Source organism: Xenophilus sp. Marseille-Q4582 (genome assembly GCF_916700565.1).
GTDB lineage: Bacteria > Pseudomonadota > Gammaproteobacteria > Burkholderiales > Burkholderiaceae_C > Xenophilus.
Window position 1 is genome coordinate 113,490 of record NZ_CAKAKO010000003.1, and the last position, 57,131, is coordinate 170,620.

Here is a 57,131-nt window from a genome sequence, read left to right on the forward strand (position 1 = left end):
GCGAGCTCTTCAGCCACGCGGGCAGTTTCGAATGACTATTCCTCCTTCCAGCACCATGACCGCTCGCACCTCCGACACGCTCGCCCCTCCCGCCGCCTCGCAGGCGGACATCGCCGGCCGCCGCAAGTCGCTGCTGTCCCGCCGAGCGGGTTCGGTCCTGCTGCTGCTGGCACTGCTCGCACTTTGGGAGTTCGGCACGCGCGTCTTCAATGTCCCGAAATTCCTGCTGCCGCCCTTCAGCGACGTCGTAACGGCGCTCTACCGCGGCCTGGCAGCCAGCCCGATGGCCAAGGATGGCCTGTGGCTGCACACCTACGTCACACTGACGGAAATCCTGCTCGGATTCGCCATCGGCAGCGCGATCGGACTGGTCATGGGCGTCCTGATCTCCGAGTTCGAAGTGCTCGACGACCTGCTGCGGCCCTACATCGCCGCCTTCCAGAGCCTGCCGAAGGTGGCGATTGCGCCGATCGTGGTGACCTGGCTCGGCTTCGGCCTGACGTCCAAGGTCGCCATCGTGTGCCTCATCACCTTCTTTCCGGTGCTGGTCACCAGCATCGCGGGTTTCAAGGCCGTCGACATCGACCGCATTGACCTGATGCGCTCGCTGTCCGCCACGCGCTGGCAGATCTTTATCAAGGTCAAGTTCCCTGGCGCCCTGCCGTACATCTTCGCGGGCCTGGACATGGCGGCGGCCTTCTCGGTCGTTGGTGCCATCGTGGGTGAATTCGTCGGTGCCCAGGCTGGGCTGGGCGTGCAGATCCTGCAGATGGAAGCCCAGTTGGATACGGCCGGCAGCTTCGCTGTCTTCATCGTGCTGTCCCTGCTGGGCATCGCTCTCACGGCGCTGTTGCGCGCCATCCGCCAACGGATGCTGAGCTGGATGCCGGCCACCGATTCCCAAGGAGCGGTGAGCACCTGAGATCGTTCCCCGCACCCGTGTTCCTCCTACTTAAGAAAGGCGATTCATCATGAACAGAAGAGATTTCGGCCTGGGGGCCGCCTCCTTGGGCCTCCTGTCTCTGGCACCTGGCGTCAACGCGCAAGGCAAGCGGGTCTTCCGCGGCGCCAACCCGAACGCGGTGCTAGACGCCCAGCAGGCGTTTCTCACCTGCGGGCGCCATCCGAGGCTCGGCTACTTCGAGGCCGAGGGCGTGGACCTGGAATTCGTCAATATGAGCAGCATCACGCAGGCGATGATGTCCATCGCGACCAAGCAGGTAGACCTGGGCTCACTGGCACCCGCGCTGTTCCTGCCGGCGATGGCCAAGGAGCCGGGACTCGGTCTGATCGCTGCCTACAACTGGCTGCCGCGCAACGCCAACACGGTGATCGTGCTTGCCGACAGCCCCATCAAGACCATCAAGGACACCGTGGGCAAGCGCATTGGCATCCGCAACCAGGGCGATGGCGGGATCGTCCAGTTGCAACTCATGTACACCGAACTAGGACTGCCGACGACCGACATCAACTTCGTTGCCGTAGGCGACGTGGGCGTCGCCGGCGCGGCGCTGAAGGAAAACAAGGTGGATGCGTACGTCAGCTTCGACACCGTCGGAGGGCGCATGGAGGCCCTTGGCTTTCCGATCCGGTACCTCCCGTTGCCGCCGCAATATGCGCGCCTGGGCTCCGGCTGGTTCGGCTTTCGCAAGAGCGATCTGAAGGAGAACCGTAAGCAGGTGGTGGGCTTCTGCCGAGCGGCGGCCAAGTCCACCCTCTTCGCGCATACGAACCTCGCCCAGGCCATCAACATCCACTGGGAACTCTACCCCGACTCGCGCTCCAAGTCGAAGTCGGACGACGAGAGCCGCAAAGAGATCGAAACCATCTTGCACCAGCGAAAGGACAACTGGATCCGCTGGCCCGACGATGCAGACCAACGATTCGGTGCATCGACGCTGGCCGAATGGAAGTCGATGATCGAGATTGCTGCGCGCAGCACCAACAATCCCCAGTTGCCCCAGCAAATCGGTGACCCGTCCAACGTGTTCACCAATGAACTCATCGACGAGGCGAATCGCTTCGACCGAAATGCAGTTATCAGGCAGGCAAGAGAGTTCAGAATCTGAGCCCTCCTGCCTAGGAGACGGTGGCATGAGCCTCGGCAATGGCCCAGCACCACGGCAGACAGAAGGCATCGCCTCCATGGCTTTCCAGCGGGTCGGCCTGCTGCCCGATTGCTAAACTGCTGCGCCGGCACCGACGGCTGGCCAGTATGAACCGCCCCGGTTTTCGCGGAGGCTCCCTCGTTTGAGAAGATGGAGCCATCATGAGGAAGTCAGTGAAGTTTTCGCCGGAGGTTCGCGAGCGTGCGGTGCGCATGGTGTTCGAGCACCGAGAGGAGCACGAATCGCAATGGGCGGCGGTTGTATCGATCGCCGGCAAGATCGGTAGCACGCCGCAGACGCTGCTGAACTGGGTGCGTCAGCACGAGCGTGACACGGGTCAACGCGAAGGCGTGACCACGGCCGAGGCCAAGCGCGTCAAGGAACTGGAGCGCGAAGTGCGCGAGCTTCGCCGCGCCAACGAGATCCTCAAGCTGGCCAGCGCGTTTTTCGCCCAGGCGGAGCTCGACCGCCGGCTGAAGTGATGTACGCCTTCGTGGACCGGCACCGCCAGCGGCATGGGGTCGAGCCGATCTGCAGGCTGCTGCAGATCGCCCCATCGGCCTACCGGCGGCACGCTGCCCGGCAGCGCGATGCGGCCTTGCTCAGCGGCCGAGCCCAGCGAGACCAGGAACTGATGGCCCACATCGAACGGGTGTGGCAGGCCAACCTGCGGGTCTACGGCGCTGACAAGGTCTGGCGGCAACTGCAACGCGAAGGCCACACGGTGGCGCGCTGCACCGTCGAGCGCCTGATGCGCCGCATGGGGCTGCGTGGGGTCGTGCGCGGCAAAGTGGTGCGCACAACGATCGGCGATGCGCGAGCGCCATGCCCGCAGGACCTGGTCAACCGGCAGTTCAGCGCGCAGCGCCCGAACCAGCTGTGGGTGAGCGACTTCACGTACGTGTCCACCTGGCAGGGCTGGCTGTACGTGGCCTTCGTGATCGACGTGTTCTCGCGGCGCATCGTGGGCTGGAGGGTGAGCACGAGCATGCGCACGGACTTCGTGCTCGATGCCCTGGAGCAGGCCCTGTACGCCCGCCAGCCCGGCCAGGAAGGCTCGCTCGTGTGTCACAGCGACCGCGGGTCGCAATACGTCAGCATTCGCTACACCGAGCGGTTGACCGAGGCCGGCATCGAGCCATCGGTGGGCAGCAAGGGCGACTCCTACGACAACGCTCTGGCAGAGACGATCAACGGGCTGTACAAGGCCGAGTTGATCCATCGCCGGGCGCCCTGGAAGACCAGAGAGGCGGTGGAGTTAGCGACCTTGGAGTGGGTGTCCTGGTTCAACAACCATCGGCTGATGGCCCCGCTGGGCTACGTGCCGCCCGCCGAGTTCGAGACCACCTACTATCGCAATCTTGAGCGGCAGGCCAGCTCGGCCTGACTCAAGCCAACCAGCCTCCGCGAAAGCCGGGGCGGTTCAGGCTTCAGCGCCCAGCAGATCGATCAGCGCTGCGGCCAGACGTTCGGGAAGACGCGTCAGATACACACTCTGCAAACCCGCGCCATTGGGCCGCAACGGTGCATAACGCTCAGGCAGAAGCGGCGCCAGTACCGCCATGTGCGCTGCTGGCCGGACGGGCAGTCGAAGGGGATGGAAGCGCACATCCAAGCGCCAGCCGATCAAATCCCAATAGGCGCCTGTCTGCCCGAACTCCAACGGCTTCGGGGCTTCATATGCATGCGACGCTGCGATGCCGATGGCCCGGATCACAGTGTCCGCAAAGGAGAAGACTACATCGCCTGGCGCGACCTCACGCATGAAGTCATAGAACGGATTTCTTGCCTGATTGGCCTTGCGCTTGGGCGACCAAAGGTATCCGCCCTGAACCTCATGGCGGTAGGTTTGGTTCTGATTGACCCACCAGTAGCGCATGGTTGCCGGCTACCGTCTTGGCGGCGCCGAATCGCTCAATGACGCCAGCACGTCAATCTTGCCCGCAACCGCCTGGCACGCGGCCACGAGATCGGTGACGATGCGCTCGTCGACGTTCAGGTCGCCCTCGTACTCCCCCAGGTTTCGGATATCGTGGCATTTCGACAGCACCCGCCAGACTTCCGGCCCCAGTCCCAACGTGTGCGGCAGCAGTTGAAAGACCAGATAGCGATTTGTCGAACGGTATCCATTCCATCGCAGTGCGGCCAGGCAGAACGCATGCGCTGCGTTGTAGGCGAGATCGAAACGGCTCTCGATGGAAAGAGCAAGGTTGAGGGCATCCTTCATCCTCGCATGCCCGGAGCGCTTCAAGCCATCGAACTCTCTCGCATCCGGCGGCTCGGCCTTCAGCGCTTTGCCTGGGCCGCTGAGGTTCTCAAGTGGGGAGGTCATGTTCGCCTCCCACGATCCAGAGCTTGGATGATTCCAGCACCCGACTCAGGAACGACTCCTGCGCCGACACACGCTTCAGGAATTCCGCACGCGTCAGAATGGTCGGATTGACCGGACGCCCCAATGTGCGGCCTGCATCCTCCACGGCCCCGAAGACATCGCCGTAGCTGAGATCGTCGCTCAGCAGCATCAGGTCGATGTCGCTGTGCGCAGTGTCCGTCTTCTTCGCCACCGATCCATAGACGAAGGCCGCGATGATCTGCGGCACAAGAGGCTGGAGCGCTTGGCGCAGGGGCTCTGCCAGCCCCACCGTCTTCTGCACGATGGCACTCAGCTCCGCAAAAATCGGCGAGTCGGGATTGGCCTGATAGTGCTTCTGGTTACCGACCGGCTTTACGGAGATCAGACCGCTCTTCACCAGCGCGGCCAACTCGCGCTGGACCGCGCCGGTGCCGCTGGCCACCAACCCGATCACTTCGCTGGCGTAGAAGCTACGCCAGGGTTGGCCGAACAGCAACCCGAGCACACGCTGCTTGGTGCCAGGGAAAAGCGCGTCAGCAAGTGCTGAACGCGGTGCGGCGGCGTCCACAGGTATTCCCATATTGGGCTTGATCATACCCAATTTGGGATGATCGTCGAGTTCCAGATGGGCTCTACCGCATCGCAATGCAGCTCTGCGCAGACGACGTCGACCTCGTGATGTCACTCATGACTCAATAGCTGCTGGTCGCCACACCTTCCTTGACCGGCTGCAACCAGTCGGAAGCGACCACGTTACTCTCGGCTTCGCCCCAGCAGGTTGTTCCGATCACCTGCGATAGCCACCATGAACGGCAACGAATTCATTCGCGTTGCCACCATGCACACACCCATACAACCGTCGTCCGAGAGCAGCCCTGCCCTGCCATACCCTGGTGCGGCAGGCTACGACGACCTCCCTCAGTTCCCGTCAAGGGCACCACTGCCCTTTCGCCGCACCATCCGTCGCCACGAACTGCACCAGATCGTCCCCCTGGCCGAGACCACGATCTACGAGATGGAGCAGCGCGGAGAATTCCCACGACGCTTCCGGCTTACTGCCCGCTGCGTCGTCTGGGATCTGGAGGAGGTCGAGGCCTGGATCGAGGCCCGCAAGCAGGCCTCGCGTACAGCAACGGCCGGCAGGCCCATCGGACCGGACGTGAAGCTGCGACAGTACCGGCCCGTCCGGTGAGACTCTTCGCACGCCACCGAGGCTAGGGCGTGTTAACACTAATTTCCAGACTGGCAGTTTTCCAAGAAACTGCGAGTATGGAAATCACCCCTGAACAGTTCTCGCGCATTGAGCATTGCCTGCCTCTGCAGCGCGGCAATGTCAGCCTGACCAATTTGCAAGTGGTCAACGCCATGTTGTATGTTGCCGAGCACGGCTGCAAGTGGCGTGGATTGCCCAAGCGGTTTGGAAACTGGCACACCATCTACACGCGCATGCGCCGCTGGACCAAGGCTGGCGTGCTGGACAAGATGTTTGAAGAGCTACAGCGCGAGCAGGTCATTCGCATCAAGATTGAGGCAGTCTCGCTCGACAGCACCAGCATCAAAGTGCATCCCGATGGCGCTGGCGCTTTAAAAAAAACGGGCCGCAATCCATCGGCAAGTCTCGAGGCGGATGGAACACCAAGATTCATATGGTTGCCGCGGATGCTCGAACGGCCGTGACATTCTGTTTGTCACCAGGTCAGGCGCACGATGCGCCTGCAGGTCGACGCCTGATCGAAAGTCTGGGAAAGACCAGCAGACCCGTGCACTTGCTCATGGATCGCGCCTACGAGGGCAACGAGACGCGCCAACTGGCGCTGGACTTGGGTTTCATTCCCGTCGTTCCACCCTCAAGGAAGAGGCTGGATCCATGGGAGTACGACCGGGCTATGTACAAACGCCGCAACGAAGTGGAGCGTCTGTTCAGGCGGCTCAAGGGTTATCGACGCATCTTCTCCCGATTCGAGAAGCTCGACGTGATGTTCCTCGGCTTCCTCAGCTTTGTGCTGGTGGCCGATGGACTTCGCAGTTTGTGTTAACACGCCCTAGCCGGATCTCGGCCGGCGACAGCGCCCGGTCCTTCGGCACGAAGGTCGCGATCGACGCCGCCCCCACGTCGTTAGCCGGGTTGTTCACCTTCTCACCGTGCAGGATGGCAAACGCATAGACCTGCTTCACGATGTCGCGAACGTGCACCGCGGTCGCAGGAGCCCCGCGCGCCTTCACCTTGCCGCACAGCGCGCGCAGGTCGTCCGCGCCGATCTCGGTGAGCAGCCGGTTCCTGAACGCCGGCAGGATGTCCCGATCGACGATGTGCTTGCGCATCGCCCGGGTGCTGTCGGCCATGCGCGCGTCTGCCATCCAGCGCAGCGTCATCTCGCCGAAGTTCTGGCCTGCAGACAGGCGGCGCTTCTCGCGCTGCTTCTCCATTGCCGGGGATCTGCCCTCGGCGATCGCCCGCTTGGCGTCCATCAGCTTCTCACGGGCCATGGCCAGCGTGATGCCGGCCGGCCCATAGCGGCCGATGGTCAGTGTCTCCCGGCGGCCGTTGAGACGGTAATCATAGCGAAACGCGATGGTGCCGGCCGGCGATACCGTCACGTACATGCCGTCACGGTCGGAAGCCTTGTAAGTCAAGGACTTAGGCTTGAGGTTGCGCAGTGCGGTGTCGGTGAGCATCGAGGTTTTCCTCCTGTTCAAGACGGGTTTTACCGCCAAGGGCTAGGAAGTCCGCCCTGAACAACTCGCAAGCCCTTGATCTGACTGGTTGTTCTTCGAGTTGATGGGCGCGGGATTTGCAAGGTATGGTCTTGCCAGTGCCTGTTTTCTTGCAAATTTCTCCGGGGAGTCCGATGGGTCCGAAGCCTTCGCAGCCGCAAACGGGCGAGTTGTTTCGTCCACGACTGGACGAGCAGATCAACATGAAGCATCCGCTGGTCAGGCTGGGCGCGCTGATCGACTGGGCCGAGATCGAGCGCACGTTCGCGGTGTCGTTCACTTCGGGGCGCGGGCGGCCCGCCTTGGCGCCGCGCCTGGTCGCCGGGCTGCTGTACCTGCAGCACACCTTCGATGCCTCCGACGAGGCGGTGGTCAACACCTGGGTGGAGAACCCATACTGGCAGTTCTTCTGCGGCGAGACCTACCTGCAGACCGAGCTGCCCATTGACCCGTCCAGCCTGACGCGCTGGAGAAAGCGCGTTGGGGAAGAAGGCGTGGAGATGCTGCTGGCGGCCATCATCGATGCCGCCCGGCGTGGTGGCGTCATCAAGAAAGCCGGCGTGCAGCAAGTGATCGTGGACACCACGGTGATGCCCAAGGCTTTCGCTCACCCCACCGACAGCCGCCTGCTGGAGCGAAGCCGCCAGCACCTGGTCAAGGTGGCCGAGGGCAATGGGCTGAAACTGCGCCAGAACTACAACCGCATCGCCCCACGGCTGGCCGCGCAGATCGGGCGCTACGCCCACGCCAAGCAGTTCAAGCGCATGAACAAGGCCGTTCGCACACTGCGCACCCGGGTTGGCCGCGTGCACCGCGAGGTGGCCCGCCAACTGCACATGCTGCCCGAAGCGGCCCAGGCCAAGGTCCAAGACCTGCTGCAGCGCACCGGCCGCATCCTCAGTCAACGCACGAAGGACAAGAACAAGCTGTACGCCCTGCACGCGCCCGAGGTCGAATGCATCAGCAAAGGCAAAGCCAGGACACCGTACGAGTTCGGCGTGAAGGTCAGCATCGCTACCACGTTGAAGGAAGGCCTGGTGGTGGGCATGCGCTCCATGCCGGGCAACCCCTACGACGGCCACACCCTGGCTGAGACACTGGAGCAGGTGGGCATCCTCACTGGCACGGACAGGCCGCCCGCCACGGCAATCGTGGACAAGGGCTACCGGGGTGTGAAAGTTGAAGGTGTGCGCATCCTGATGTCGGGCCAAAAGCGGGGCATCACCCGAACGCTCAGGGCCATGATCAAGCGGCGCAGCGCCATCGAACCGGCCATTGGGCACATGAAGATGGACGGGCGGCTGGGCCGCAACCCGCTCAAGGGTGCGCTGGGCGATGCGCTGCACGCGGTGATGTGCGGTGCCGGGCATAACCTGCGCCTGATCCTGGCCGCGCTGCGGCTTTATTGCGCCCGATTCGGGTTATCGATGCAGGCGGTCATCGCCGCACTGCTGGCCGCTCCTGGCGACGTCAGCCTATCTGTAGCTGACAACTGAATTGTTCAGGGCTGACTAGGAAACCTGCTGATGCCCGAAAACCCGCATGGATACTGGATTTCGGAGGTGCTTTTTACCGTCAGGACGGAAAAAACATCCATCATCAACGAGCGGGTCTGAAACCGGACCGGAAATTGACCGTCAGCTTTACCGCAAACTTATTCTGCTGGTCGCCGATAGTCACCGATCGGTATCGTGACGTATTCCCTTTAAAATCAACACGTTACGACGATTTTTCGATAGCTGGCGATAGCCATTGAAACATCTTGTTTCATTCCCACTCAATCGTCGCCGGCGGCTTGGAACTCACGTCATAGGTCACGCGGTTGATGCCGCGCACCTCGTTGATGATGCGGCCCGACACCTTCTTGAGCAGCGCGTAGGGCAGCTCGGCCCAGTCGGCGGTCATGAAGTCGCTGGTCTGCACCGCGCGCAGCGCGACCACGTAGTCGTAGGTGCGGCCATCGCCCATCACGCCCACGCTCTTGACCGGCAGGAACACGGTGAAGGCCTGGCTGGTGAGGTCATACCAGGTCTTGCCACTTGCGGGGTCGACGAAGTTGCGCAGCTCCTGGATGAAGATGTCGTCGGCCCGACGCAGCAGGTCGGCATACTCCTTTTTCACCTCGCCCAGGATGCGCACCCCCAGGCCGGGGCCGGGGAACGGATGGCGGTAGACCATCTCGGGCGGCAGGCCCAGGGCCACGCCCAGTTCGCGCACCTCGTCCTTGAACAGGTCGCGCAGCGGCTCCAGCAGCTTCAGGCCCAGTTGCTCGGGCAGGCCGCCCACGTTGTGGTGGCTCTTGATGGTGACGGCCTTCTTGCTCTTGGCGCCGCCGCTCTCGATCACGTCCGGATAGATCGTGCCTTGCGCGAGGAAGGTGGCGCCCTTGTGTCCACGGCCGCCCGCCTTGAGCTTGGCGGCCTCTTGCTTGAACACGGTGACGAACTCGCTGCCGATGATCTTGCGCTTGGCTTCCGGATCGCTGACGCCCGCCAGCTTGCCCAGGAAGAGCTCGCTTGCATCCACGCGGATGACGTTGGCGTGCAGCTTGCCCGCAAACATCTCCATCACCGCGTCGCCTTCGTTGAGGCGCAGCAGGCCGTGGTCCACGAACACGCAGGTCAGCTGGTCGCCGATGGCGCGGTGGATCAGGGCCGCCGCCACGGAAGAATCGACGCCGCCGGACAGGCCGAGGATCACCTCTTCGTCGCCCACCTGTTCGCGGATCTTCTGCACCGCTTCTTCGATGTGGTCGCGCATCACCCAGTCCGGCTGCGCGCCGCAGATGCCGAGCACGAAGCGCTCCAGCAGCGCCTTGCCCTGCACTGTGTGCGTGACCTCGGGATGGAACTGCACACCGTAGAAGTGGCGTGCCTCGTCGGCCATGCCGGCGATGGGGCAACTGGGCGTGCTGGCCATGAGCTTGAAGCCGGGCGGCAGCTCGGTGACCTTGTCGCCGTGGCTCATCCAGACCTTGAGCATGCCGTGCCCTTCGGCCGTCGAGAAGTCGGCGATGTCCCGCAGCAGCTGGGTGTGGCCGCGCGCGCGCACCTCGGCATAGCCGAATTCGCGCTGGTGCGAGCCTTCCACCTTGCCGCCCAGTTGCTGCGCCATGGTCTGCATGCCGTAGCAGATACCCAGCACGGGCACGCCCAGCTCGAACACGGCCTGCGGCGCACGGTCGTCCACTTCGTACACGCTGGCATGGCTGCCCGACAGGATCACGCCCTTGAGGCGGCCGTCCTTCGCATATTCGCGCACCCAGTCGCTGGTCACGTCGCAAGGATGCACTTCGCTGTACACATGGGCTTCGCGCACGCGGCGGGCGATGAGTTGCGTGACCTGCGAGCCGAAGTCGAGGATGAGGATCTTGTCGTGTTGCATGGCGGAGCTTCAGGAAAGGTCGGAAATGAAAGGATGGTCCAGCTGGCGGCAGGCGCGCACGAGGGCTTCGTCCATCGTGACGAGGGGCGCCTTGAGGTCCACGGCCAGCTTGAGGTAGGAGGCGTCGTAGCTGCTGAGCTGCAACGACTGCGCCCAGCTCCAGAACTCCAGCGGCGAGACACGCATCGGCGCCAGGGCCACGGGCAGGCGGCTCAACAGCCGCAGCACGTGCTGGTGCGCGCCGGGCGTGAAGCGGCCGCGCGCCAGCGCCCGGCCTGCCGCGTGCAGCGCCTCCAGCGGGAAGATGGCGGCCGAGGTGGCACTCTCCTCCTCGGCCATGATGCGGATCAGGGCCTGGGACACGCGGTCCGTGTCTTCGTCGGGGAAGGCCCAGCTGGCGAAGGCGGACGCGTCAATGACCAGCATCGCCGGCTTTCGCGCCAGGCGCGGTCCAAGGGTCGACGCGGTCATCCAGCGCGTGCTTGTGCTCGGCCCAGAGTTCCCGGAAGCCGGGTTGCCCCGGCCGCGCCGCGCCCACCTTGGCGCGCAGCGCCGCCAATTCGGCCACGATCGCCTGGCGGCGCGCCTCGATGCTGGGTTGCACCGACTCGGGCTCCCGGATGAGGCGGATCACGCGCTTGCCGTGGCGGGTCAGCACCACTTCCTCGCCGCCTTCGACCGCGCGGATCAGCTCGGAAAGTTGGCTCTTGGCCTGATGGATGGGAACCGCCTGCATAGTCTGGCTCTTTTCATCATGAATCTGGCCAGATTCTACGCCCACCCAGGTTCGAAAACAAAAAAAAGGACCAGAAATTCTGGTCCTTTTCGCAGCGGTCTTCTGGCGCTTATTCGGCGCGGTAGTTGGGCGCTTCTTTCGTGATCTGCACGTCGTGCACATGCGATTCACGGATACCGGCAGCGGTGATCTCGACGAACTCGGCCTTGTTCTTCATGTCGTCGATGGTCGCGCAGCCACAGTAGCCCATGGCCGCGCGCAGGCCGCCGGCCATCTGGTAGACGATGGAAACCATCGAACCCTTGTAGGGCACGCGGCCTTCGATGCCTTCGGGCACCAGCTTGTCGGCGTTGGGGTTGCCCGTGCTCGACTCCTGGAAGTAGCGGTCGGCGCTGCCCTGCTGCATGGCGCCGATGGAGCCCATGCCGCGGTAGCTCTTGTAGCTGCGGCCCTGGTACAGCACGATCTCGCCCGGCGCCTCTTCGGTGCCGGCGAACATGCCGCCCATCATCACGGTGCTCGCGCCGGCCGCGATGGCCTTGGCGATGTCGCCCGAGTAGCGGATGCCACCGTCGGCGATCAGCGGCACGCCGGTGCCCTGCAGCGCGGTCGCCACGTTGTCCACGGCCATGATCTGGGGCACGCCCACGCCGGCCACGATGCGCGTGGTGCAGATGGAGCCGGGGCCGATGCCCACCTTCACGCCGTCTGCACCGGCCTCGACCAGTGCCAGCGCGGCCGCGCCGGTGGCGATGTTGCCGCCGATCACGTCGACCTGCGGATAGTTCTGCTTGACCCAGCGCACACGGTCGATCACGCCCTTGCTGTGACCATGCGCGGTGTCGACCACGATCGCGTCCACGCCGGCCTTGACCAGCGCCTCCACGCGCTCCTCGGTGCCCTCGCCCACGCCCACGGCCGCGCCCACGCGCAGGCGGCCCGAGGCGTCACGCGCGGCGTTGGGGAACGTGGTCTGCTTGGTGATGTCCTTGACGGTGATCAGGCCCTTGAGTTCATAGGCCTCGTTGACGACCAGCAGGCGCTCGAGCTTGTGCTTGTTCAGCAGCGCCTTGGCTTGCGCCGGCGTGGTGCCCTCGGACACGGTGATCAGCTTGGCGCGCGGCGTCATGATCTCGGTCACGGGGGCGTCGTAGCGCGTCTCGAAGCGCAGGTCGCGCCCGGTGACGATGCCCACCACCTTCCCGCCATCGACCACCGGAAATCCCGAGATGCCCAGCTCTTCCGACAGCTGCAGCACCTGCAGCACCGTGTGCTGGGGAGTGATGACGACCGGGTCGCGCAGCACGCCGGACTCGTAGCGCTTGACCTTCGAGACCTCGGCGGCCTGCTGCTGCGCCGTGAGGTTCTTGTGGACGATGCCGATGCCGCCTTCCTGCGCGATGGTGATGGCCAAGCGGGCCTCGGTCACCGTGTCCATGGCCGCGGAGACCAAGGGCAGGTTCAGTTCGATGTTGCGGGTGAGCCGGGTGGCGAGGGAGGTGTCCTTGGGCAGGACCTGGGAGAACGCGGGCACCAGCAACACGTCGTCGAAGGTGAGCGCTTTGCCAAGAAGGCGCATGGGGAAAGCTCCAAAAAACGGATTGTAGCGATGCCGCCGTGCCGGCTGCATGGCAGGGCCTGTGTCGCGCAAGCCACGCTGCGAGCCGCTCCTGGCGCATCTGCGGCTGCGTTCGGCGCGCATTTCGGCACGTTCGAACGCTTCTCCGCCGCGTTCATGTTGCCAAACGTAAGCACCCGCTACACTCGAATGATGACGCTCAAGCACCTTCTCTGCATGCTCGGTTTCTGCGCGCTGCCGCTGGCAGCGCAGGCGCAGTGGCAATGGGTGGACGGCCAGGGCAAGAAGGTGTTCAGCGACCAGCCGCCGCCCATCGACGTGCCGGAAAAGAGCATCCTGCGCCGCCCCGGCGCCAGTGCCGCGGCCCGGCCCGCGGCAGCTGCGCCCGCCGCGGCGCCCGAGGCAGCGACGCCGGCGGCATCCGCCCCCACGGCCGCGCGGCCCAGCGGCGTGGACAAGGAACTGGAAGAAAAGACCCGCAAGGCCGAAGAAGCCGAGAAGGCCCAGCGCGCCGCCGAGGAGCAGCGCATCGCCAAGGCGCGTGCCGACAACTGCGCGCGGGCCCGCCGGGGCAAGGCGACCCTCGACAGCGGCATGCGCCTGGCGCGCCTCAACGAGAAGGGCGAGCGCGAGGTGCTGGACGATCAGGCCCGCGCGACCGAGCAGGCGCGCTTGCAGGCCGTCATCGACAGCGACTGCAAGGCCCGGCCGTAGGCCCGCGCCCGGCCTGCCGCGCCGTCCGGCGCCTCTTCTGGCGTTTCTTCCGGCGGGTGTGCCAGCGCAGCTCAGTAGCCGGCCTTGCCCCCCGGCCGGCGGCGCGCGAACAGGCCGGCCCGGCGGCTGCCCTGCTGCTGGAAGCGCTCGCGGCGCGCCGCCTTCGGGTCCACCAGCAAGGGCCGGCACAATTCCACGCGATCGCCTGCCGCCAGCGGATGGGACCAGGGCCGCACGCGGCCCCACACGCCGGGCGTCAGCGCCTGCCAGTCCAGGTCGGGATGCGCGGCGGCGAGCCCGCTGGCCTGCACCGCATCGCGCAGCGTGGCCTGTGCGGGCAGTTGCAAGGCTTCTTCGTAGACACGCTGCGCGCTCACGGCGCAGCAGAGCACGACGGTGATGGGCGCGTTCACGTCCCGCCGTAGACCTGCTCGGAACGCTTGACGAAAGCCTCCACCAGCGTGGAAGCCACCTTGTCGAAGACCGGCCCCACCAGCGCCTGCAAGGCGAAGTTGTCGAAGCCGTACTGCAGGCTCAGTTCCACGCGGCAGGCCGTGGCCGCGGCGCCCTCCTCGCCCACCGGCGTGAATTTCCAGATCCCGTCCAGGTGAGAGAACGGGCCCTTGACCAGCTTCATGTGCACCTCGCGCCCGGGCACGTGGTTGTTGCGCGTGGTGAAGCTCTGGCGCACACCGCCGAAGGCCAGGCCCACTTCGGCGGTCATGCCGGTGGCGTCTTCCTCGATCACGCGAGCGTGGTCGCACCAGGGCAGGAACTCGGGGTACTTCGCCACGTCGGTGACCAGCGCGTACATCTGCTCGGCGCTGTACCAGATGAGGACGGACTTGTTGACACTCTTCATAGAATCGGCACGCGGTGTGCGCTCTCATTGTAGGGACGGCATCCGCCCCCATCTCTCCCCTATGGCCAGCAAGAAAACCGACAACTCCAACGCACGCATCGCCGACAACAAGAAGGCCGCGTTCAACTATTTCTTCGAGGAACGCTTCGAGGCCGGCCTGGTGCTGGAAGGCTGGGAAGTGAAGGCCCTGCGCGAAGGCAAGGTGCAGCTGACCGACGGCTACGTGGTGCTGCGCAACGGAGAGATGTTCCTCATCGGCTGCCAGATCAACCCGCTCAAGAGCGCGTCCACGCACGTCAACCCGGACGCCGTGCGCACCAAGAAGCTGCTGATGAAGAAAGAGGAGATCCGGCGCCTGACGGGCAAGGTGGAGCAGAAGGGCTACACATTGGTGCCCATCAACCTGCACTGGAAGACCGGCAAGGTGAAATGCGACATCGCGCTGGCCAAGGGCAAGGCCGAGCATGACAAGCGCGACGTGATCAAGGACCGCGAAGGCAAGCGCGAGGTGGAACGCGCGATGAAGAGTCGCCACCGCTGACGGCGTGCGGCCCTGGCGTCGGTCTTTTGCAACGGCGTCTCCGCTGGCAAGACCTGCCGCCGGCGCAGGCCTACACTCGTCGGCGTTTCGTCATCCCATCTGCCTCACTCAGGAGAACCGTCGATGAAGCTGCTGCTCACCACCTCCGCATTGGCCCTGGCCCTGCTGGCCGGCTGCGCCACCCCATCCGCGCCCGACACCCCGACCCGCACCGTCGACGGCGTGCTGATCGGCCCCACGGGTCGTACGCTCTACACCTTCAGCCGCGACGCGGTCGGCAGCGGCAAGTCGGCCTGCAACGGCCCCTGCGCCACCAACTGGCCGCCGCTGCTGGCACCGGCCAACGCCAGCCCCAAGGGCGGCTACACGGTGATCACCCGCGACGACGGCAGCAAGCAGTGGGCCTACAACGGCTGGCCGCTCTACTACTGGGCCAAGGACAGCAAGCCCGGCGACCGCACCGGCGACGGCGTGGGCGGCGTCTGGAAGATCGCACGGCCCTGAAGCCGCGCGCCCTGCGCCCCTCCGAGAAGCCGGCCCACGGGCCGGCTTTTTCATGGCCGGCGCTGCGCGCCTTGTTCACTGGGCGGCCCTGCCCCCTGCGCGCATCCGCGGCCCCAAGGCAGAGGCGCCAGGCGCATGCGCCGGGCCGCGCGAACCAGGACGGTCAGCGTGCGGGCGAAGAAGCCGCCAGTTCGCAAAGCGCGGCGCAGCGCTCGTCGGCCAGGGCCTGTTCGATGCGTCTCCAGGCCGGCGCCATGGGACCGTCGGCCGACGCCTGGCGCAGATGCTCGTCTGCCATCGCGCGCAGGGCGTGGCGGTTCTCCAGCGTCAGCGCCCGCACGTGCACGCCCGCCGTGTCGGCCAGCGCCGCCAGCAGCGCCTGCGTCTGCGCGGGCTGCACGCGCGGGTCGGCCAGCGCGGCCGACAGGCTGGCGTACAGCTGCATCACGGTCGCCTGGCCGCGCTGCAGGCCCCCCAGCCTGAGGCGTGCACGCATGCGCGGGTCGATCTGCTGCAGCGCCGCTTCGGCCAGCGGCACCTGCCGCGCGATGCAATGCGCCAGGAAGGGCTGCAGCAGGCCCAGTTCCTCCTGGTAGGTGGCACCGTTGTCCAGCAGGCGCTGGGGCGAGAGCTGGCCGTCCTGCAAGGCCCCGAAGCTCTGGTAGGCCAGGACGGCATCGCGCACGCGGCCGCAGGTGTCGGCCACGGCCGGCAACTGCGCGGACATGTGCGCCGGCAGGAAGCGCGCCACATCGCCCAGCGTACGCAGCGCCTGGGCAGCCTGCGGATCGGCCAGCCGCGGCATCGCATGCGGCTGGGCGCTGCGCAGCGCCTCGAAGCGGGCGCCGGCCGCGGCATGGGCGCTCAGGTCCTGCGCATGGACCGCCGCACCGAGCAGCGCCGCCCCTGTCAGCAGCAGCCCGGCCAGGCCCCGCAGGGGCGCGCCCGACCGAAGCAGTTCCCGACCGCGGCGCAGCCGCATGCAGGCGCCCTCTTCCCTTCCTGCCCGGATCAGGCCTCGCGGCTGGCGCGCTTGCGCTCGTGCTCCTTCAGGAAGCGCTTGCGCAGGCGGATGCTCTTGGGCGTGATCTCGACCAGCTCGTCGTCCTCGATGAACTCCACGCCGTATTCGAGCGTGAGGTCGATCGGCGGCGTGATCTTGATCGCGTCTTCCTTGCCACTCACGCGGAAGTTGGTGAGCTGCTTGGTGCGCGTGGCGTTGACGACCAGGTCGTTGTCGCGGCTGTGGATGCCGACGATCATGCCCTCGTACACCGGATCGCCCGCCTTCACGAACATGCGGCCGCGGTCGTCCAGCTTGCCCAGGGCGTAGGTGAAGATCTCGCCGTCGTCCATCGAGATCAGCACGCCGTTCTTGCGGCCGCCGATGTCGCCCTTGTGCGGCTCGTAGCTGTCGAAGATGTTGCTGATCAGGCCCGAGCCGCGCGTGAGGTTCAGAAACTCGTTGGTGAAGCCGATCAGGCCACGGGCCGGGATGCGGTACTCCAGGCGCACGCGGCCGCGGCCGTCCGGCTCCATGTTGACCAGCTCGCCCTTGCGCTCGCCCAGCGCCTGCATCACGCCGCCCTGATGGCCTTCCTCGATGTCGGCCGTCACGAGCTCGATGGGCTCGCAGCGCTCGCCGTCGATCTCGCGGAACACCACGCGCGGCTTGGAGACGGCCAGCTCGTAGCCCTCGCGGCGCATGTTCTCCAGCAGGATGGTCAGGTGCAGTTCGCCGCGGCCGGCCACTTCGAAGATGCCGTCCTCGTCGGTTTCCTTCACGCGCAGCGCCACGTTGTGCTGCAGCTCCTTCTGCAGGCGGTCCCAGATCTGGCGGCTGGTCACAAACTTGCCTTCGCGGCCGGCCAGCGGGCTGGTGTTCACGCAGAAGTTCATGGTCAGGGTGGGCTCGTCCACCTTCAGCATGGGCAGCGGCGCGGGGTTGGCCGGGTCGGTCACCGTGACGCCGATGCCGATGTCGGCGATGCCGTTGATCAGCACGATGTCGCCCGGGCCGGCTTCGGTGGCCTGCACGCGGTCCAGGCCCTGGAAGGTCAGCACCTGATTGATGCGGCCCTTGACGGCGGCGCCGTCGGGGCCTTCCATCACCAGCACGTCCATGCCGGGCCGGATCGTCCCCGCGTTGATGCGGCCCACCCCGATGCGGCCCACGAAGGTGGAGAAGTCCAGGGCCGAGATCTGCAGCTGCAGCGGCGCCGACGCGTCACCGGCATGCGGCTGCACGTGCTTGAGCACGGTGTCGAACAGGGCCGACATGTCGGGGCCCCACTGCTCGCCCGGCTCGCCCTCCTCCAGCGACGACCAGCCGTTGATGCCCGAGGCGTACACGACCGGGAAGTCCAGCTGCTCGTCGGTCGCGCCCAGCTTGTCGAACAGGTCGAAGGCCGCATTCACGACCTTGTCGGGGTTCGCGCCGGGCTTGTCCACCTTGTTGACGACCACGATGGGCTTCAGGCCCAGGGCCAGCGCCTTCTTGGTCACGAAGCGGGTCTGCGGCATCGGGCCTTCCTGCGCGTCGATCAGCAGCACCACGCCATCGACCATCGACAGCGCGCGCTCCACCTCGCCGCCGAAGTCCGCGTGGCCCGGGGTGTCGACGATGTTGATGTGCGTGCCTTTCCAGCTCACGGCGCAGTTCTTGGCCAGGATGGTGATGCCGCGCTCGCGCTCGATGGCGTTGTTGTCCATCACGGTGTCGACCACCTTCTCATGCTCCGCGAAAGTGCCGGACTGGCGCAGGAGCTGGTCCACCATGGTGGTCTTGCCATGGTCAACGTGGGCGATGATGGCGATGTTGCGAATCTGTCGGGTCATGGTGTCAGTGCCTCCTCGGAGGTCTTGGAAGACGATGAACGGGTTTGCAAGAGGGTTTGCTGGATTTCGACGGGGCTCAGCAATCGCCCGGGGATCAGTTCGCCGCCGCGTGCATGGGCCGTGCCCAGGAAGGCGCGCGGGGCCAAGGCCGCCGAAGTCCGCGCAGCGGCCCCGGGCCTGGAGGCGGGCATCCCGCCGAAGACGGCGACCGCCTCGGCATCGGCCCAGCCGCCGCGGCGGCGCATGCCGGAGAGGAAGCGGCCCGCATCGTCGTCGTCCAGCGTGACAGGCACATGGCCGGCCACCAGCGCCTCGGTCGGCAGCAGCGCCGCCAGGCGCTGCGGCTCGTCCAGGGCCTCGAGGGCCTGCAACGAAAGGCACTGCGCGGCCTGGAACGGCCCGGTGGCCGTGCGCCGCAGCGCCGTGAGATGCCCGCCGCAGCCCAGCGCAGCGCCGATGTCGGCGCCCAGCGTGCGGATGTAGGTGCCCTTGGAGCAGTGAACGGCCAGGCGCAGAAAGGGCTCGGGACCGGCCAGGTCCATGTCCAGCAGTTCCAGGTCGTGGATCAACACCGCGCGCGCCTCGCGCTCGACGGTGACGCCTTCACGCGCGTATTCGTAGAGCGCCTTGCCATCCTTCTTGAGCGCACTGTGCATGGGCGGCACCTGCGAGATGGGGCCGATGAAGCGGTCCAGCACCTCGACCACCTGGCCGGGCGTGCAGGCGACGGGCTGCTCGCTCGTGATCTCGCCCTCGGCGTCCGAGGTGGTGGTGGTGCGGCCCAGCCGCACGGTCGTTTCGTAGCGCTTGTCGGCGTCCAGGTGCAGCTGGCTGAACTTGGTGGCCGCGCCGAAGCACAGCGGCAGCACGCCGGTGGCCAGCGGGTCCAGCGTGCCGGTGTGGCCCGCTTTCTCGGCGCGCAGCAGCCACTTGGCCTTCTGCAGGGCCTGGTTGCTGGAAAGGCCCAGCGGCTTGTCGAGCAGCAACACCCCATGCACAGGGCGCCGCTGCACCCGGGTGCGTGGCGCGTTCATGCTCAGTCTTCTTTGGCGCGCGACGAAACCGCCTTGGCGATCAGGGCGTTCATGTCGGCCGCACGCTCGGTGGTGCGGTCGAACTGGAAATGCAGCGTGGGCACGGTGTGGATGTGCAGGCGCTTGAACAGGTGGTTGCGCAGGAAGCCGGCCGCTTGGTTGAGCGCGTCCTGGGTTTCCTGCGGGTCGCCCACCAGCACGCTGAAGAAGACCTTCGCATGCGCATAGTCGGGCGTGACCTCCACGGCCTGCAGCGTGATCATGCCCACGCGCGGATCCTTGAGCTCGCGCGCGATCACCTCCGTCAGATCGCGCTGGATCTGGTCGGCGACCTGGTAGCTGCGGTTGGGCTTGGTGCTCTTCTTGGGCATGTTGCGGCGAGTGGCGCGATGCGCGCCCGGCATCGGGCGTGGGAGCTGGTGGCTCCCACGCCCGACGCAGGGCTCACAAGGTTCTCGCGATTTCCTTGATCTCGAAGACCTCGAGCTGGTCGCCTTCGCGGATGTCGTTGTAGTTGCGCAGCTTGATACCGCACTCGAAGCCCTCGCGGACTTCCTTGACATCGTCCTTGTGGCGCTTCACGGACTCGATCTCGCCCGTGTAGATCACCACGTTGTCGCGCAGCAGGCGGAAGTGCGCGTTGCGCGTGACCACGCCGTCGAGCACGTACGAACCCGCCACGGTGCCGATCTTGGAGGCCACGAACACGGTGCGGATCTCGGCATGGCCGATGACCTCTTCGCGCTTCTCGGGCGCCAGCATGCCGGCCATCGCGGTCTTCAGCTCGTCCACGGCGTCGTAGATGATGCTGTAGTACTTGATGTCGACGTCGTTGCCTTCGGCCAGCTTGCGCGCACCGGCATCGGCCCGCACGTTGAAGCCGATCACGATGCCCTTGGCGGCGATGGCCAGGTTCACGTCCGACTCGCTGATGCCGCCCACGCCGGCGTACACGATCTGCACGCGCACTTCCTCGTTGCTCAGCTTGAGCAGCGACTGCGACAGCGCTTCCTGCGAGCCCTGCACGTCGGCCTTGATGATCAGGGGCAGGGTCTTGACCTCGCCCGCCGTCATGTCGGCGAACATGTTCTCCAGCTTGGCGGCCTGCTGCTTGGCCAGCTTGGTGTTGCGGAACTTGCCGGCGCGGTAGGTGGCGATCTCGCGGGCACGGCGCTCGTCGGCCATGACCATGAACTCGTCGCCCGCCTGCGGCACTTCCGTCAGGCCCTGGATCTCGACCGGGATCGACGGACCGGCCGTCTTGGTGACCTTGCCGTCCTCGTCCAGCATGGCGCGCACGCGGCCCGAGGTCGAGCCGGCCAGCACCACGTCGCCCACCTTCAGCGTGCCCGACTGCACCAGCACCGTGGCCACGGGGCCGCGGCCCTTGTCCAGCTGCGCTTCGATGACCAGACCCTTGGCGGAGGCTTCCACCGGGGCCTTGAGCTCCAGCACTTCGGCCTGCAGCAGCACCTGCTCCAGCAGGTCGTCGATGCCCTTGCCCGTCTTGGCCGAGACCTCGACGAAGGGCGAATCGCCGCCGAATTCCTCGGGCACGACTTCCTCGGCCACCAGCTCGCTCTTCACGCGCTCGGGGTTGGCTTCGGGCTTGTCGATCTTGTTGACCGCGACCACGATCGGCACCTTGGCGGCCTTGGCGTGCTTGATGGCTTCCTTGGTCTGCGGCATCACGCCGTCGTCGGCGGCCACCACCAGGATCACGATGTCGGTCGCCTGGGCGCCGCGCGCACGCATGGCCGTGAAGGCCTCGTGGCCCGGGGTGTCCAGGAAGGTCACCATGCCGCGCGGCGTGTCGACGTGGTAGGCGCCGATGTGCTGCGTGATGCCGCCGGCCTCGCCCGCCGCCACCTTGGTGGTGCGGATGCGGTCCAGCAGCGAGGTCTTGCCGTGGTCCACGTGGCCCATGACGGTGACCACGGGCGCGCGGGGCAAGGCCTCGGCCGATGCGGCCTGCACTTCCTCTTCGGTGAAGGCCTCCGGATCGTCCAGCGCCGCCACGACGGCCGTGTGGCCCATTTCCTCGACGAGGATCATGGCCGTGTCCTGGTCCAGCGGCTGGTTGATCGTGGCCATCTGGCCCAGCTTCATCAGCTGCTTGATCACTTCGGACGCCTTCACCGACATCTTGTGCGCCAGCTCGGCGACCGTGATGGTCTCGGGCACGTGCACCTCGATGACGCGCGCTTCCACCGGTTGCGCCTGCTGCGGCTCGTCCTGGTGGCGGTCGTTGCCACGCCGGCCGCGCGGCCCGCTGCGCCAGTTGCCGCGCCCGACGCCGCCGGAGGCGTCGCCGCGCGTCTTGATTTCCTTCTTCTTGCCCTGGTCGTTGGCCCAGGCGGAAGAGGTCTTGGCGGACTTGATCTCCTTGCCACCCGGCGCCGCAGGCGCGCCTGCGGCCGGGCGTGCACCGCCCGCGGCCGCGCCACCGGCCGTCGTGGCCGGCTTGTGCAGCGTGCCCTTGACGGCGGGCTTGGGCGCGGGTTCTTCCTTCTTCGCGACCAGCACGCGCTTGGGCGCGTTCATCATCTCGCGGATGGCCTCGGCTTCGGCCAGGGCCTTGCGACGGCGCTCTTCCAGGTCGCGCGCCCGGGCGGCCTCCTCGTCGGCGCGTGCCTTCGATTCGGCTGCGGCCTTGGCCTTGGCTTCCTCGCGGGCCTTCTCGGCCGCGGCCTTCTCTGCCGCGGCCTTTTCCGCGGCGGCCTTCTGCTCGGCCTCGGCGGCGGCAGCAGCAGCGGCTTCCAGCGCCGGCGCGTTGCGGGCCTTGGCGGCCGCGGCGTTCAACGCCGCGGCTTCGGCACGTGCGCGTTCCGCCGCGGCCTCGCGCGACTTCTCGGCCTGCTCTTCCTGCTCTTCCTTGGCGCGCTCGGCGGCCTCGGCCGCTTCGCGCTGGCGGCGCTTTTCAGCCAGGTCTTCTTCCTGGCGGCGCAGCAGTTCGGCGGCGCGGCGCGCTTCTTCCTCGCGGCGGGCCAGCTCGGCCGGGTCGATCTGCGGCACCGCGGGGGGCGGCGGCGGAGCCTGGACGGCCGGTGCCGGCGCCGGCGCCTCGGCCGGCGCATCGTCGCGCTGGATGAAGGTGCGCTTCTTGCGCACTTCGACCTGGATCGTGCGGGCACGCCCCGTGGCGTCAGCCTGCTTGATCTCGCTGGTGGACTTCTTCGTCAGCGTGATCTTCTTGCGCTCGGCGGGGGCGCTGCCATGGCTGGCCTTGAGGTGCGACAGCAGCTGCTGCTTGTCGCCCTCGGTCAGCGCATCGCTGGCCGCGGCCTTGCTCACCCCTGCGCTGCGCAATTGCTCAAGCAGGGTTTCGGGTGTCTTCTTGAGTTCCTGAGCGAACTCTGCAACGGTGGTGCTGGACATATGTGTTTCGGGCTCCCATCACATCACTCTTGCGCGTCGGTGAACCAGTGTTCCCGCGCTTTGAGGATCAGGGCCTTGGCGTCGTCGGCGCTCTGGCCGGTGATGTCGGTCAGTTCGTCGATCGCCAGGTCGGCCAGGTCGTCGCGCGTGTTCACGCCTGCGTCGGCCAGCTTGGCAATGATCTCGGGGGTGAGCCCTTCGAGGTCGCGCAGGTCCTGCGAGACGCTCTCCACGCTCTCTTCCCTGGCGATTTCCAGGGTCAGCAGCGCGTCCTTGGCGCGGGCGCGCAGTTCGTTGACGGTGTCTTCGTCGAAAGCCTCGATCTCCAGCATCTCGGACAGCGGCACGTAGGCCACTTCCTCCAGGCTGGTGAAGCCCTCGGCGATCAGGATGTCGGCGATCTCCTCGTCCACATCCAGCTTCTCCATGAACAGCGCACGCATGGTGCTGGTCTCCTCGGCCTGCTTCTGGGCCGATTCGTTCGCGTCCATGATGTTGATCTTCCAGCCCGTGAGCTCGGAAGCCAGGCGCACGTTCTGGCCGCCACGGCCGATGGCGATGGCGAGGTTCTCCTCGTCGACCACCACGTCCATGGCGTGCTTTTCCTCGTCCACCACGATCGAGCTGACGTTGGCCGGTGCCAGGGCGCCGATCACGAACTGCGCCGGGTCCTCGGACCACAGCACGATGTCGACGCGCTCACCGGCCAGCTCGTTGGTCACGGCGTTGACGCGCGTGCCGCGCACGCCGACGCAGGTGCCGATCGGGTCGACCCGCTTGTCGTGGCTCAGCACCGCGATCTTGGCGCGCGAACCGGGGTCGCGGGCGCAGCTCTTGATCTCGAGCAGGCCCTGCTCGATCTCGGGCACCTCGTTGCGGAACAGCTCGATCATGAACTCCGGCGCCGAGCGCGAGAGGATGATCGGCGCGCCGCGCAAGGTCAGGTCCACTTCCATGATCATGGCGCGGACGCGGTCGCCGTTGCGCAGGTTCTCCTTGGGGATCATCTCGGAGCGGCGCAGGCGCCCTTCGACGCGCCCGGATTCCACGATGATGTCGCCCTTGTCCAGGCGCTTGACCGTGCCGGTGAAGATCTTCTCGCCGCGCGACATGAAGTCATTGAGTAGCATCTCGCGCTCGGCGTCGCGGATCTTCTGCAGGATCACCTGCTTGGCGGCCATGGCACCGATGCGCCCGATGGGCAGCGATTCGATGGGCTCCTCGATGTACTCGTCGACCTCGATGTCCGGCACCTCTTCCCTGGCTTCGAACAGCAGGATCTCCTGGTCGGGCAGCTGCAGGCCGGCCTCGTCGGGCACCACATGCCAGCGGCGGAAGGTCTCGTAGGCGCCGCTGTCGCGGTCAATCGCCACGCGGATGTCCACCTCGCCCTGGTACAGCTTCTTCGTGGCCTGCGCCAGCGCCGACTCCACGGCACCAAAAACCACGTCGCGCTCCACGTTCTTCTCGCGCGAGATCGCATCCACCAACATCAACATTTCGCGATTCATGCCACCTGGCTCCTTCCATTACTCCGGCATCGCCGTGCCGGTTCGGGGCTTGCGCCCCTTGAAATCCACAATGGGCGCAAGGCGCGCCTCGCGCAGCTCGTCGAGCGTGAAGTCCAGCGCCTGCAGCGGCGCCGGTGCGCGCTTCCTGCTCACCTTCTGGCCCGGCTTGGGGGCGGGCTCGTCGCTCCAGACGATCCGCCAGCCGGCCGCCTGCCCCTGCGCGTCCGCCACGCGCTCGAGCGTGCCGCGGAACTTCTTGCGGTTGGCGCTGACCTGGCCGGCCGCGGCTTCGCCCATGGGGGCCTTGAGCGTGAGGTCGATCACCTCGCCCTGGAAACGCTCGAAGTCCTTCTCGTGCCGCAGGGGGCGGTCGATGCCGGGCGAGGACACTTCCAGGCGCTTGTAGTCGACGTTGTCCACCTCCAGCGCATACTGCAGCTGGCGCGTGACGGTTTCGCAATCCTCGACGGTCACGAAGGCCTCGGGCTGCCCGGGCGCCAGGGACCCATTCCAGGGCAGGTCGATGGTGACGCGCAGCAGCCCCCCCGCCGAGCGTTCGATCTCGATCAGGTCGTAGCCCAACCCGGCCACCGTAGTTTCGACTGTCTGCTGCAATGCCACCTGAAGGCGCGCTTCCTTGTGAAGTGATTCCAGCCCGTGCCTGTGCGCTGCGGGCACCGCCGCGGCCGGGGCCGCGAGGCGCCTGGTCGGTCATGCACGGGCCAGGGCGGGAGGAAAAAAGAAACGACCCAAAAAAAACGGGCGGTTGGTACCCGCCCGACTTGGTCGTGAGCTCTCGATTATAGGCCCATTGCGTGCAAATTGCAGCCTTTGCGCTCAGGAAACTGCCTGCGCCGTGCGAATCGGTTGCGCCCGGCGCCACACCCAGGCGAAAAGCAGCGCCCCCAAGGCCAGCACGGCGGCCGCCACCAGCAGCGGCACGGCGAAGGAGCCCGTGCGCTGCGCCAGCGGCGCCGCGAACAGCGGCCCCAGGATCTGGCCGATGCCGTAGGAAGCCGTCGCGTAGCCGATCAGGCCCGCCGCCGCATTGCCGCGCAGCCGCCGCGCGTCGCGCACCGCGAACAGGGTGATCGCCGTGAACGGCAGGCCCAGCAGCAGGCTGCCCAGCGCAAAGCCCGTGATCGTGGGCCAGGCCACCGACAGCAGCACGCCCACTGCCTGCATCGCATACGCCGCCGCCAGCAGCAGCCGGTTGTCCCAGTGCGTGGGCGCGCGGGCGCCGATCAGGGCGCCCGGGATCACCGCCAGGCCGAACAGCGGCCAGAACAGGTCGGGCCAGGGAGAGCCCGGCAGTGCCTGGCGCGCGATGACCGGCAGGAAGGTGGCGGTGATGATGTAGCCGAAGCCGGCCAGTCCGTAGAGCCCGACCAGCCAGCGCGCGTCGCTGCGGCCTGCATGCGGCGCGGCGGTGGGCCCAGGCGTGCCGGCGCCGGCGGCCTGCGCGGCGGGCGCCGCCCCATCGTCGAACACGCGCCAGATCACCGCGATGAGCACCAGCGCCACGATGCCGAAGCCGATCCAGGCCGCATCGGCGCCCCAGCGCGCGGCCAGACCGCCCAGCAGCCCCGTGGCCGCGATGCCGATGCCCGGGCCGCTGTAGATCACGCCGCCCAGCGCGGGCGCGCCGGTTTCCGCCAGCCGCCGCAGGCCCCAGCCGGAGGCGAAGACGAAGGTCCAGGCGCTCATCACGCCCGCGGCCGTGCGGATCGCGCCCCAGGCCGTGAAGCCATGCAGCAACCCCATGCCCAGCAGCAGCACCGCCGTGGCCACGAGGCCCGCGCGCACCATGGTCGCGGCCGGCACGCGGATGGCGGCGCAGGACAGCGCGCCGACGAAATAGCCCAAATAGTTCAGCGACGCCAGCAGGCCGCCGCCCTGCAGGTCGATGTGGCCCTCGTGCAGCATCACGGGCAGCATGGGCGTGAAGGCGAAGCGCCCCAGGCCCATGGCCACCGCCAGCGTCACCATGCAGGCCAGTGCAGCGCGCCAGGCGCCGCGTGAATCTCTTCCGATGCTCGACATACTCAGCCTTGTTGCGGCGTTCCGGCCATCGAGGCCGCGATCAGTTGCCGGGTGTAGGGCTGGGCGGGCGCCTCGAGCACCTGCTCCACCGTGCCCTGCTCCACCACCTGGCCGTCCTTCATCACCAGCACGCGGTGGGCCATCGCGTGGATCACCTCGATGTCGTGCGTGATGAGCAGGTAGCTCAGCCCGTGCTCGCGCTGCAGGCGCTGCAGCAGGCCCAGCACCTGCTTCTGGATGGTCACGTCCAGCGCGCTGGTGGGTTCGTCCAGCACCAGCAGCTGCGGGCGCACCGCCAGGGCGCGCGCGATGGCCAGGCGCTGGCGCTGGCCGCCCGAGAACTCGTGCGGGTAGCGCTGCAGCAGCGCCGGAAAGCGCTCTTCGTCCAGGCCCACTTCGGCCAGCACCTCGCGCACGCGCGCGCGGCGTGCCGCCGCATCCTGCCCAGGCGCGTGCACGCGCAGGCCCTCTCCCACGATCTCTTCGACGGTGCGCCGCGGCGACAGGGAGGAGAACGGGTCCTGGAAGACGACCTGCACGACGCGGCGCAAGGCGCGGTCCCGCGCCAGGTGGCCGCTCCAGCGCTGGCCCGCGACCTGCAGCTCGCCTTCCGAGCGCAGCAGGCCGAGCACCGCCAGCGCCAGGGTGGACTTGCCGGAGCCGGATTCGCCAACCACGCCCAGCGTCTCGCCCCGCGCGATGCGCAGGTCGGCGCCCGCCACGGCCACGAAGGCATCGCGGCCGAACCAGCCCCGGATGCCGGGGCGCGGCACCGGGTAGCTCACGCGCAGATCCCGGCCTTCGAGCAGCCGCGCATCGCCGGCGCCGGCGGGCGGCACGTCGCTCACGTCCCGCACGGGCCGGCTGTCGATGAGCTTGCGCGTGTAGGCATGCCGGGGCGCGGCGAACACCTCGGCCACGGCCCCCTCCTCCACCAGCGTGCCCCGCTCCATCACGGCTACGCGGTCGGCGAAGCGGCGCACCAGGTTCAGGTCGTGCGTGATCAGCAGCACGGCCATGCCGTACTCGCGCTGCAGGCGCTCCAGCAGTTCGAGGATCTGCACGCGCAGCGTCACGTCCAGCGCCGTGGTGGGCTCGTCGGCCAGCAGCAGCCTGGGCCGGCAGGCCAGCGCCATCGCGATCATGGCGCGCTGGCGCTGCCCGCCCGAGAGCTGATGCGGGAACGCGCGCGCCCGGCGCGCCGGCTCGGGCACGCCGGTGTCGGCCAGCAGCTGCACCGCCCGCGCATGCGCCTCGCGCGCGGGCAGGCCTTCGTGCAGTTCCAGCACCTCGGCGATCTGCTCGCCCACCGGGTACAGGGGATTCAGGGCCGTCATCGGCTCCTGGAAGATCATGGCGATCTCGCGGCCGCGGATGCCGCGCATCTCGCGCTCGGGCAAGCGCAGCAGGTCGCGTGCCGGCGCACCGCTGCGGGCGGCCGCGAAGGTCGCCTGGCCGGCCAGCTCGGCGTCGGGCACCAGGCGCAGCAGGCTCAGCGCACTGATCGTCTTGCCCGAACCCGATTCGCCGACCAGCGCGAGCTTCTCGCCCGGCGCGATGTCCAGGTCCAGCCCGTGCACCACCGGCTTGCCGGCGAAGGCCACGCGCAGCCCGCGCACCGACAGCAGCGGCTCGGGCATGGCGGGCACCGTGTCCGGCCCGCTCATGCCTGCACCTTGCGCGGATCGAGCGCGTCGCGCAGCGCGTCGCCCATGAAGGTCAGCAGCGTCAGCGTGAGCACCAGCACGCCGAAGGTGGACAGCGAGATCCACCAGGCGTCGATGCTGGACTTGCCCTGGTTCAGCAACTCGCCCAGCGAGGGCGTGCCGGGCGGCACGCCCAGGCCCAGGAAGTCGAGCGAGGCCAGCGCCAGGATGGCCGCGCTGATGCGAAAGGGCAGGAAGGTGACGACCGGCACCATGCTGTTGGGCAGGATGTGGCGCCACATGATGGCCAGGTTGCCCACGCCCAGCGCGCGGGCGGCGCGCACGTAGTCCATCTGCCGGTTGCGCAGGAATTCGGCGCGCACGTAGTCGGCCAGGCCGATCCAGCCGAACAGGCTCAGGATGATGAGCAGCAGCGCCACGCTGGGCGCGAAGATGGCGCTGAAGATGATGAGCAGGTACAGCTCGGGCATCGCGCCCCAGATCTCGATGGCGCGCTGCATCAGCAGGTCGGTCTTGCCCGCGAAGTAGCCCTGGATGGCGCCGGCCACGATGCCCAGCACGGTGCCGATGGCCGCGAGCGCCAGGCCGAAGAGTACGCTTACGCGAAAGCCGTAGATCAGTTGGGCCAGCAGGTCGCGGCCACGGTCGTCCGTGCCCAGCCAGTTCTGCGCCGAAGGCGGGCCGGGCGCCGGGTCCTTGGCAAAGTAGTTGATGGTGTTGGCGCCATAGCGGTTGGGGGCGTACAACGCCCAGTTGCCGTCCTGGCTCAGGCGTTCCTGGATGAAGGGGTCGAGGTAGTCGGTGGGGGCATCGAAATCGCCACCGAACACGGTTTCCGCGTAGTCGCGCGCAATCGGGAAATAGGTCTTCCCCTCGTAGCGCACGATGAGCGGCCGGTCATTGGACAGCAGCTCGGCCCCCAGGCTCAGCACCACCATCACGCTGAAGATCAAGAGGCTCCAGTAGCCCAGCCGGTTGCGCTTGAAGCGCTGCCAGGCGCGCCGGCCGGGCGATTGAGCGCGGGTGGCGGCGCCGGCATCCGCGATGGCGGCAGACTCAGTCGAACTTGACACGCGGGTCGACCCAGACATAGCAGAGGTCGCTGACGAGCTTGGTCACAAGCCCGATCAGCGTGAAGAAATAAAGCGTGCCCAGCACCACCGGGTAGTCGCGGCGGATCACGCTCTCGTAGCTCAAGAGACCCAGGCCGTCGAGCGAGAACAGCGTCTCGATGAGCAGCGAGCCGGTGAAGAAGGCGCCGATGAAGGCCGCCGGAAAGCCCGTGACGATCGGGATCAGCGCATTGCGGAACACATGCTTCCACAGCACCTGCTTTTCCCTCAGCCCCTTGGCGCGCGCCACCAGCACGTACTGCTTGCGGATTTCCTCGAGGAAGGCGTTCTTGGTCAGCATGGCCGTGATGGCGAAGCTGCCCAGCACCATCGCCGTGACCGGCAGCGTGACGTGCCAGAGGTAGTCGACGATGCGCGCCCCCCAGCCGAGCTCTTCCCAGTTCGACGACGTGAGCCCGCGCAAGGGGAACCATTGCAGCTGCCCGCCAAAGATCACCAGCAGCGCCACGCCCAGCACGAAGCCGGGGATCGCGTAGCCGACCAGCACCAGCACCGACGTCCAGACGTCGAAGCGCGAGCCCGCGCGCACGGCCTTGGCCACCCCCAGCGGCACCGCGATCGCGTAGCTGATGAGAAAGGTCCACAGGCCCAGGCTCAGCGAGACCGGCAGCTTCTCGACGATCAGCGCCCACACGCTCTTGTTCTGGAAGAAGCTCTGGCCCAGGTCGAAGCGCGCGAACTGGCCCAGCATCTGCACCAGGCGCTCCATCGGCGGCTTGTCGAAGCCGTACAGCGCCTTGATCTCCTCGAGCCGGCGCGGGTCCACGCCCTGCCCGCCGCGGTACAGGCCGCCGCCGGAGTCGGCGCCCGAGCCCATCGCCGTGCGCGCCTCGATCAGGTACTGCTCCACCGGGCCGCCGGGCACGAACTGGATGATGCCGAAAGTGATGACCACCACGCCCAGCAGCGTGGGGACCATGAGCAGCAGGCGACGCAGGATGTAGGCGCCCATGGTGTCAGCGTGCGAGGAAGCTCATGGCGTGCCGGCCCGGGTCGGCGGCGCATCGGGCCCGCCCTTTGCGGCCCACCAGGTGAACATGGCCCACTGCTCGGCCAGCGCATAAGGCGGCATGGGGCTCTTGTGGGCGGTGCGCCAGGCGTTGTAGACGAGGCGGTGCGCGGTCAGGGTCCATTGCGGGATCAGGTAGTGGCTGTGCATGATCACGCGGTCCAGCGCGCGGCAGGCGGGCAGCAGTTCGTCCTTGCTGCTCGCCGAGAGGATGCGGCCCAGCAGCGCATCCACCGCGGGGCTCTTCACGCCGGTGAAATTGCTCGAGCCCTCGGTGCCGGCGGCCTTGCTGCCGAAGTACTCCACCATCTCCTGGCCGGGGTTGTGCGTGCCCTGGAAGTTGATGGTGACGATGTCGAAGTCGAACTGGTCCATGCGCTGCTGGTACAGCGCGAAATCCACCGCCTGGAAGTTCAGGCGGATGCCCAGCTTCTGCAGGTTGCGCATCCAGGGCGAAACGGTGCGGATGCCGCCCTCTCGGCTGTCCAGGTAGGTCAGCACCATGGCCTGGCCCTGGGCGTTGCGCAGCGCGCCGTCGCGGTAGGTCCAGCCCGCCTGCGCGAGCAGCTCGCGCGCCCGGCGCAGGTTGTCGCGCAGCGAACGGCCCTCGCCCTCGGTGGTGGGCGGCTGGTACATGGGGCCGAACACGGCCTCGGGTACCTGGCCGCGCCAGCGCTCGAGCAGCGCGCGCTCGGGCTCCGAAGGCAGGCCCGTCGCCTCGCATTGCGTGTTGCCGAACAGGTCCTTCACGCGCGGGTAGCCGTTGTAGAAGAGCTGCCGGTTCATCCAGTCGTAGTCCAGCGCCAGGCCCAGCGCCTCGCGCACGCGCGCATCCTGCAGCTGCGGGCGGCGCGTGTTGAGCACGTAGCTCTGCCAGCCGGCCGGGTGCCTGTGCGCGAACTCCTGCTTGACCAGCTCGCCGCTGTCGAAGCGTCGACCGTTCACGCGCCGCGCCCAGTCGCCCGCCGAATAGAAGCTCATGAAGTCGAACTCGCCGGCCTTCAGGGCCTCCAGCCGCGCCGTGTTGTCCTTGTAGATCTTGACCGTGATGCGCTCGAAGTTCGCGGTGCCGCGGCGCACGTTGAGATCACGGCCCCAGTAGTGCGGGTCGCGCACGTACGTGATGTCGCGCCCGAAGCGCACGGGGCCGATGCGGTACGGCCCGCTGGCCAGCGGCGTGTCGGTGACGATCTGGTCGAAGGGCTTGGGCTGGCCGTCCTTCGTGCCCCAGTGGCGGCTGAAGACCGGCAGGGTGCCGACGGTCAGCGGCAGTTCGCGGTTGGGCACCTTGAAGACGAAGCGCACGGTGAGCCGGTCCACGACCTGCGCCTCCTTCACTTCCTGCAGCAGCGTGGCGTACTGCGGCATGGCCAGCGGCCCGCGCAGGGTGTCGAAGCTGTGCTTCACGTCCGCGGCCTCCACCGGGCTGCCGTCGTGGAAGCGCGCCTCGCGCCGCAGCTTGAACACGGCGCTGAGCCGGTCGGGCGCCACTTCCACGTCCTCGGCCAGCAGCCCGTAGCCGGAGGCCGTCTCGTCCATGGGCGTGTACAGCAGGGTCTCGAACATCAGGTCGGCGATGTACGCCGGAGACGAGCCCTTGAGCGTGAAGGGGTTGTACTTGTCGAAGGTCGAGAAGCGCAAGTTGCTGACCAGCCGCAGCTCGCCGCCCTTGGGCGCGTCGGTGTTGACGTAGTCGAAGGCCGTGAAGCCTTCGGGGTACTTCAGGTCGTCCCACAGCGCATAGCCGTGCGCGGCGTGGGCCTGGATGCCGGTGCCGCCCATGAAGGTGACGAATGCGGCCAGGGCCACGGTGCAAAGTCGCATGCGAGAATTCTGCCCCAGAGTTTTCAAGTCTTACTTAGAAGGATATTCCCATGGGTTTTCTCGCCGGCAAGAAGCTGCTGATCACCGGGGTGCTGAGCAACCGTTCCATCGCCTACGGCATCGCCAAGGCCTGCCGGCAGCAGGGCGCGGAACTGGCGTTCACCTACGTGGGTGAGCGCTTCAAGGACCGCATCACCGACTTCGCCGCCGAGTTCGATTCAAAACTGGTCTTCGACTGCGACGTGGGCGAAGACGCGCAGATCGAACGCCTGTTCGCCGACCTGTCGCAGGCCTGGCCGCAGTTCGACGGCTTCGTGCATGCCATCAGCTTCGCGCCGCGCGAGGCCATCGCCGGCAACTTCTTCGACGGCCTGTCGCGCGAGAACTACCGCATCGCGCACGACATCAGCGCCTACAGCTTCCCGGGCATGGCCAAGGCCGCCCTGCCCTTCCTGAGCGACAAGGCTTCGCTGCTGACGCTGAGCTACCTGGGCGCGCTGCGCAGCATCCCCAACTACAACACCATGGGCCTGGCCAAGGCCAGCCTGGAAGCCAGCGTGCGCTACATGGCCGAAGCGCTGGGCGGCAAGGGCATCCGCGTCAACGGCATCAGCGCCGGCCCGATCAAGACGCTGGCCGCCAGCGGCATCAAGGACTTCGGCAAGCTGCTGGGCTACGTGGCCAGCGCCGCGCCGCTGCGCCGCAACGTGACCATCGAGGACGTGGGCAACGTGGCGGCCTTCCTGCTGAGCGACCTGGCCTCGGGCGTGACGGCCGAGATCACCTACGTGGACGGCGGCTTCAGCCAGACGGCGGGCCTGTCCGCCGACATGGTGGGTTGAGCCTGCCCGCCCACGGACGCAACCGGGGAGCCGCACCGATGCTTCCCGCTCGCCGGCGCCTTCTTCTTTCGGCGCTGGCTTTTCCCGCCCTGCTGAGTGCGCTGCGGCCGGCACGGGCCGCGCCGCCCGCCCTGCTGCTGGCCGAGGTCTACCGCCCGGGCATGCCGCTGGCGGGCTGGTGGATCAGCGAGAAGTACGACGGCATGCGCGCGCGCTGGGACGGCCAGCAGCTCTGGTCGCGCGGCGGCGAACGCATCGCGGCGCCGGCCTGGTTCACGGCCGGCTGGCCCGCGCAGCCGATGGACGGCGAGCTGTGGGCCGGCCGCGGCCGCTTCGAGTTCACCGTCTCCACCGTGCGCCGCCAGCAGCCCGAGGACAAGGACTGGCGCGAGATCCGCTTCATGGTCTTCGACCTGCCCGCGCAGGCCGGCCCCTTCGACGAGCGGCTGGCCGCGCTCAAGCGCCTGCTGCCCCTGCCCGAGGCGCCCTGGCTGGTGCCCGTGGCGCAGCAGCCGGCCACCACGCATGCCGCGCTGATGGCCTTGCTGGACAAGACCGTCAAGCTGGGCGGCGAGGGCCTCATGCTGCATCGCGGCGCCTCGCTCTACCGCGCCGAGCGCAGCGGCGACCTGCTCAAGGTCAAGCCGCACCAGGATGCCGAAGCCGTCGTCGTCGGCCATGTGCCCGGGCGCGGCAGGCATGCGGGGCGGCTGGGTGCGCTGGAAGTGCGGACGCCCGACGGCCGCCGCTTCCGCCTGGGCAGCGGCTTCACCGACGCGCAGCGGCGCCACCCCCCGCCCGTGGGCGCCACCGTCACCTACCGGCATGACGGCTTCAATGCCTCGGGCCTGCCCCGCTTCGCGCGCTTCGTGCGCGAGCGCCCCGATCTGTGAGCGCGCCGCCCGACGCCGGCGACGAGCGACAGCCGCCGCCGCTGCCGGCCCCGACCGTGGCGCGCGGTCTCCAGCGCGTGCTGCTGCAGACCCTGGCCGTCGTCGCACTGGTGCTCGCGGTGCTGGGCGTGATCCTGCCGGGGTTGCCCACCACGCCTTTCGTGCTGCTGGCCGCGTGGGCGGCGGCGCGCAGTTCGCCGCGCCTGGCGGCCTGGCTGGGCCGCCACCGGCTCTTCGGGCCCATGATCCGCGACTGGCAGGCCGGCGGCCGCGTGAGCCGGCGCGCCAAGTGGAGTGCCACCGTCGCCATGCTGGCCTGCGGCGCGATCATGTGGTGGCTCAGCCCGCGCTGGGGTGCGCTGCTGGGCAGCCTCACCATGGCGGCGGTGGGCATCTGGCTTTGGTTGCGGCCCGAGCCGCCACGCTGAACGCCGAAACGCGGAACGGCCGACCCGGTCACCCGGAATCGGCCGCTCTCTCGCACAGCTCCTCAGCCGCTCAGGACGCCCGCACGCAGTCCGCGTAGTAGCGCTTGACGCCCGCCTCGTCCACGCGTGCGACCAGGCCATGGATGTCGGTCTCGAAGCCCGGGCACTCCAGGTTGAACTGGCGCGCGAACTTCAGGTAGTCCACGATCTTCTTGTTGAAGACCTCGCCCGGGATCAGGAGCGGAATGCCGGGCGGGTACGGCGTGATCAGGCTGGTGGTGATGCGGCCTTCCAGCTGGTCGATCTCCACGCGCTCGGTCTTGCGGTGCGCGATGTGCGCGAAGGCGTCGCTCGGCGTCATGGCCGGCTCCAGGTCCGACAGGTACATCTCGGTGGTCAGGCGCGCCACGTCGTACTTCGCATACAGCTCGTGCACGCGCTGGCACAGGTCGCGCAGGCCCATGCGCTCGTACACCGGGTGCTTCTGGCAGAACTCGGGCAGCACGCGCCACAGCGGCTGGTTGCGCGCGTAGTCGTCCTTGAACTGCTGCAGCGCCGTCAGCAGCGAATTCCAGCGGCCCTTGGTGATGCCGATGGTGAACATGATGAAGAAGCTGTACAGGCCCGTCTTCTCCACGATCACGCCATGCTCGGCCAGGAACTTGGTGACGATGCTGGCCGGAATGCCCACTTCGGCGAACTTGCCGTCCAGATCCAGCCCCGGCGTGACCACGGTGGACTTGATCGGGTCCAGCATGTTGAAGCCGTCGGCCAGGTTGCCGAAGCCATGCCAGCTGCCGGCGCCGTGGCCGTCCTTGCCGTTGGCGTCGGCCTTGATGATCCAGTCGTCCGCGCGGCCGATGCCTTCGTCCACCAGCTCGTCCGGGCCCCAGACCTTGAACCACCATTCGTCGGCGCCGAACTCTTCTTCCACCTTGCGCATGGCGCGGCGGAAGTCCAGCGCTTCCAGGATGCTCTCTTCCACCAGCGCGGTGCCGCCGGGCGGCTCCATCATCGCGGCGGCCACGTCGCAGCTGGCGATGATGGCGTACTGCGGGCTGGTCGAGGTGTGCATCAGGTAGGCCTCGTTGAACAGCTCGCGGTCCAGCTGGCGGTTCTGCGAGTCCTGCACCAGCACGTGGCTGGCCTGGCTGATGCCGGCCAGCAGCTTGTGCGTGGACTGGGTGGAGAAGACCAGCGATTCCTTCGGCCGCGCGCGCTTGCGGCCCATCGCGTGGTACGGGCCGTAGAAGGGGTGGAAGGCCGCGTGCGGCAGCCAGGCCTCGTCGAAATGCAGCGTGTCGACGTAGCCGTCGAGCATGTTCTTGATGGTCTCGGTGTTGTAGACCACGCCGTCGTAGGTGGACTGCGTCAGCGTCAGGATGCGCGGCTTCACCGTGTCCGCGTCGACGTGCTTGAGCAGCGGGTTGGCGCGGATCTTGGCCTTGATGGCCTCGGGCTCGAACTCGCTCTTGGGGATCGGGCCGATGATGCCGAAGTGGTTGCGCGTGGGCTTCATGAACACGGGGATCGCGCCGGTCATGATGATCGCGTGCAGGTTGGACTTGTGGCAGTTGCGATCCACCACCACCACGTCGCCCGGCGCCACCGTGTGGTGCCAGACCATCTTGTTGGAGGTGCTGGTGCCGTTGGTGACGAAGAAGCAGTGGTCGGCGTTGAAGATGCGCGCCGCATTGCGCTCGCTGGCCGCCACGGGGCCCGTGTGGTCCAGCAGCTGGCCCAGTTCCTCCACCGCGTTGCACACGTCGGCGCGCAGCATGTTCTCGCCGAAGAACTGGTGGAACATCTGGCCGATGGGGCTCTTGAGGAAGGCCACGCCGCCCGAGTGCCCCGGGCAGTGCCATGAATAGGAGCCGTCTTCCGCGTAGTCGATCAGCGCCTTGAAGAAAGGCGGCTGCACGCCCTCGAGGTAGCTCTTGGCTTCGCGGATGATGTGGCGCGCCACGAACTCCGGCGTGTCCTCGAACATGTGGATGAAGCCGTGCAGCTCGCGCAGGATGTCGTTGGGCAGGTGCCGGCTGGTCTTGGTCTCGCCGTAGATGTAGATCGGCACGTCCGGGTTCTTGCGCCGCACTTCGCCGATGAAGGCGCGCAGGTTGTGCACCGCCGGCTCCACCTCGCCCGGATCGGTCTCGACGCTGAACTCCTCGTCGTCGATGGACAGGATGAACGCGCTGGCGCGGCTTTGCTGCTGCGCGAACTGGCTCAGGTCGCCATAGCTGGTGACGCCCAGCACTTCGAAGCCTTCGGTCTCGATGGCCTGCGCCAGGGCACGGATGCCGAGGCCCGAGGTGTTCTCGGAGCGGAAATCCTCGTCGATGATGACGATGGGAAAGCGGAACTTCATGGGCGCGGACTCCAGTGCGCGGGGCGGGCAAAGGCGCGAAGTGTAAGGAATGCAGGTGACGGTTCCCGGACACTTTCGCGCAGCCCCGCCGGAAAACGCGTGAATCCCGGGTTACACTAGCGGGCTCACCTGGAGCGGTGGATGAGTGGTTTAAGTCGCACGCCTGGAAAGCGTGTGTGGGTTAATAGCCCACCGCGGGTTCGAATCCCGCCTGCTCCGCCAGGACACGGATGAAAAGCGGGCCCTTGCGGCCCGCTTTTCGTTTGCGCGCGGCATGGGAAAAGCCTGAAGATACGGGGGCGGTCTTCCAGCGAGGATGTGCCGCTTCGCTTGGAAGCGATGGACATCTTCCCTAGAACCAAAGCATGAACCGCATCGCCAAGGCTTGCTCGGGCTCCCTGCGATCTTGCTGGCTCCTGGCCTTGGCCTGGTGTGCCGCAGCGTCGGGATGGGCCCAGGAGGCGCCGGCCGTTCGCCTGCGCGTGGTCGGCGGGCTGGCCGGCGTCAGCCAGTACACGGTCCACGAGGAACGCTTCTGGGCCAGCGAACTCGCCAGGCTCAGCAAGGGCCGCTACAGCGCCAGCATCGTGCCTTTCAACAAGGCCGGCGTCCCGGGCTCCGAGATGCTCAATCTCATGAAGCTGGGCGTCATCCCCATGGGCACGGCGCTGCTCAGCCAGGTGGCCAACGACAACCCCGACCTCGCGGCGCCGGACCTGGCCGGCCTGAGCCAGGACATGCCCACGCTGCGCCGCATCACCGCCGCCTACCGGCCCGTGCTGGAGGAAGCGCTGCGCGAGCGCTTCAACGTGCAGCTGCTGGCCGTGTATGTGTACCCGGCGCAGTCGATCTTCTGCCGCCACGCGCTGCAGCAGCTGTCGGATCTGCGCGGGCGCCGCATCCGTGTCTCGGGGGCCAGCCAGGCCGACCTCGTGCGGGCGCTCGACGCCATCCCGGTCACCACCGAGTTCACCGAGATCGTCTCCAACATCACCTCCGGCAGCGCCGACTGCGCCATCACCGGCACCATGTCCGGCAACCTGATCGGGCTGCACCGCCACACCACGCACCTCTATTCCACGCCCATCAACTGGGGGCTGGGCGTGTTCGGCGTGAACCGCGACGCCTGGAACGCCATGCCCGCCGAGCTGCGCACCCTGCTGCTGGCCGAGCTGCCCCGGCTGGAGACGGCCGTGTGGAGCGAGGCCGAACGCGAGACCCTGGGCGGCGTGGCCTGCAACACCGGCAAGGGCGAATGCGTGCACGGCACCCCGGGACGCATGACCTGGGTCCGGGCCTCGGCCGCCGACCAGCGCCTGCTGCGCGAGCTGTTCCGCACGCGCGTGCTGCCGCGCTGGGTCGAGCGCTGCGGCGACGACTGCGCGCGCCTGTGGGAACAGACCATCGGAGCCGCCCTCGCCCCGGCGCCCGAGGGGCCGGCCCGATGACGCTGCGCCTGCCCCGGCGATCGGTGCTGGCCGTCTACGGCGTGGCCCTGGCCTTCATCACGGCCGTGGTCGTCACGGCCACGATGATGTGCCTGGACACGCGCCGCCTCGCGCTGGCCAACGGCCGCGACCAGATCGAGCGCTACGTGAGCGGCGCCGAAGCAGCCCTCAACCGCAGCCTGCTGAGCATCGACATGCTCATCGCCGGCATGGGCGCGGCGATGGAGGGCACGCCGCCCGAGCTGCTGGCGCAGGCGGCCGCCCACCCCGCCACCAGCCTGCTGCTGCAGCGCACGGTGAGCCAGAACGTGGCAGTGCGTTACCTGGCCTACCTTGATCCGGCGCTGCGGGTGCTCAATTCCTCCGACCGGCGCGGCGCGCGCCTGCAGGTGCGCCTGCCCACGGAGTTCGTCAGCCGGCTGCAGCAGTTGCCGGTGTCCACGCTGGTCGTGAGCGCGCCGGCCGTGAGCGCCATGACCTCGCAGCGCGTGCTGTACTTCGGCCGCCGCATCGCGCTGGCGCAGGGCGCTGCGGTGCTGGTGATTGCCGAGGCGCGCCTGGATACGCTGAGCACCATCCTCGACCAGGGCGCCGACATTCCGGGCCTGGAAGTGACGCTGGAGGCCGACAACGGTCCGCTGCTGACCAGCCTGCCGCCGCGCGACGACCTGGTGGGACGGCCGCTCGAGCCGCCGCTGTCGGAAGCGCACAGCGCCAGCGAGCCGCGCGCCATGGCGGCACGCCTGAGCGGCGCACCCGGCCTGGTGGTCACGCGGCCCACGCTGCAGCGCAACCTCATCATCAGCGCCAGCCTGCCGCAGGACGCCATGCTCCACGACTGGCGGCGCGAGCGGAACCTGGTCGCCGCGGTGGCCCTCGCCTTCGTGGCCATGATCCTGCTGGCCGCGGCGCTGGGACACCTGCAGCTGCGCCGCCAATGGCGCGACCGCGCGATGATCGTGCAGGCCAAGACCCAGCTGGACCAGGCACTGGAGTCCATGGTCGAGGGCTTCGTGCTGCTCGATGCCAAGGGCCGGCTGCGGGCCTGGAACCACCGCTTCCTGGCGATCTTTCCGTGGCTGCGCAGCCTCGTCGGCGTGGGCGTGCCCTTGGGCCTGCTTCGCGAAACGACCGCCCGCCAGCTCAAGGCCGCCGGCATCGCGGTCATGCCCGACAGCTGGCTGGTCAGCGAAGAGTTCCATCAGCGCAACGAACAGGCGGAGCAGGAACTCCACCTGCCCGGCGGCCAGAGCGTGGTGCTCGTTCGCAGCCCCACGCCCGACGGCGGCGCCGTGTGCGTCTTCCGCGACATCACCGAGAAGCGCCAGCACCTGGCCGACATCATGCAGGGCAAGGCCCAGCTGCAGGCCACGCTGGACGCGCTGCCCGACGAGATGCTCGAAGTGGGGCTGGACGGGCTGTGCTTCCAGTTCCACACGCCGCGCAATGCGGTCTCGGCGCTGCTGGTCGAGCATCCCCTGGGCCGCCCGCTGACCGAGATCCTGCCCACCGATGGCGCCAACGAGGTCATGGCCGCGTTGCGGGACGCATACGTCCCCGGCTATTCCAAGGGCCGCCAGTTCGAACGGCGCGCGGCGCAGGGCACGAGCTGGTTCGAGATCTCCGTTTCGCGCAAGATGGTGGGCGAAGGCAGCGACGCCCGCTTCATCGTGATCCTGCGCAACATCACCGAGACCAAGGTGGCCACGCGCGAGATCGAGCACCTGGCCTTCTACGACACGCTCACCGGCCTGCCCAACCGGCGGCTGCTGCTGCACCGGCTGCAGGCCAGCATCGAAAGCAATGCACGCAACAACCGCCAGGGCGCCCTGCTGTTCATGGACCTGGACGACTTCAAGCGCGTCAACGACGCGCACGGCCAGAGCGTGGGCGACCAGATGCTGCGGCAGGCGGCGCAGCGGCTGCAGAGCGTTCTGGGCGACAGCGGCACGCTGGCGCGCATGGGCGGCGACGAGTTCGTGATCGTGCTGGAGAACCTCAGCCAGGACGCTGGCCTGGCCATGGTCCAGACCCGGGCCATGGCCGACCACGTGCTCGGCCGCATCGCCGAGCCCTTCGTGCTGGCCCGCGACACGCACCACAGCACCTGCAGCATCGGCGTCTGCCTGTTCGGCGGCGCACCGCGTTCGCTGGAAGACCTGCTGCGCCAGGCCGACATCGCCACGTACTACGCCAAGGCCGCCGGCGGCAACGGGGTGCGCTTCTTCGAACCCGCGATGCAAACCACGGTCACGGCCCGCGCCACGCTGGACAGCGAGCTGCACGTGGCACTCAAGCAGCGCCAGTTCGTGCTGCACTACCAGCCGCAGATCAACGAGCAGGGCCAGGTGGTGGGCGCCGAAGCCCTGATCCGCTGGCAGCATCCGCTGCGCGGGCTGCTGCCGCCGGCCGGCTTCATCGAAGTGGCCGAGCAGACCGGCCTGATCGTGCCCATCGGCATGTGGGCGCTGGAGGAGTCCTGCCGGCAGCTCGAGCGCTGGAGCAACGACCCGCGGTACGCGCATCTCCGGCTGTCGGTCAACGTGAGCGCCCGCCAGTTCCGCCGCGACGACTTCGCCGAGGAGGTGCGCAACGTGCTCATCCGCACCGGCGCCCATCCGTCCCGGCTCAAGCTCGAACTGACCGAAAGCCTGCTGCACGAGAAAGTCAGCGAGACCATCAGCAAGATGAAATCGCTGGCCGCGATCGGCATCCAGTTCTCGATGGACGATTTCGGCACCGGCTTCTCGTCGCTGTCGTACATGGCGCAGCTGCCGCTGAACCAGCTCAAGATCGACAAGTTCTTCGTGCACTGCATCGGCATCAATCCCAAGGTGGAACTGATCATCCAGACCATCATCGGCATGGCGAAGAACCTGGACCTGGAGGTGGTGGCCGAAGGCGTGGAAACCGGGGCGCAGCTGGCTTTCCTGCGCGCCCACGGCTGCAATCTGAGCCAGGGCTACCTTTTCGGCAAGCCGATGACGCTGGCGCAGTTCGAGGCCCAGTTCGAGCGGCGGCTCGCGAGCGCCCCCTGAACACGCCGGGCCCGCGCCTCGCCGCCCGGCCGGTGCCTCGGACAGGCAGATGCGCCGGCGCCGGGCCCGCCCGTGGCGCACGCACACGGAAAGGCCGTAAGACTTAGGAATTCATTCGCAGGTTGGCCCTTGTCCGCTGCCGTTACGGCGTTACGTAACGCGGGCCCGTAGCAGCGGCGGGCCATTAGGTTCTAAGTACTCATCGAAGTCTGTAATTCCTTGGACCTCATCCTGGAAAAAATCCTTTGTTCATGGGCACTTAGAACTTCGCATCGCAGCGCCACCGGGCGCCGGCCCCGGCGGCACGCATGTTGCCATTTGTCAGGCGTTCCAGCTCATACCTCCACAACGCCATGACCGACTCTGCCGCTGCCGCCTCCTCCGTGACTGCCGCTGCACCCGCCGCGCTTTCCTCCTCCATGCTTCCCCTGGCGCAAGCCGCCGTGACGCCGCTGGGCGGCGCCGCGGCGCCGGCCGCCGTCGGCACGTTGTCGCAGGCGACGCCGGGGGTGGTGATCGTGCGCTCGGGCGCGCGGCTTGCAGTCGAAGGGACGCAGAACCTGCTGCCCGGCGACCGTGTCCTCGTGCCCGAAGGCGGCCAGGCGGCGGTGAGCTTCCCGGGCTCGCCGGGCAACAAGGCGCCGCTCAATGGCACGCTCACGGGCGGCACCGATGCCACCATTTCCACCACCCAATTGCCCGGCGGCCTGCAACAGGTCGACGTGGACCTGGCCACCGGCGACCTAGTGGTGGCGCCCGAGAACAGCGACGCGGACGCCGCCGCCCTGGCGGTGAAGAAGAAGCTGGCCGCAGGCGGCGCCGGCTTCGGCCTGGGCGACTTCGCCCTGGGCGCCCTGGGCGGCGCCGTGCTGGGCGCAGCCGTCAGCGGCGGCGGCGATGACGCCAGCCCCCTGTTCATTCCTGTGCCTGTGGATGATTCGGATGCGGACGCAGACGCCGATGCGGACGCCGATGCGGACGCTGATGCGGACGCAGACGCTGACGCCGATGCGGACGCTGATGCCGATGCGGACGCTGATGCCGATGCGGACGCTGATGCCGATGCCGATGCCGATGCCGATGCCGATGCCGATGCCGATGCAGATGCAGACGCTGATGCCGATGCGGACGCCGATGCAGATGCAGATGCAGATGCAGATGCAGATGCAGACGCTGATGCCGATGCGGACGCCGATGCCGATGCCGATGCGGACGCTGATGCAGACGCCGATGCCGATGCGGACGCTGATGCAGACGCCGATGCCGATGCGGACGCTGATGCCGATGCGGATGCGGATGCCGATGCCGATGCCGATGCGGACGCTGATGCCGATGCAGACGCCGACGCCGATGCGGACGCTGATGCGGATGCGGATGCGGATGCGGATGCGGATGCGGATGCGGATGCGGATGCGGATGCGGACGCTGACGCCGATGCCGATGCCGATGCCGATGCCGATGCCGACGCTGACGCCGATGCGGATGCGGATGCGGATGCGGATGCGGATGCGGACGCCGATGCAGACGCTGATGCTGATGCCGACGCAGACGCTGACGCTGACGCAGACGCTGATGCGGACGCCGATGCAGACGCTGATGCCGATGCCGACGCAGACGCTGATGCGGACGCCGATGCGGACGCCGATTCCCTGCTCTCCCCCACCGATGGCGCCGGTGGCATCCTTGTCGGTTCCCTGGGCGACCTGCTGGGGGTGAACAACGGCCATGCCCGCTCTTCGGACACCTCCACCCTAGGCAATGCGCTGAGCTCGATCGACGACACCGTCGACGCCTTGACGGACACCCTGGAAAACGTGCTCGCACCCGTGGTGGGCAGCAGCTTCCAGCGCGACGATCCCAATGCGCTGGACCCGGCGGACAACTTCGTCGGCAGCCTGACCAGCAACATCGGCAGCAGCCTGAGCCCCTCGCTGGATGCGGTGCTGGGCGAAGGCGTCACCCAGGGCCTCGTTGGCGAGATCAACCGCCAGGTCGACTACCTGACGGACGCCATCACCAACGTGTTCGACGAATCCAACCTGGTGGGCGAGGTGCTGGCCAACCTGGGGCTGGGCGGGCTCGGACAGGACCTGCTGGGCGCCGACTCGGCGGTGGCCGAAGTGCTGCAAGGCCTGCTGGGTGCGGAAGGCCCGGTCGGCGGGCTGGTCGCGCCCGAGGGCGTGGTCGGCGGCCTGCTGGCCCCCGAAGGCGTGGTCGGCCAGTTGTTCGCGGCCGACGGCGTGGTGGGCGGCCTGCTGCAGGAATCCGGGGCCGTGGGCCAGGTGCTCGACACCTTGCTGGGCGAGAACGGTGCCGTCAGCGGTCTGCTCAATGACATCTTCGGCCGCCAGCCCGTTCCGGGCGATGACACGGCGCTGCTGGACCCGACGTCCGGCGCCGTCGGCAACCTGCTGCCGGGCCTGGATTCGCTGCCCCTGCTGGGCGACCTGGGCCTGGGCGAAACGCTGGCGCCCGCCGCCGGCGTGGTCGACGGTCTGACCGACGCGGTCAGCAGCCTGCTGGTGCCCGTGTTCGGCGGTGCGTTCCAGGCCGACAACCCGAACTCGCTGGACGGCGTGGACAACTTGGTCGGCGATGTCGCGGGAGCGGTCGGCGGGCTGCTGTCGCCGGTGACCGACGGCCTGCTGGGCACCGACGTGCTCGATGGCGTACTGGGCGCCGTGACCACGCAGGTGGACTACCTGACCGACGGAGTGCATCACTTGGTGAGCGGCCTGCTCGGCGAGGAACTCCTGGACGGCGTGCTCGGCGAAGACGGCCTGCTGGGCGGCCTGCTCGGCGAGGCCGGCGGGCTGGGAGGCCTGCTGGGCGGCGACTTGCTCGGGGGGGATCTGCTGGGCGGCGTGCTCGGCGAAGACGGCCTGCTCGGCGGACTGCTGGGCGGTGACCTGCTCGGCGGCGACCTGCTCGGCGGCGTGCTCGGCGAGGACGGCCTGGTGGGGGGTCTGCTCGGCGGCGGCAACATCCTCGAAGGCGTGCTCGGCGAAGACGGCCTGGTGGGCGGCCTGCTCGGCGGCGACTTGCTGGGCGGAGACCTGCTGGGTGGCGTGCTCGGCGAGGACGGCATCGTCGGCGGCCTGCTCGGCGGCGATCTGCTGGGAGGTGATCTGCTTGGCGGCGTGCTCGGCGAGGACGGCATCGTGGGCGGTCTGCTGGGTGGCGGCAACATCCTCGAAGGCGTGCTCGGCGAAGACGGCCTGGTGGGCGGCCTGCTCGGCGGCGACTTGCTCGGCGGTGACCTGCTCGGCGGCGTGCTGGGCGAGGACGGCATCGTCGGCGGCCTGCTCGGCGGCGATCTGCTGGGTGGTGACCTGCTCGGCGGCGTGCTCGGCGAGGACGGTGTGGTCGGCAAGCTGACCGGTGGCGACCTGCTGGGTGGTGATCTGCTCGGCGGCGTGCTCGGCGAGGACGGTGTGGTCGGCGGCCTGCTCGACACCGTGGTCGGCGAAGACGGCCTGGTCGGCAAGCTCACCGGTGGCGACCTCCTGGGCGGCGATCTGCTCGGCGGTGACCTGCTCGGCGGCGTGCTGGGCGAGGACGGTGTGGTCGGCGGCCTGCTCGACACCGTGGTCGGCGAAGACGGCCTGGTCGGCAAGCTGACCGGTGGCGACCTGCTGGGTGGCGATCTGCTGGGCGGTGACCTGCTCGGCGGCGTGCTCGGCGAAGACGGTGTGGTCGGCGGCCTGCTCGACACCGTGGTCGGCGAGGACGGCCTGGTCGGCAAGCTCACCGGTGGTGACCTCCTGGGCGGCGACCTCCTGGGTGGCGACCTGCTGGGTGGCGATCTGCTGGGCGGTGACCTGCTCGGCGGCGTGCTCGGCGAGGACGGTGTGGTCGGCGGCCTGCTCGACACCGTGGTCGGCGAAGACGGCCTGGTCGGCAAGCTCACCGGTGGCGACTTGCTGAGTGGTGACCTCCTGGGCGGCGATCTGCTCGGCGGTGACCTGCTCGGCGGCGTACTGGGTGAGGACGGTGTGGTCGGCGGCCTGCTCGACACCGTGGTCGGCGAGGACGGCCTGGTCGGCAGCCTGCTGGGCTCCGCGCCCGCGCAGGAAGACCTGGTCGGCAGCCTGCTGGGCGAAGAGGGCTTGGTCGGTGGCGTGCTGGACACGGTGGTCGGCGACGACGGCCTGGTGTCCGGCCTGCTCGGCGACGAAGGGCTGGTCGGTGGCGTGGTCGACACCGTGCTGGGCAGCGAAGGCCTGGTCGGCGGCCTGCTCGCCCCGATCAGCAGCAGCGACGGCGGCAACAGCGCTGGCCTCGGCGGCGCCCTGGCGCCGGTCAAGAACCTGCTGGGCGGCCTGCTGGGCTGATGACGGCAAGGCAGCCTGCCGCCCCACGGCGGCGGGCGCCTTTCCCAACCCTCCTCCTCCTTTTCAAGGACAGACCATGAACACCCCCCTCCACCTGCGGGTCCGGCGCCCCGGCTGGCTGGCCGGGCTGGCGGCAGCCGTGCTGCTGGCGGGCTGTGCCGGCACCGGCCAAGAAGGCCGGGACGACACCACCTACTACTACCAGGCGCGCCAGGCGCCCAATGCCGTGGCCCCGGTCACGGCGCGGCCGGCGCCCGCGCCCGCGGCCGAGCGCGGCCCGGTGGGCGTGCCGCGCATCGTGTACTTCGACTTCGACAAGTACGAGGTCAAGCCCCAGTACAACGGCGTGGTGCAGGCCCATGCGGACTACCTGCGCACCCGGCCGCAGGCGCGCGTGACGCTCGAAGGCCACACGGACGTGCGTGGCGGCAGTGAATACAACCTCGCACTGGGCCAGCGCCGGGCCGATGCCGTGGCCCGCCTGATGGGCCATGGCGGCGCCCCGCAGGCGCGCATGGAGGCCATCAGCTGGGGCAAGGAGAAGCTGGCGTCCACCGAACAGACCGAAGCCGGCCACCAGCTCAACCGCCGCGTCGAGTTCGTGTACCGCTGAGCGCCTTTCCCACCCCCGCCCCGGAGTCCCCGCCATGGCCCATGCCGCCTCCCTCCCGCTCGCGCCGCATGCCGAGCCGCTGTCGCTGGCCGACCAGTTGGACGCGTGCCGCGCCCAGGTGGAGCCGGCGTGCGCCGCGCTGCCTGCGCCCTACCCGGCCTTCACGCTGATCTTCTCGATCACCGACGGCACGCGGCGCGCGCATGTGCTGCACACCTGCGGCGGCAGCTTCGACAGCGCATGGCGCGACGGCGCGCGGCAGACGCTGGCCGCGGCGCAGCAGCAGAAGCTCAAGTCGGCTTGGCTGCGCGTGGACTGGGTCGAGGAGGCCAGCCCCATCCTGTGGAGCGACTTCGAGCTGCACCTGGGCACCGTCAAGCGCAACTACTTCCGCTTCGGCCTGGCGCTGGACGGTGAATTCCGCCGCGTGCTGACCGAGCAGGAGCTCAATGCCAACGCCATGCTCTACGGCGGCCCGCAGACCGCGGAGGCGGTGTTCAACCGCAACAACTTCGAGATCTACCTCTGGCGCCGCTACGCGCACGAGCCCTCGGCCGACTTCGACGCCGGCCGCACCGTGCACCTGCTGAGCACGCGCGGCGTGTTCTGCCAGGCCGATGGCGTGGTGCATGCCCTGGCCGGCGCCGGCCCCGACGCCGGGCGGCGCGTGCTGCCGCCCCTCACGGCCGACAGCACGGCCACGCTGATCGACAGCGCCTCCGACTTCCTGGCGCGGCAGGTGCAGCCCAGCGGCCAGTTCATCTACGGCCACTTTCCCTGCTTCGACCGGCGCGTGGGCAGCTACAACACGCTGCGCCATGCCAGCACGCTCTACGCGATGCTGGAAGCCTGGGAGCTCAACCGCGACGCGCGCCTGATGGCCGCCATCGAGCGCGGCGTGGACTACCTGTGCCACAAGCTGATCCGGCCCTACACGCTGCCCGACGGCACGCCGGCCGCCTTCCTGGTGGATGTGGGCGAGGAAATCAAGCTCGGCGGCAATGCCGTGTGCCTGCTGGCGCTGGTCAAGCTCACCGAGCTGACCCAGCGCGAGGATTGGCTGCCCCTGCTGGAGCGGCTCGCGCTGGGCATCGCCTTCATGCAGGAGCCCGGCAGCGGGCGCTTCCACCACGTGCTCAACGCCACCGACCTGTCGCTCAAGCAGGCCACGCGCACCATCTACTACGACGGAGAGGCGGCCTTCGGCCTGATGCGGCTGTATGGGCTGACGCGCGATGCGCGCTGGCTGTGCATGGTCGAGAAGGCCTTCGACCACTTCATCGCCAGCGACCACTGGCAGGCCCATGACCACTGGCTGAGCTACTGCGTGAACGAGCTGACGCGCTGGCGCCCGCAGGAGAAGTACTTCCGCTTCGGCGTGCGCAACGTGGCCGGCTACCTGGACTTCGTGCTCGACCGCCAGACCACCTTCCCCACGCTGCTGGAGCTGATGCTGGCGGCGCAGAAGATGCTGCAGCGCCTGGCCGCGCTGCCCGCGCTGCACCACCTGCTGTCGGAAGTGAACCTGCCCAAGTTCCAGCGCGCGCTGGAGCACCGCGCCAACTACCTGCTCAACGGCCACTTCTTCCCCGAGGTGGCGATGTACTTCCGCAAGCCGCAGGCCGTGGTGGGTTCCTTCTTCATCCGCCATCACTCCTTCCGCGTGCGCATCGACGACGTGGAGCATTACCTGTCGGGGCTGGTGGGCTACCACCAGCTGCTCAAGGCACGCGAGACGGCCATGGCGATGGTGGGGCCGCGCCCCGCCCCAGCGCTGGTGCGCATGCAGACCGCCGACGAAGCGCTGCCCGACGAGGAACCGGGCTGGATGCTGGCCGCGCCCTCGGCCCGCGCCGCGCAGGCGGCCTGGACCGGCGCCGCGCGCAGCCACTGAGGGGTGAAGGCCTTCATGGCGCCAAGCTGCCGCCCCGCCGCCTGCAGCCATGCCGCACGGTGGCTGCCGAGCGGCCGCGGCGCTCGCGCGATGCGTCCACGCAACGCCCTTGCGCCGATTTGTCAGCCAAAGGTTGACATCCTCCGACGCATCGCCTCGAAGTTCAGAGACATAGTTGTTACTGCTAGTTAACATTCCGGCCATGCCGAATCCGTTCGGGAGGCCCCCACCATGCTGAAGTACCTGTTGCCCACCCAGCTGGTCGCGCCCCGAAGCGCGGACGCCGACGGAGAAGCACCGCCGAGCCCGCACGCCAGCGCGATGGAACGGGCCTTCGGCGCGGCCTACCCGCTGATCCGGCGCGCCGCCTGGTGGTCGCTGCCCATCAGCCTGTCGGGCCTCCTGCCCTCCATCTTCCTGCTGCAGGTCTACGACCGCGTGATCTACCGCAGCGCCACCTCCACGCTGTGGGCGCTGGTCAGCGGCATCCTGTGCTTCCTGGCCATCGAGTTCTGGCTGCGCACGCGCCGCTCCCGGCTGCTGCGCGATGCGGGCGCGACCATCGACCACGAGGTGTCGAACGCGCTGCTGCAATCCATGCTGGCACGCCCGCTGCGTGCGCTGGAGCAGCGCCCCGCCTCCGTCTGGTTCCTGCTGTTTCGCGACGTGGGCGCCGTGCGCGGCACCCTTACGGGCGGCCTGGCGCAGTCGCTGTTCGACCTGCCGATGGCGATCTTCGCCCTGGCGGTCATCGCCATCGTGGCGCTGCCCGTGCTGCCGGTGGTGCTGCTCTTCCTGGCGGTGATGTCCTTCCTGGCCTGGTGGTGGGCCGACGAGGTGCGCGCCGGCCGCGTGGAGGAAGCGCAGCGCAGCCGCAACCTGGAGCGCATGACGGCCGAGCTGTGCAACGCCCGCGAGACCCTCAAGACGCAGGCCAACGACGCCCCCAACATCGCGCGCTGGCGCGAGGCCTACAACGACTGGCTGGCCGAGAGCTTCCGCAAGAACGGCGAGATCGAGCAGGCGCGCGACGGCACCACCGTGCTGCTGACCATTTTCTCCACCGTGGTCATCACCGTGGGCGCGGTGGCCGTCATGCAGCAGTGGATGACGGTGGGCGGCCTGATCGCCTCCAACATGCTGGCCATCAAGGCGCTGCAGCCGGTGGCCGGGCTGGTGTCGAACTGGCGCTCGCTGGCCATCGCGGCCGAGGCCGCCAAGCGGCTGGAGAAGGTGCTGGCCGAGCCCGTCGAGCAGCCGGCCCAGGAAGTGGAGCTGCCCCAGCCGCAGGGCCTGCTGACGCTGCGCGACCTCAGCTTCGGCTTCCACGAATCGCTGCCGCCCGTGCTGGAGAACCTCGACCTGCGCATCGGCGTGGGCGGCCTGCATGCCATCGTGGGCCGCAACGGCGCCGGCAAGTCCACGCTGGCCAAGCTGCTCGCGGGCCTGTACCGGCCCACGCGCGGCAGCGTGGAGATCGGCGAGTACGACCTGGCGCAGTTCGGCCGCGTGGACCTGGCCGGCTGGATCAGCTACCTGCCGCAGGATGCCTACTGGTTCGCCGGCCCCATCATCGACAGCCTGCGCCGCCACGCGCCGGGCCACAGCGACGAGCAGATCATCGGCGCCTGCCGCCTGTCGGGCGCGCACGACTTCATCTCGCGCCTGCCCGGCGGCTACGCCACCGAAGTGGGCGAAGGCGGCACCGGCCTGTCGGTGGGTGAGCGGCGCAAGCTGGCCCTGGCGCTGGCCTTCCTGCGCAACCCGTCGGTGCTGATCCTGGACGAGCCCAGCAACGACCTCGACTTCCAGAGCGAGCGGCAGTTGCTGGGCACGCTGCTGGCCGTGGCCCGCAAGCGCACGGTGATCGTGGTCACGCATTCGCTGCGCATCGTGTCGGCGGCCACGCAGGTCTACCACGTCACGGGCAACGGCACGGTGGAGCAAGGCAGTGCCGCGTTCATGGTGCCGCGCCTGTTCGGCGTGCGCAAGGCTGCGGCGCCCTCCAGCATCGCGGGCGAGGAAGCGGCCGTGCAGGCGGCGGTGGAAAGTGCCGAACTGGCGGTGGCCGCCGCGCGCGGCTGAGGGCCGGCCCGCGACACGGCAGCACGCACGGGAGTGAGAGACACATGAAGAACGACCTGCCCCAGGTCCTGCAGCAACTGCAGCAGGCCAAGCCGGAGGCGGACGCCGCCCCCGCCCCGCCCCCGCGCCGCCGGCGGCGCTGGCTCATCGGCGCCGCAGTCGGCGTGCTGGCCGTGGTGGCGCTGGGCTTTCCGATGGAAAGCGTGGTCGTGGCCTCCGGCCGCGTCATCCCCTCGGACCGCGTCAAGTCCATCCAGCACCTGGAAGGCGGCATCGTGCGCGCCGTGCTGGTGCGTGAAGGCCAGGCCGTGCGCCAGGGCATGGCGCTGGTGGAGATCGACCTGGGCGGCACCAGCCTGAACCTGGAAGAGCTGACGGCCCGCTATGCGGCCAACCAGGCCACGCGCGTGCGCCTGCGCGCCGAAAGCCTGGGCCAGCCGCTGTCGGCCGACCAGTTCGAGGCCGGCACCGACGAAGCCGTGGTGCGCGGCGAGATGGGCGCCTTCCAGGCGCGCGCGCTGGAACAGCGCGGCGTGATGGCGGGCGCCGTGGCCGCGCTGGAGCAGGCGCGCAGCCGGCAGATGGAGCAGCACGCCAAGATCGCGGGCCTCACCGAGCGGCTGGGCCTGATGCAGACCGAGCTGAAGATCTCGGAGCAGCTGCTGGCCGAAAAGCTCATCGGCCAGATGGAGGTGCTGGAAAAGCGCCGCCAGGCCGAAAGCATGCGCGCCGAACTCGCGGTGGCGCGGCAGGGCCTGGTCTCGGCCCAGGCTTCCATCGGCGAGGCCCAGGCCAAGATGGAAGAAGCCGCCGGGCGCTTCCGCCGCCGCGCGTCGGACGAGCTGGCGACGGTGGAGCGCCAGCTCTCCAGCCTTTCCGAAGACCTGGCCCGCGCGCGCACCCAGCGCTCGCGCACCATCGTCACGGCCCCCGCCGACGGCATCGTCAAGGGCCTGCGCAGCGCCAGCCCGGGCTGGGTGGTCAAGCCCGGCGAAGCGATCATGGAAGTGGTGCCGGTGGAGGACGAGATCCTCATCGAGGCGCGCCTGAGCCCCAACGACCGCGGCTTCGTGCACGTGGGCCAGAAGACGCGCGTGAAGGTCACGGCCTATGACTTCCTGCGCTACGGCACGGTGGACGGCCAGGTGATGCTGGTGGCCGCCGACGCCGACCGCGACACCACCCTGCCCACCGCGCCGCCCTACTACCGGCTGCTGGTCAACACCACGCAGGGCCACGTGGGCCGGCCCGAGAACCGCATCACCGCCGGCATGGAGGCCGAGGTGGACCTGCTGGTGGGCACCGATCCGTTCATCTGGTATTTGCTGCGCCCCGTGCTCAAGACCCAGCGCGAAGCCTTCCGCGAGCCATGAAGCGTTCCCGTCCCGCCGTCCCCGCGCTCACGGGCCTGGCCGCGGCCCTGCTGCTGCAGGGGCCGCTGCCGGCCGGGGCGCAGTCCCCGCCCGCGCCGCCGCCTGCCCTCGCCCTGTCGCCCGCGCCGCGGCTGGCCACGCCCTCCGTCCAGGTCTCGGGCGACATCCACCGCATCAAGCAGGCGCTGCAGCAGCTGGCGCTGGAGCACCCCGAGGTGCAGTCCGCGCAGGCCGCCGCGGCCACCAGCGGCTTCGAACTGGAAGCCGCGCGCCAGGCGCGCTATCCGCGCTTCAAGGTGGGCAGCGCCACGGGCAGCTACAACAGCGGCGCCGACGGCGCCTCGTCGCAGAGCTACCAGCTGGTCACGGCCGAAGCGCGCATGAGCCTGATCGACGGCGGCGCCATGAGCGCGCGCGTGCGCGCCGCCGAGGCCGGCAGCCTGGCGCAGCAGGAGGCCGCCGGCAGCACCTCGCAGAAAGTGGTGCTGGACGCCATCACCGCCTACCTGCAGCTGCAGCGCTTCGACCTGCAGCGCGAGCTGGCCGGCAATGCCACGCGCGTGGTGGCCGAGCTCTCGCGCGCCGAGCAGCGGCGCGTGAACCTGGGCGCCGCCGGCCAGAACGACCTGCGCATGGCGGCCGCGCGGCAGGCCAGCATCGCGGCGCGCGAATCGAATTTCGCGGCGCAGCGCGACGAGGCGCTGGCCAAGTTCCAGAGCTACTTCGGCTTCGCGCCCGAACCGCGCCGGCTGCCCGTGCTGGCCACGCCCGAGAGCTGGGTCATCGATTCGCAGGCCGAGGCGCTGCGCCGCGCCGAAAGCCGCAGCACCGAGCTCGCCGAGGGCCGCGGGCGCGTGCAGAAGGCCGAAGCCCTGGTCGAGCAGCAGGAAGCCAGCGTGTGGCCCACGGTGGAGGCCGTGGTCGTCAAGACCAAGGACCCGCGCGGGGTGTCTCCGTCCGAGCCCACGCGCGCGGCGCTGGAATTGAACTGGAACTTCGGCAGCGGCTTCGACCGCCAGCTGCGCGTGAAGTCCGCGCTGGCGGAAGTCGAGAACCAGCGCGCCAAGCTCGAGAGCGCGCAGCGCGCCCTGTTCGAGGCCACGGCCTCGGCCTGGGGCCGGGCGCAGTCGGGCCGCGAGCGCGAACGCCAGTTGCTGGAGGCGGTGCGCGAATCGGGCGAGGCCTTCCGCGGCCGCCGCCGCCTGCTGGAGTTCGGGCGCGAGACGCTGCCCAACGTGCTGGACGCGCAGCTGGACTACTACACGCTGCTGCAGGACTACATCGACGCCGTATTCGACCAGCGCATCACCGAGTTCCGCCTGGCCCGCGCCACGGGCGAACTGCGCGTGCAGCCCGACATGCACAACCCCTGGGTGGACCGCGTGTTCGGCAGCCAGAGCGGCCCGCTGCTGGACGAGGAAGGCGTGCTGGGCCTGGAATGCGTGGCCGGCAACCGCACCGTCTGCCCGCCACGCCGGGCGCTGGGCCTGGGCCGGAGCGCCGGCAGCGGCACGCCGCTGGCCCTGCGCGCCGAGGGCCGCCTGCGCACCCGCTGACCGGCGCCGCGGGCGGGGGCCGCGCGTCAGCCTTCCTCGGGGATGCTGGGCTCGCCGTCCACGATCTGGTACTTGCGCATCTTTTCCCACAGCACCTTGCGGCTGATGCCCAGGTGCTGGGCCGCGTCCTGCCGGCGCCATTCATGCGCCTCCAGCGCCTCGATGATGCGGTTGCGCTCCTGGCCGTTCCAGCCGCGCCGCTCGCCCAGCCCGCCCTCGGCGCCGCCCGCGGCCGAATCGCTGCTGCGCGCGGGCTGCACGCGCACCTGCGCCAGCGCGCGTTCGATCAGCGCCTGGTCCCAGCCGCCGGTCTGCCGGGCAATCACGCCGATGCGCTCGGCCAGGTTGCGCAGCTGCCGCACGTTGCCGGGGAACACGGTCTGCGCCACCGCGTCGGTGATCCAGTGCGGCACCGTGACCAGCGATGCGGCGCTGCTGCCCAGCACCTCCGCCAGGATGGACTTGAACAGCGCCACCTTGTCGATGTCGCCGCGCTCCTCCAGGTTGGGCACGTACAGCTCGATCACCGCGAGGCGATAGAACAGATCGGCCCGGAACTCGCCTTCGGCCACCATCTCGCGCAGGTTGCGGTTGCTCGCCGCCACCAGGCGGAAGTCCACCTTCACCGGCACCGTCGCGCCCAGGCGCAGCACGCTGCCGTCCTCCAGCACGCGCAGCAGCTTGACCTGCTGGTAGCGCGGCAGATCACCGATCTCGTCGAGGAACAGCGTGCCGCCCGTGGCCTGCTCGAAATAGCCGCGGTGCGCCGCCACCGCGCCCGTGAACGAACCCTTGGCATGACCGAAGAACAGCGATTCGAACAGGCCGTCGGGAATGGCGCCGCAGTTCACGGCCACGAAGGCGCCCTGCCCGTAGCTGGAATGCCCTTCGTGCAGCAGCTGCGCCACGCGCTCCTTGCCCACGCCCGTGTCGCCGCGCAGCAGCACCGCGTGGTCGCAGTCGGCAAAGGTCTTCACCTCGGCCAGCAAACCCTGCATGGCCGCCGATTGCGCCACCAGCGTGTTGGGCGGCAGCGCGCGCGTCTCGCGCGCACGCAGCTGGCGCGCCAGCTTGGCCACCATCGCGCGCAACTCGGCGCCCGTGAAGTCGTAGGGCAGCACATGGTGGTACTCGGGCGGATACGTCGCCGCGCCGTGGTCGCGCGAGGCGCCGGCCACCCAGATCACCGGAATGCCCTGCATCGATTCGGTGGCGAGCGCGAAGCCCGGGCTCTGCATGGCCGACACGCTGATGATGGCCACCGCCGCGCGCGATGCCCCCGCGCCCGCCGGCAGCGGGCCGTCCGCGCGGATCACCTCCACGCCGAAGCTGGCCATGCAGCGCGCGACGCGGTCGGCGATGTCGGCCTTGCCTTCCCAGACGTAGAGGTCGAGTTCTTCGAGGTTCACTGTCGGATTCATTTATTCAAACGTCTCGCATCCGACCCTACGTTGCGGTTCGTCCTTTCGTCTCCATTCTGAAGTCAGTAGACCAGCTTCGCACTGGCATCGCAGCTTGCGGACATGAGTTGCACGTCTGCGTAGCCCAGTTGCAAGCCCAAGGTCTCAAGCAAAGGCCCCAGCACGACACCGTCGAGAAGTGTCAACACAGGCGTGAGTATGGGATTGAGCAAGGCCAGTACGTTGTTGAGGACCGTGCTCAACGAATTGACAAGTCCATCAATGATGCTCGACAGGAGGTTGAGCTCCAAGCCAAGCAGCTTGAGGCCACTCGTATCCAGCTCCACGTCCAGCAGACCCTCACCAATCGCTTCGGCGATAGATGCCCCCAAATGACGTTGCGAGCCCACGGACGCTGTCAGGTCCTGCGTTGACCGAGGCTCATCAGGGTCGTAGTAGAAATTGACATCTTCACGGGTCACGGCACCATTGCGCGGAACAGAGAGTTCCAGCCTAGCATTCAGATCCACAGGTGCACTGGCAACTGGCACGACTCCAAACTGAACCGCCCCGGAAATCGCGGAGGCCCGTTGGCTTGAGTCAGGCCGACATGGCCTGCTGCTCAAGAGCTCGATAGTAGTTGGCCTCGAACTCGGCCGGTGGCACGTAGCCGATGGGTTCGAGCAAGCGCTGGTGGTTGAACCACGCCACCCAGTGCAGCGTGGCCAGTTCCACCGAATCCTTGGTCTTCCACGCGCTACGCCGGTGGATCACCTCGGCCTTGTACAGCCCGTTGATGGTCTCGGCCAGGGCGTTGTCGTACGAGTCGCCCTTGCTGCCCACGGAGGGCTCGATGCCGGCCTCAGCGAGCCGTTCGGTGTAGCGAATGCTGACGTACTGCGACCCGCGGTCGGAATGACACACGAGGCCATCTTCGCGTTGGGGCCGACGGTCATAGAGCGCCTGCTCCAGCGCGTCCAGCACGAAGTCCGTGCGCATGGAGCTGCTCGTGCGCCAGCCCACGATGCGCCGGGAGAACACGTCGACGACGAAGGCCACGTACAGCCAGCCCCGCCAGGCGGATACGCACGTGAAGACCGACACCCACAGTTGGTTGGGTCGCTGCGCGTTGAACTGGCGCTTGACCCGGTCCAGCGGGCACGGCGCGTTGGCGTCACTGATCGTGGTGCGCACGGCCTTGCCACGCACGACGCCGCGCAGACCCATGCGGCGCATCAACCGCTCCACGGTGCAGCGCGCCACCGTGACGCCCTCGCGCCGCAACTGGTGCCAGACCTTGTCGGCGCCGTAGACCCGCAGGTTCGATTGCCACACGCGCTCGATCTGCGGCATCAGTACCGCATCGCGCTTGGCACGGGCGCACAGCAGCTCAGGGTGGCGCTGGCGCGCCGCATGGCGCCGGTACGCCGACGGGGCGACCTGCAGTGCCTTGCAGATCGGCTCGACCCCGTGCACGGCGCGATGCGCGTCGATGAATGCCTTCACGACTTCAGACGGCGGTCGAGCTCCGCCTGGGCGAAAAACGCGCTGGCCAGCTTCAAGATCTCGTTGGCCTTGCGCAGCTCGCGGTTCTCCCGTTCGAGTTCCTTCATGCGCTGCTCCTGCGTCGTCGTCACACCCTCGCGCTGGCCCGTATCGCGCTCGTGCTGACGCACCCAGTTCAGCAGCGTCTGCGGCGTGCTGCCAATCTTGCTGGCGATCGACACCACTGCAGCCCACTGCGACTCGTACTCACCGCGGTGCTCGAAAACCATGCGTACCGCGCGCTCGCGCACCTCAGGCGAAAACTTGATCGACTTCCTCATGGCTCCATCCTCTCAAAAGTTGGAGCCTCCTCAAAAACCGGGGCGGTTCACCTTGGCACGAACACCCACATTGGCAAGAGGCTGCAAGGGAACATTGATCTGGCCGGACACAAAGGAAGGTTCACCCGACGCGTTGGCCACCTGCAACCCGACCAGCAGCAGGTTGAGAACGCTGACGTCCGTGTCTAACGCTGTCGAGGGGTCCCGCGTATCCAGGTCCAAGGAAAGCAACCCATTTTGGGATGCCGTTTTCAGAACAGCCAGAGAGAGTCGTTCGAGTGGCACGCCCAGGTTGAGCAACACATCCAAGGCATTGAGCGCGACGTCCACCGCTGGATCGACGCTATCGCGGGGCAGCAGCCCCGCTGTTCCCGAGAGAAGTTCACCGATGTCGAGATCGGCTGCGGCCAATTCATCGTAGGTTCCGACAGCTAAACCAAGAGCATTCGCTAACCCAAGCAAGTTCACGTTGGTGTTGGCCAAACCCTCGTAATCGGCCAACGACAGGGTCACGTCGGTTCCCAACAAGAGACTCAGCAACTTGTTCAAAGCGCCGGCATTGAGGCGTGCAACACCGGAGCCAACGGTGAACGAAGCCTGGGGGCCATCCATCTGTGCAACGGCTCTCGCTTCAATCTGGAGAGAGGGAAGAAAAGGCAGGAGTGGGTCGTATGACGCGGTCACTGTCACCTTCAACGCATCGTAGTTTTCGCCAGTTCCTACGGCGACAAGACCATCCACCTCCTCCAGGGCATCCTCAGCAGGCCGAACCCAGCGACCGCATGCGACAGCCACCGTTGTTGTTGTTAGGGCCAAATTCTCCAGATTCCCGTCAGCGTTGCTTTGAGCCACTCTTTCCGCCGTGGTGCAACTTTCCGGTTCAATTCGCAATGCGCCTGACAAGGCTGCGAGATCAGCGACTTTCTGTAGCTCTCTTTTTTGGAAAGAGTAGACGCCGATCTCTGTTCCGAGCACAGCGATAACGATCACAAACGCTGCGATCGCGAAGTTCACCACGATGGAGCCGCGTTGCGTCGAGCGGCGCCCTGCGACTCCATGCCCCTTTTTATAATAACGCAAGACAGATGATTCATGGTGGC

47 protein-coding genes, 1 tRNA gene, 1 pseudogene and 2 other annotated features (1 of these 51 only partly in view) are annotated in these 57,131 nt (G+C 68.1%); of the genes and pseudogenes, 22 read left to right on the top strand and 27 right to left on the bottom strand.

Annotated features, from left to right (window positions below; genetic code table 11):
* The 4 genes from LG388_RS10985 to LG388_RS11000 form a co-directional block, all read left to right on the top strand.
* Nucleotides 1-35 carry the 3' portion of an ABC transporter ATP-binding protein gene (locus LG388_RS10985; protein WP_225782869.1) on the top strand. It extends 766 nt beyond the left edge of the window, so 35 of the gene's 801 nt are visible here — the last part of the coding sequence; the start codon falls outside the window, past its left edge; the stop codon is at nt 33-35.
* Nucleotides 36-55: 20 nt separating this feature from the next.
* Nucleotides 56-922: an ABC transporter permease gene (locus tag LG388_RS10990; protein WP_225782870.1), complete on the top strand. Its 867-nt coding sequence runs from the start codon at nt 56-58 to the stop codon at nt 920-922.
* A gap of 49 nt (nt 923-971) precedes the next feature.
* Nucleotides 972-2,069: an ABC transporter substrate-binding protein gene (locus tag LG388_RS10995; RefSeq protein ID WP_225782871.1), complete on the top strand. Its 1,098-nt coding sequence runs from the start codon at nt 972-974 to the stop codon at nt 2,067-2,069.
* A gap of 200 nt (nt 2,070-2,269) precedes the next feature.
* Nucleotides 2,270-3,495, top strand: a protein-coding gene (locus tag LG388_RS11000; RefSeq protein WP_225782872.1) for an IS3 family transposase whose coding sequence is annotated in 2 segments (ribosomal slippage) — nt 2,270-2,558 and nt 2,558-3,495 — 1,227 coding nt in all. Because the reading frame shifts where the segments join, the coding sequence is not laid out codon by codon here.
* Nucleotides 2,548-2,664: a sequence feature (AL1L pseudoknot), on the top strand. It overlaps the preceding gene by 117 nt.
* Nucleotides 3,496-3,531: 36 nt before the next feature.
* Here LG388_RS11000 and LG388_RS11005 read toward each other — a convergent pair.
* The 3 genes from LG388_RS11005 to LG388_RS11015 are packed head-to-tail and all read right to left on the bottom strand — an operon-like array spanning nt 3,532 to nt 5,056.
* On the bottom strand, nt 3,532-3,987 hold the full coding sequence (locus tag LG388_RS11005; RefSeq protein ID WP_225782873.1) for a hypothetical protein: 456 nt from the start codon (nt 3,985-3,987) through the stop codon (nt 3,532-3,534).
* A gap of 9 nt (nt 3,988-3,996) precedes the next feature.
* A complete protein-coding gene (locus tag LG388_RS11010) occupies nt 3,997-4,440 on the bottom strand; it encodes a hypothetical protein (protein ID WP_225782874.1) in 444 nt (147 codons plus the stop codon).
* Nucleotides 4,424-5,056, bottom strand: coding sequence for a nucleotidyltransferase domain-containing protein (locus tag LG388_RS11015; protein WP_225782875.1), 633 nt, complete (start codon nt 5,054-5,056; stop codon nt 4,424-4,426). The genes LG388_RS11010 and LG388_RS11015 overlap by 17 nt, the downstream gene beginning before the upstream one ends.
* A 243-nt stretch (nt 5,057-5,299) precedes the next feature.
* On the opposite strand from LG388_RS11015, the gene LG388_RS11020 reads away from it, so the two are divergent.
* Together LG388_RS11020 and LG388_RS11025 are read left to right on the top strand one after the other, a co-directional pair.
* Nucleotides 5,300-5,653 carry an AlpA family transcriptional regulator gene (locus LG388_RS11020; RefSeq protein WP_225783573.1) on the top strand — a complete coding sequence of 118 codons (354 nt, stop codon included), beginning with the start codon at nt 5,300-5,302 and terminating at the stop codon, nt 5,651-5,653.
* Between the two features lie 77 nt (nt 5,654-5,730).
* Nucleotides 5,731-6,497 (top strand): IS5 family transposase gene (locus LG388_RS11025; protein WP_225781940.1). Its coding sequence is split into 2 segments (ribosomal slippage): nt 5,731-6,046 and nt 6,046-6,497, totalling 768 coding nucleotides; the frame shifts between segments, so codons are not numbered across the junction.
* Between the two features lie 7 nt (nt 6,498-6,504).
* Here LG388_RS11025 and LG388_RS11030 read toward each other — a convergent pair.
* Nucleotides 6,505-7,137: pseudogene (locus LG388_RS11030) on the bottom strand (tyrosine-type recombinase/integrase); the annotation flags it as partial.
* Nucleotides 7,138-7,310: 173 nt separating this feature from the next.
* Here LG388_RS11030 and LG388_RS11035 point away from each other — a divergent pair.
* Nucleotides 7,311-8,672 (top strand): IS5 family transposase, encoded by a 1,362-nt coding sequence (locus LG388_RS11035; RefSeq protein ID WP_225782876.1) that lies wholly within the window; start codon nt 7,311-7,313, stop codon nt 8,670-8,672.
* A 271-nt stretch (nt 8,673-8,943) separates the two neighbouring features.
* On the opposite strand, the gene guaA is transcribed toward LG388_RS11035, so the two are convergent.
* The 4 genes from guaA to guaB form a co-directional block, all read right to left on the bottom strand.
* Nucleotides 8,944-10,560 carry a glutamine-hydrolyzing GMP synthase gene (guaA, locus tag LG388_RS11040; RefSeq protein WP_225782877.1) on the bottom strand — a complete coding sequence of 539 codons (1,617 nt, stop codon included), beginning with the start codon at nt 10,558-10,560 and terminating at the stop codon, nt 8,944-8,946.
* A 9-nt stretch (nt 10,561-10,569) separates the two neighbouring features.
* Nucleotides 10,570-10,986 carry a type II toxin-antitoxin system VapC family toxin gene (locus LG388_RS11045; protein WP_225782878.1) on the bottom strand — a complete coding sequence of 139 codons (417 nt, stop codon included), beginning with the start codon at nt 10,984-10,986 and terminating at the stop codon, nt 10,570-10,572.
* Nucleotides 10,973-11,296 carry a type II toxin-antitoxin system Phd/YefM family antitoxin gene (locus LG388_RS11050; protein WP_225782879.1) on the bottom strand — a complete coding sequence of 108 codons (324 nt, stop codon included), beginning with the start codon at nt 11,294-11,296 and terminating at the stop codon, nt 10,973-10,975. Before LG388_RS11050 ends, LG388_RS11045 begins: the two co-directional genes overlap by 14 nt.
* Nucleotides 11,297-11,405: 109 nt before the next feature.
* A complete protein-coding gene (guaB, locus tag LG388_RS11055) occupies nt 11,406-12,875 on the bottom strand; it encodes an IMP dehydrogenase (protein ID WP_225782880.1) in 1,470 nt (489 codons plus the stop codon).
* 192 nt (nt 12,876-13,067) lie between these two features.
* Here guaB and LG388_RS11060 point away from each other — a divergent pair, with 192 nt between their 5' ends.
* A complete protein-coding gene (locus tag LG388_RS11060; RefSeq protein ID WP_225782881.1) occupies nt 13,068-13,589 on the top strand; it encodes a DUF4124 domain-containing protein in 522 nt (173 codons plus the stop codon).
* Nucleotides 13,590-13,660: 71 nt separating this feature from the next.
* On the opposite strand, the gene LG388_RS11065 is transcribed toward LG388_RS11060, so the two are convergent.
* Nucleotides 13,661-14,002, bottom strand: a complete 342-nt coding sequence (locus LG388_RS11065; protein ID WP_370630140.1) for an RnfH family protein — start codon at nt 14,000-14,002, stop codon at nt 13,661-13,663.
* Nucleotides 13,999-14,451, bottom strand: a complete 453-nt coding sequence (locus LG388_RS11070; RefSeq protein ID WP_225782882.1) for a type II toxin-antitoxin system RatA family toxin — start codon at nt 14,449-14,451, stop codon at nt 13,999-14,001. The genes LG388_RS11065 and LG388_RS11070 overlap by 4 nt, the downstream gene beginning before the upstream one ends.
* 61 nt (nt 14,452-14,512) lie before the next feature.
* On the opposite strand from LG388_RS11070, the gene smpB reads away from it, so the two are divergent.
* Both smpB and LG388_RS11080 read left to right on the top strand, forming a co-directional pair.
* Complete coding sequence (smpB, locus tag LG388_RS11075) at nt 14,513-14,992, top strand: SsrA-binding protein SmpB (RefSeq protein ID WP_225782883.1); 480 nt, start codon at nt 14,513-14,515, stop codon at nt 14,990-14,992.
* Between the two features lie 123 nt (nt 14,993-15,115).
* On the top strand, nt 15,116-15,496 hold the full coding sequence (locus tag LG388_RS11080) for an ATP-binding protein (protein WP_225782884.1): 381 nt from the start codon (nt 15,116-15,118) through the stop codon (nt 15,494-15,496).
* Nucleotides 15,497-15,659: 163 nt separating this feature from the next.
* Here the strand turns inward: LG388_RS11080 and LG388_RS11085 are convergent, their stop codons facing one another.
* The 12 genes from LG388_RS11085 to LG388_RS11140 form a co-directional block, all read right to left on the bottom strand.
* Nucleotides 15,660-16,478: a hypothetical protein gene (locus LG388_RS11085; protein WP_225782885.1), complete on the bottom strand. Its 819-nt coding sequence runs from the start codon at nt 16,476-16,478 to the stop codon at nt 15,660-15,662.
* A 29-nt stretch (nt 16,479-16,507) separates the two neighbouring features.
* Nucleotides 16,508-18,334: a translational GTPase TypA gene (typA, locus tag LG388_RS11090; RefSeq protein ID WP_225782886.1), complete on the bottom strand. Its 1,827-nt coding sequence runs from the start codon at nt 18,332-18,334 to the stop codon at nt 16,508-16,510.
* A complete protein-coding gene (gene truB / locus LG388_RS11095; protein WP_225782887.1) occupies nt 18,331-19,368 on the bottom strand; it encodes a tRNA pseudouridine(55) synthase TruB in 1,038 nt (345 codons plus the stop codon). Before truB ends, typA begins: the two co-directional genes overlap by 4 nt.
* Before the next feature lie 2 nt (nt 19,369-19,370).
* Complete coding sequence (gene rbfA, locus LG388_RS11100) at nt 19,371-19,739, bottom strand: 30S ribosome-binding factor RbfA (protein WP_225782888.1); 369 nt, start codon at nt 19,737-19,739, stop codon at nt 19,371-19,373.
* A gap of 73 nt (nt 19,740-19,812) precedes the next feature.
* Entirely contained in the window at nt 19,813-22,746 is a 2,934-nt protein-coding gene (infB, locus tag LG388_RS11105) for a translation initiation factor IF-2 (protein ID WP_225782889.1), read from the bottom strand.
* Between the two features lie 23 nt (nt 22,747-22,769).
* Nucleotides 22,770-24,257, bottom strand: a complete 1,488-nt coding sequence (gene nusA, locus LG388_RS11110; RefSeq protein WP_225782890.1) for a transcription termination factor NusA — start codon at nt 24,255-24,257, stop codon at nt 22,770-22,772.
* 18 nt (nt 24,258-24,275) lie between these two features.
* A complete protein-coding gene (gene rimP, locus LG388_RS11115) occupies nt 24,276-24,878 on the bottom strand; it encodes a ribosome maturation factor RimP (RefSeq protein ID WP_225782891.1) in 603 nt (200 codons plus the stop codon).
* A gap of 216 nt (nt 24,879-25,094) precedes the next feature.
* On the bottom strand, nt 25,095-26,300 hold the full coding sequence (locus LG388_RS11120) for a YbfB/YjiJ family MFS transporter (RefSeq protein WP_225782892.1): 1,206 nt from the start codon (nt 26,298-26,300) through the stop codon (nt 25,095-25,097).
* Between the two features lie 2 nt (nt 26,301-26,302).
* Nucleotides 26,303-27,967 (bottom strand): ABC transporter ATP-binding protein, encoded by a 1,665-nt coding sequence (locus LG388_RS11125; protein WP_225782893.1) that lies wholly within the window; start codon nt 27,965-27,967, stop codon nt 26,303-26,305.
* Nucleotides 27,964-29,040 carry an ABC transporter permease gene (locus LG388_RS11130; RefSeq protein ID WP_370630142.1) on the bottom strand — a complete coding sequence of 359 codons (1,077 nt, stop codon included), beginning with the start codon at nt 29,038-29,040 and terminating at the stop codon, nt 27,964-27,966. Before LG388_RS11130 ends, LG388_RS11125 begins: the two co-directional genes overlap by 4 nt.
* On the bottom strand, nt 29,024-30,052 hold the full coding sequence (locus LG388_RS11135; RefSeq protein WP_225782895.1) for a microcin C ABC transporter permease YejB: 1,029 nt from the start codon (nt 30,050-30,052) through the stop codon (nt 29,024-29,026). Before LG388_RS11135 ends, LG388_RS11130 begins: the two co-directional genes overlap by 17 nt.
* Before the next feature lie 21 nt (nt 30,053-30,073).
* A complete protein-coding gene (locus LG388_RS11140; protein ID WP_225783575.1) occupies nt 30,074-31,891 on the bottom strand; it encodes an extracellular solute-binding protein in 1,818 nt (605 codons plus the stop codon).
* A 92-nt stretch (nt 31,892-31,983) separates the two neighbouring features.
* On the opposite strand from LG388_RS11140, the gene fabI reads away from it, so the two are divergent.
* The 3 genes from fabI to LG388_RS11155 are packed head-to-tail and all read left to right on the top strand — an operon-like array spanning nt 31,984 to nt 34,096.
* Nucleotides 31,984-32,775, top strand: coding sequence for an enoyl-ACP reductase FabI (fabI, locus tag LG388_RS11145; protein WP_225782896.1), 792 nt, complete (start codon nt 31,984-31,986; stop codon nt 32,773-32,775).
* Between the two features lie 38 nt (nt 32,776-32,813).
* On the top strand, nt 32,814-33,668 hold the full coding sequence (locus LG388_RS11150) for a DNA ligase (RefSeq protein WP_225782897.1): 855 nt from the start codon (nt 32,814-32,816) through the stop codon (nt 33,666-33,668).
* The gene (locus LG388_RS11155; RefSeq protein WP_225782898.1) at nt 33,665-34,096 is read left to right on the top strand and encodes a YbaN family protein; all 432 of its coding nucleotides are present in this window, start codon (nt 33,665-33,667) and stop codon (nt 34,094-34,096) included. The genes LG388_RS11150 and LG388_RS11155 overlap by 4 nt, the downstream gene beginning before the upstream one ends.
* 70 nt (nt 34,097-34,166) lie before the next feature.
* Here the strand turns inward: LG388_RS11155 and LG388_RS11160 are convergent, their stop codons facing one another.
* Nucleotides 34,167-36,464 carry an arginine/lysine/ornithine decarboxylase gene (locus tag LG388_RS11160; RefSeq protein ID WP_225782899.1) on the bottom strand — a complete coding sequence of 766 codons (2,298 nt, stop codon included), beginning with the start codon at nt 36,462-36,464 and terminating at the stop codon, nt 34,167-34,169.
* A gap of 131 nt (nt 36,465-36,595) precedes the next feature.
* Here LG388_RS11160 and LG388_RS11165 point away from each other — a divergent pair.
* The 9 genes from LG388_RS11165 to LG388_RS11205 all read left to right on the top strand — a co-directional run bounded on the left by LG388_RS11165 (nt 36,596) and on the right by LG388_RS11205 (nt 52,805).
* A tRNA-Ser gene (locus LG388_RS11165) sits at nt 36,596-36,686 on the top strand.
* 143 nt (nt 36,687-36,829) lie between these two features.
* Nucleotides 36,830-37,912 carry a TRAP transporter substrate-binding protein gene (locus tag LG388_RS11170; RefSeq protein WP_225782900.1) on the top strand — a complete coding sequence of 361 codons (1,083 nt, stop codon included), beginning with the start codon at nt 36,830-36,832 and terminating at the stop codon, nt 37,910-37,912.
* Nucleotides 37,909-40,950, top strand: a complete 3,042-nt coding sequence (locus LG388_RS11175) for an EAL domain-containing protein (RefSeq protein WP_225782901.1) — start codon at nt 37,909-37,911, stop codon at nt 40,948-40,950. Before LG388_RS11170 ends, LG388_RS11175 begins: the two co-directional genes overlap by 4 nt.
* A 353-nt stretch (nt 40,951-41,303) precedes the next feature.
* Nucleotides 41,304-45,284, top strand: a complete 3,981-nt coding sequence (locus LG388_RS11180; protein ID WP_370630143.1) for a hypothetical protein — start codon at nt 41,304-41,306, stop codon at nt 45,282-45,284.
* Between the two features lie 76 nt (nt 45,285-45,360).
* Complete coding sequence (locus tag LG388_RS11185; protein WP_225782902.1) at nt 45,361-45,897, top strand: OmpA family protein; 537 nt, start codon at nt 45,361-45,363, stop codon at nt 45,895-45,897.
* A gap of 34 nt (nt 45,898-45,931) precedes the next feature.
* On the top strand, nt 45,932-47,791 hold the full coding sequence (locus LG388_RS11190) for a hypothetical protein (RefSeq protein ID WP_225782903.1): 1,860 nt from the start codon (nt 45,932-45,934) through the stop codon (nt 47,789-47,791).
* 231 nt (nt 47,792-48,022) lie between these two features.
* Nucleotides 48,023-49,876, top strand: coding sequence for a peptidase domain-containing ABC transporter (locus LG388_RS11195; protein WP_225782904.1), 1,854 nt, complete (start codon nt 48,023-48,025; stop codon nt 49,874-49,876).
* A 44-nt stretch (nt 49,877-49,920) separates the two neighbouring features.
* A complete protein-coding gene (locus LG388_RS11200; protein WP_225782905.1) occupies nt 49,921-51,249 on the top strand; it encodes an HlyD family type I secretion periplasmic adaptor subunit in 1,329 nt (442 codons plus the stop codon).
* On the top strand, nt 51,246-52,805 hold the full coding sequence (locus LG388_RS11205; protein ID WP_225782906.1) for a TolC family protein: 1,560 nt from the start codon (nt 51,246-51,248) through the stop codon (nt 52,803-52,805). The genes LG388_RS11200 and LG388_RS11205 overlap by 4 nt, the downstream gene beginning before the upstream one ends.
* 26 nt (nt 52,806-52,831) lie before the next feature.
* Here the strand turns inward: LG388_RS11205 and LG388_RS11210 are convergent, their stop codons facing one another.
* The 4 genes from LG388_RS11210 to LG388_RS11225 form a co-directional block, all read right to left on the bottom strand.
* Nucleotides 52,832-54,226 (bottom strand): sigma 54-interacting transcriptional regulator, encoded by a 1,395-nt coding sequence (locus tag LG388_RS11210; protein WP_225782907.1) that lies wholly within the window; start codon nt 54,224-54,226, stop codon nt 52,832-52,834.
* A gap of 62 nt (nt 54,227-54,288) precedes the next feature.
* Nucleotides 54,289-54,687, bottom strand: coding sequence for a hypothetical protein (locus LG388_RS11215; RefSeq protein WP_225782908.1), 399 nt, complete (start codon nt 54,685-54,687; stop codon nt 54,289-54,291).
* A 118-nt stretch (nt 54,688-54,805) separates the two neighbouring features.
* A protein-coding gene (locus LG388_RS11220) for an IS3 family transposase (protein ID WP_225782909.1) occupies nt 54,806-56,031 on the bottom strand; the annotation gives its coding sequence in 2 pieces (ribosomal slippage) (nt 54,806-55,743 and nt 55,743-56,031; 1,227 coding nt in all).
* Nucleotides 55,637-55,753, bottom strand: a sequence feature (AL1L pseudoknot). (Overlaps the previous gene by 117 nt.)
* Nucleotides 56,032-56,061: 30 nt before the next feature.
* Nucleotides 56,062-57,045 (bottom strand): pilus assembly protein TadG-related protein, encoded by a 984-nt coding sequence (locus LG388_RS11225; RefSeq protein ID WP_255632161.1) that lies wholly within the window; start codon nt 57,043-57,045, stop codon nt 56,062-56,064.
* Between the last annotated feature and the right edge of the window lie 86 nt (nt 57,046-57,131).

What these genes read in the sequence shown, in the direction of transcription:
- rbfA (WP_225782888.1), bottom strand. Translation starts at nt 19,739, where the DNA reads ATGCCCAAGAAGAGCACCAAGCCCAACCGCAGCTACCAGGTCGCCGAC.
- LG388_RS11015 (WP_225782875.1), bottom strand. Translation starts at nt 5,056, where the DNA reads ATGATCAAGCCCAATATGGGAATACCTGTGGACGCCGCCGCACCGCGT.
- truB (WP_225782887.1), bottom strand. Translation starts at nt 19,368, where the DNA reads ATGAACGCGCCACGCACCCGGGTGCAGCGGCGCCCTGTGCATGGGGTG.
- LG388_RS11060 (WP_225782881.1), top strand. Translation starts at nt 13,068, where the DNA reads ATGACGCTCAAGCACCTTCTCTGCATGCTCGGTTTCTGCGCGCTGCCG.
- LG388_RS11080 (WP_225782884.1), top strand. Translation starts at nt 15,116, where the DNA reads ATGAAGCTGCTGCTCACCACCTCCGCATTGGCCCTGGCCCTGCTGGCC.
- LG388_RS11120 (WP_225782892.1), bottom strand. Translation starts at nt 26,300, where the DNA reads ATGTCGAGCATCGGAAGAGATTCACGCGGCGCCTGGCGCGCTGCACTG.
- LG388_RS11050 (WP_225782879.1), bottom strand. Translation starts at nt 11,296, where the DNA reads ATGCAGGCGGTTCCCATCCATCAGGCCAAGAGCCAACTTTCCGAGCTG.
- smpB (WP_225782883.1), top strand. Translation starts at nt 14,513, where the DNA reads ATGGCCAGCAAGAAAACCGACAACTCCAACGCACGCATCGCCGACAAC.
- LG388_RS11005 (WP_225782873.1), bottom strand. Translation starts at nt 3,987, where the DNA reads ATGCGCTACTGGTGGGTCAATCAGAACCAAACCTACCGCCATGAGGTT.
- LG388_RS11190 (WP_225782903.1), top strand. Translation starts at nt 45,932, where the DNA reads ATGGCCCATGCCGCCTCCCTCCCGCTCGCGCCGCATGCCGAGCCGCTG.
- LG388_RS11035 (WP_225782876.1), top strand. Translation starts at nt 7,311, where the DNA reads ATGGGTCCGAAGCCTTCGCAGCCGCAAACGGGCGAGTTGTTTCGTCCA.
- typA (WP_225782886.1), bottom strand. Translation starts at nt 18,334, where the DNA reads ATGACCCGACAGATTCGCAACATCGCCATCATCGCCCACGTTGACCAT.
- LG388_RS10995 (WP_225782871.1), top strand. Translation starts at nt 972, where the DNA reads ATGAACAGAAGAGATTTCGGCCTGGGGGCCGCCTCCTTGGGCCTCCTG.
- LG388_RS11175 (WP_225782901.1), top strand. Translation starts at nt 37,909, where the DNA reads ATGACGCTGCGCCTGCCCCGGCGATCGGTGCTGGCCGTCTACGGCGTG.
- infB (WP_225782889.1), bottom strand. Translation starts at nt 22,746, where the DNA reads ATGTCCAGCACCACCGTTGCAGAGTTCGCTCAGGAACTCAAGAAGACA.
- LG388_RS11150 (WP_225782897.1), top strand. Translation starts at nt 32,814, where the DNA reads ATGCTTCCCGCTCGCCGGCGCCTTCTTCTTTCGGCGCTGGCTTTTCCC.
- guaA (WP_225782877.1), bottom strand. Translation starts at nt 10,560, where the DNA reads ATGCAACACGACAAGATCCTCATCCTCGACTTCGGCTCGCAGGTCACG.
- LG388_RS11170 (WP_225782900.1), top strand. Translation starts at nt 36,830, where the DNA reads ATGAACCGCATCGCCAAGGCTTGCTCGGGCTCCCTGCGATCTTGCTGG.
- LG388_RS11085 (WP_225782885.1), bottom strand. Translation starts at nt 16,478, where the DNA reads ATGCGGCTGCGCCGCGGTCGGGAACTGCTTCGGTCGGGCGCGCCCCTG.
- LG388_RS11200 (WP_225782905.1), top strand. Translation starts at nt 49,921, where the DNA reads ATGAAGAACGACCTGCCCCAGGTCCTGCAGCAACTGCAGCAGGCCAAG.
- LG388_RS11125 (WP_225782893.1), bottom strand. Translation starts at nt 27,967, where the DNA reads ATGAGCGGGCCGGACACGGTGCCCGCCATGCCCGAGCCGCTGCTGTCG.
- LG388_RS11160 (WP_225782899.1), bottom strand. Translation starts at nt 36,464, where the DNA reads ATGAAGTTCCGCTTTCCCATCGTCATCATCGACGAGGATTTCCGCTCC.
- LG388_RS11135 (WP_225782895.1), bottom strand. Translation starts at nt 30,052, where the DNA reads ATGGGCGCCTACATCCTGCGTCGCCTGCTGCTCATGGTCCCCACGCTG.
- LG388_RS11180 (WP_370630143.1), top strand. Translation starts at nt 41,304, where the DNA reads ATGACCGACTCTGCCGCTGCCGCCTCCTCCGTGACTGCCGCTGCACCC.
- guaB (WP_225782880.1), bottom strand. Translation starts at nt 12,875, where the DNA reads ATGCGCCTTCTTGGCAAAGCGCTCACCTTCGACGACGTGTTGCTGGTG.
- LG388_RS11070 (WP_225782882.1), bottom strand. Translation starts at nt 14,451, where the DNA reads ATGAAGAGTGTCAACAAGTCCGTCCTCATCTGGTACAGCGCCGAGCAG.
- LG388_RS10990 (WP_225782870.1), top strand. Translation starts at nt 56, where the DNA reads ATGACCGCTCGCACCTCCGACACGCTCGCCCCTCCCGCCGCCTCGCAG.
- LG388_RS11210 (WP_225782907.1), bottom strand. Translation starts at nt 54,226, where the DNA reads ATGAATCCGACAGTGAACCTCGAAGAACTCGACCTCTACGTCTGGGAA.
- LG388_RS11195 (WP_225782904.1), top strand. Translation starts at nt 48,023, where the DNA reads ATGCTGAAGTACCTGTTGCCCACCCAGCTGGTCGCGCCCCGAAGCGCG.
- fabI (WP_225782896.1), top strand. Translation starts at nt 31,984, where the DNA reads ATGGGTTTTCTCGCCGGCAAGAAGCTGCTGATCACCGGGGTGCTGAGC.
- LG388_RS11010 (WP_225782874.1), bottom strand. Translation starts at nt 4,440, where the DNA reads ATGACCTCCCCACTTGAGAACCTCAGCGGCCCAGGCAAAGCGCTGAAG.
- LG388_RS11205 (WP_225782906.1), top strand. Translation starts at nt 51,246, where the DNA reads ATGAAGCGTTCCCGTCCCGCCGTCCCCGCGCTCACGGGCCTGGCCGCG.
- nusA (WP_225782890.1), bottom strand. Translation starts at nt 24,257, where the DNA reads ATGAATCGCGAAATGTTGATGTTGGTGGATGCGATCTCGCGCGAGAAG.
- LG388_RS11045 (WP_225782878.1), bottom strand. Translation starts at nt 10,986, where the DNA reads ATGCTGGTCATTGACGCGTCCGCCTTCGCCAGCTGGGCCTTCCCCGAC.
- LG388_RS11140 (WP_225783575.1), bottom strand. Translation starts at nt 31,891, where the DNA reads ATGGGCGGCACCGGCATCCAGGCCCACGCCGCGCACGGCTATGCGCTG.
- LG388_RS11020 (WP_225783573.1), top strand. Translation starts at nt 5,300, where the DNA reads ATGCACACACCCATACAACCGTCGTCCGAGAGCAGCCCTGCCCTGCCA.
- LG388_RS11185 (WP_225782902.1), top strand. Translation starts at nt 45,361, where the DNA reads ATGAACACCCCCCTCCACCTGCGGGTCCGGCGCCCCGGCTGGCTGGCC.